The sequence below is a fragment of the Corynebacterium ulceribovis DSM 45146 genome, assembly GCF_000372445.1.
Taxonomy (GTDB): Bacteria; Actinomycetota; Actinomycetes; order Mycobacteriales; family Mycobacteriaceae; genus Corynebacterium; species Corynebacterium ulceribovis.
On record NZ_AQUY01000003.1, the window covers coordinates 1 to 56,845 of the forward strand.

At 58.8% G+C, this 56,845-nt stretch carries 51 protein-coding genes and 5 tRNA genes (1 of these 56 cut by a window edge); 23 read left to right on the forward strand and 33 right to left on the reverse strand.

Features of this window, described 5'->3' with window-relative positions; translation table 11 throughout:
* The first annotated feature begins 490 nt into the window (after positions 1-490).
* A complete protein-coding gene (locus A3EC_RS0108535; protein ID WP_018024769.1) occupies positions 491-1,465 on the forward strand; it encodes a DUF368 domain-containing protein in 975 nt (324 codons plus the stop codon).
* Positions 1,466-1,583: 118 nt separating this feature from the next.
* Here A3EC_RS0108535 and murA read toward each other — a convergent pair whose 3' ends face one another.
* On the reverse strand, positions 1,584-2,852 hold the full coding sequence (gene murA, locus A3EC_RS0108540; protein WP_018024770.1) for a UDP-N-acetylglucosamine 1-carboxyvinyltransferase: 1,269 nt from the start codon (positions 2,850-2,852) through the stop codon (positions 1,584-1,586).
* A gap of 27 nt (positions 2,853-2,879) precedes the next feature.
* The gene (ramA, locus tag A3EC_RS0108545) at positions 2,880-3,725 is read right to left on the reverse strand and encodes an acetate metabolism transcriptional regulator RamA (RefSeq protein ID WP_018024771.1); all 846 of its coding nucleotides are present in this window, start codon (positions 3,723-3,725) and stop codon (positions 2,880-2,882) included.
* 449 nt (positions 3,726-4,174) lie between these two features.
* Between ramA and cysK the strand changes: the two genes are divergently transcribed.
* Together cysK and epsC are read left to right on the forward strand one after the other, a co-directional pair.
* Positions 4,175-5,110, forward strand: a complete 936-nt coding sequence (gene cysK, locus A3EC_RS0108550; RefSeq protein WP_026162349.1) for a cysteine synthase A — start codon at positions 4,175-4,177, stop codon at positions 5,108-5,110.
* A 27-nt stretch (positions 5,111-5,137) separates the two neighbouring features.
* Entirely contained in the window at positions 5,138-5,797 is a 660-nt protein-coding gene (epsC, locus tag A3EC_RS0108555) for a serine O-acetyltransferase EpsC (protein WP_018024773.1), read from the forward strand.
* Positions 5,798-5,861: 64 nt separating this feature from the next.
* On the opposite strand, the gene A3EC_RS0108560 is transcribed toward epsC, so the two are convergent.
* The 5 genes from A3EC_RS0108560 to A3EC_RS0108580 all read right to left on the reverse strand — a co-directional run bounded on the left by A3EC_RS0108560 (position 5,862) and on the right by A3EC_RS0108580 (position 6,922).
* Positions 5,862-6,179 (reverse strand): GNAT family N-acetyltransferase, encoded by a 318-nt coding sequence (locus A3EC_RS0108560; protein WP_018024774.1) that lies wholly within the window; start codon positions 6,177-6,179, stop codon positions 5,862-5,864.
* A 179-nt stretch (positions 6,180-6,358) separates the two neighbouring features.
* Positions 6,359-6,431: transfer RNA gene (locus tag A3EC_RS0108565), tRNA-Phe, on the reverse strand.
* Between the two features lie 21 nt (positions 6,432-6,452).
* Positions 6,453-6,526 (reverse strand) — tRNA-Asp (locus A3EC_RS0108570).
* 248 nt (positions 6,527-6,774) lie between these two features.
* Positions 6,775-6,848 (reverse strand) — tRNA-Asp (locus A3EC_RS0108575).
* A gap of 1 nt (position 6,849) precedes the next feature.
* Positions 6,850-6,922, reverse strand: a tRNA-Glu gene (locus A3EC_RS0108580).
* A gap of 324 nt (positions 6,923-7,246) precedes the next feature.
* Here A3EC_RS0108580 and A3EC_RS0108585 point away from each other — a divergent pair.
* The 4 genes from A3EC_RS0108585 to cydC are packed head-to-tail and all read left to right on the forward strand — an operon-like array spanning position 7,247 to position 13,104.
* The gene (locus tag A3EC_RS0108585) at positions 7,247-8,809 is read left to right on the forward strand and encodes a cytochrome ubiquinol oxidase subunit I (protein ID WP_018024775.1); all 1,563 of its coding nucleotides are present in this window, start codon (positions 7,247-7,249) and stop codon (positions 8,807-8,809) included.
* A gap of 13 nt (positions 8,810-8,822) precedes the next feature.
* Complete coding sequence (gene cydB, locus A3EC_RS0108590; RefSeq protein WP_018024776.1) at positions 8,823-9,899, forward strand: cytochrome d ubiquinol oxidase subunit II; 1,077 nt, start codon at positions 8,823-8,825, stop codon at positions 9,897-9,899.
* Between the two features lie 11 nt (positions 9,900-9,910).
* Positions 9,911-11,476, forward strand: a complete 1,566-nt coding sequence (locus A3EC_RS0108595; RefSeq protein ID WP_026162350.1) for an AAA family ATPase — start codon at positions 9,911-9,913, stop codon at positions 11,474-11,476.
* Entirely contained in the window at positions 11,473-13,104 is a 1,632-nt protein-coding gene (cydC, locus tag A3EC_RS0108600) for a thiol reductant ABC exporter subunit CydC (RefSeq protein WP_018024778.1), read from the forward strand. Before A3EC_RS0108595 ends, cydC begins: the two co-directional genes overlap by 4 nt.
* A 52-nt stretch (positions 13,105-13,156) precedes the next feature.
* On the opposite strand, the gene A3EC_RS0108605 is transcribed toward cydC, so the two are convergent.
* Both A3EC_RS0108605 and A3EC_RS0108610 read right to left on the reverse strand, forming a co-directional pair.
* Positions 13,157-13,229: transfer RNA gene (locus A3EC_RS0108605), tRNA-Lys, on the reverse strand.
* A 53-nt stretch (positions 13,230-13,282) separates the two neighbouring features.
* Positions 13,283-14,524: an MFS transporter gene (locus tag A3EC_RS0108610; RefSeq protein ID WP_018024779.1), complete on the reverse strand. Its 1,242-nt coding sequence runs from the start codon at positions 14,522-14,524 to the stop codon at positions 13,283-13,285.
* Between the two features lie 110 nt (positions 14,525-14,634).
* Between A3EC_RS0108610 and dusB the strand changes: the two genes are divergently transcribed.
* Both dusB and phoU read left to right on the forward strand, forming a co-directional pair.
* Entirely contained in the window at positions 14,635-15,795 is a 1,161-nt protein-coding gene (gene dusB, locus A3EC_RS0108615) for a tRNA dihydrouridine synthase DusB (protein WP_018024780.1), read from the forward strand.
* Between the two features lie 104 nt (positions 15,796-15,899).
* Entirely contained in the window at positions 15,900-16,646 is a 747-nt protein-coding gene (gene phoU / locus A3EC_RS11895; protein ID WP_018024781.1) for a phosphate signaling complex protein PhoU, read from the forward strand.
* A gap of 106 nt (positions 16,647-16,752) precedes the next feature.
* Here the strand turns inward: phoU and pstB are convergent, their stop codons facing one another.
* From pstB to mshD, 5 genes are all read right to left on the reverse strand, one after another.
* Complete coding sequence (pstB, locus tag A3EC_RS0108625) at positions 16,753-17,529, reverse strand: phosphate ABC transporter ATP-binding protein PstB (protein WP_018024782.1); 777 nt, start codon at positions 17,527-17,529, stop codon at positions 16,753-16,755.
* 30 nt (positions 17,530-17,559) lie between these two features.
* Positions 17,560-18,486 (reverse strand): phosphate ABC transporter permease PstA, encoded by a 927-nt coding sequence (pstA, locus tag A3EC_RS0108630; protein ID WP_425386774.1) that lies wholly within the window; start codon positions 18,484-18,486, stop codon positions 17,560-17,562.
* An 8-nt stretch (positions 18,487-18,494) separates the two neighbouring features.
* Positions 18,495-19,538 carry a phosphate ABC transporter permease subunit PstC gene (gene pstC / locus A3EC_RS0108635; RefSeq protein ID WP_018024784.1) on the reverse strand — a complete coding sequence of 348 codons (1,044 nt, stop codon included), beginning with the start codon at positions 19,536-19,538 and terminating at the stop codon, positions 18,495-18,497.
* Positions 19,539-19,650: 112 nt separating this feature from the next.
* The gene (gene pstS, locus A3EC_RS0108640) at positions 19,651-20,763 is read right to left on the reverse strand and encodes a phosphate ABC transporter substrate-binding protein PstS (protein WP_018024785.1); all 1,113 of its coding nucleotides are present in this window, start codon (positions 20,761-20,763) and stop codon (positions 19,651-19,653) included.
* Between the two features lie 224 nt (positions 20,764-20,987).
* Positions 20,988-21,920, reverse strand: a complete 933-nt coding sequence (gene mshD / locus A3EC_RS0108645) for a mycothiol synthase (RefSeq protein ID WP_018024786.1) — start codon at positions 21,918-21,920, stop codon at positions 20,988-20,990.
* Positions 21,921-21,983: 63 nt separating this feature from the next.
* On the opposite strand from mshD, the gene A3EC_RS0108650 reads away from it, so the two are divergent.
* The gene (locus A3EC_RS0108650; RefSeq protein ID WP_018024787.1) at positions 21,984-22,805 is read left to right on the forward strand and encodes an LmeA family phospholipid-binding protein; all 822 of its coding nucleotides are present in this window, start codon (positions 21,984-21,986) and stop codon (positions 22,803-22,805) included.
* 26 nt (positions 22,806-22,831) lie between these two features.
* The gene (locus A3EC_RS0108655) at positions 22,832-23,497 is read left to right on the forward strand and encodes a heme-binding beta-barrel domain-containing protein (protein WP_018024788.1); all 666 of its coding nucleotides are present in this window, start codon (positions 22,832-22,834) and stop codon (positions 23,495-23,497) included.
* A gap of 3 nt (positions 23,498-23,500) precedes the next feature.
* Here the strand turns inward: A3EC_RS0108655 and A3EC_RS0108660 are convergent, their stop codons facing one another.
* Complete coding sequence (locus A3EC_RS0108660) at positions 23,501-24,361, reverse strand: aminodeoxychorismate lyase (RefSeq protein ID WP_018024789.1); 861 nt, start codon at positions 24,359-24,361, stop codon at positions 23,501-23,503.
* 54 nt (positions 24,362-24,415) lie between these two features.
* Here A3EC_RS0108660 and ygfZ point away from each other — a divergent pair, with 54 nt between their 5' ends.
* Positions 24,416-25,576: a CAF17-like 4Fe-4S cluster assembly/insertion protein YgfZ gene (ygfZ, locus tag A3EC_RS0108665; RefSeq protein WP_018024790.1), complete on the forward strand. Its 1,161-nt coding sequence runs from the start codon at positions 24,416-24,418 to the stop codon at positions 25,574-25,576.
* Between the two features lie 248 nt (positions 25,577-25,824).
* The gene (locus tag A3EC_RS0108670; RefSeq protein WP_018024791.1) at positions 25,825-26,016 is read left to right on the forward strand and encodes a DUF3073 domain-containing protein; all 192 of its coding nucleotides are present in this window, start codon (positions 25,825-25,827) and stop codon (positions 26,014-26,016) included.
* 140 nt (positions 26,017-26,156) lie between these two features.
* Here the strand turns inward: A3EC_RS0108670 and purM are convergent, their stop codons facing one another.
* The 4 genes from purM to A3EC_RS0108690 all read right to left on the reverse strand — a co-directional run bounded on the left by purM (position 26,157) and on the right by A3EC_RS0108690 (position 30,007).
* On the reverse strand, positions 26,157-27,239 hold the full coding sequence (gene purM / locus A3EC_RS0108675; RefSeq protein ID WP_018024792.1) for a phosphoribosylformylglycinamidine cyclo-ligase: 1,083 nt from the start codon (positions 27,237-27,239) through the stop codon (positions 26,157-26,159).
* 32 nt (positions 27,240-27,271) lie between these two features.
* Entirely contained in the window at positions 27,272-28,777 is a 1,506-nt protein-coding gene (gene purF, locus A3EC_RS0108680; protein WP_018024793.1) for an amidophosphoribosyltransferase, read from the reverse strand.
* 82 nt (positions 28,778-28,859) lie between these two features.
* The gene (locus A3EC_RS0108685) at positions 28,860-29,624 is read right to left on the reverse strand and encodes a VIT1/CCC1 transporter family protein (RefSeq protein ID WP_018024794.1); all 765 of its coding nucleotides are present in this window, start codon (positions 29,622-29,624) and stop codon (positions 28,860-28,862) included.
* Positions 29,625-29,632: 8 nt separating this feature from the next.
* Complete coding sequence (locus tag A3EC_RS0108690) at positions 29,633-30,007, reverse strand: sterol carrier family protein (RefSeq protein ID WP_018024795.1); 375 nt, start codon at positions 30,005-30,007, stop codon at positions 29,633-29,635.
* A gap of 158 nt (positions 30,008-30,165) precedes the next feature.
* On the opposite strand from A3EC_RS0108690, the gene A3EC_RS11900 reads away from it, so the two are divergent.
* The gene (locus A3EC_RS11900) at positions 30,166-31,128 is read left to right on the forward strand and encodes an acyl-CoA thioesterase (protein WP_018024796.1); all 963 of its coding nucleotides are present in this window, start codon (positions 30,166-30,168) and stop codon (positions 31,126-31,128) included.
* A 49-nt stretch (positions 31,129-31,177) separates the two neighbouring features.
* Here the strand turns inward: A3EC_RS11900 and A3EC_RS0108700 are convergent, their stop codons facing one another.
* Positions 31,178-31,654 carry a DUF3817 domain-containing protein gene (locus A3EC_RS0108700; protein ID WP_018024797.1) on the reverse strand — a complete coding sequence of 159 codons (477 nt, stop codon included), beginning with the start codon at positions 31,652-31,654 and terminating at the stop codon, positions 31,178-31,180.
* Between the two features lie 171 nt (positions 31,655-31,825).
* On the opposite strand from A3EC_RS0108700, the gene A3EC_RS0108705 reads away from it, so the two are divergent.
* The 3 genes from A3EC_RS0108705 (at position 31,826) to A3EC_RS0108715 (ending at position 34,874) form a co-directional block, all read left to right on the forward strand.
* A complete protein-coding gene (locus tag A3EC_RS0108705; protein ID WP_018024798.1) occupies positions 31,826-32,713 on the forward strand; it encodes a potassium channel family protein in 888 nt (295 codons plus the stop codon).
* Between the two features lie 398 nt (positions 32,714-33,111).
* Positions 33,112-34,203 (forward strand): sensor histidine kinase, encoded by a 1,092-nt coding sequence (locus A3EC_RS0108710; RefSeq protein ID WP_018024799.1) that lies wholly within the window; start codon positions 33,112-33,114, stop codon positions 34,201-34,203.
* On the forward strand, positions 34,200-34,874 hold the full coding sequence (locus A3EC_RS0108715; RefSeq protein WP_018024800.1) for a response regulator transcription factor: 675 nt from the start codon (positions 34,200-34,202) through the stop codon (positions 34,872-34,874). Before A3EC_RS0108710 ends, A3EC_RS0108715 begins: the two co-directional genes overlap by 4 nt.
* A gap of 73 nt (positions 34,875-34,947) precedes the next feature.
* Here the strand turns inward: A3EC_RS0108715 and purL are convergent, their stop codons facing one another.
* The 6 genes from purL to A3EC_RS0108745 form a co-directional block, all read right to left on the reverse strand.
* On the reverse strand, positions 34,948-37,305 hold the full coding sequence (purL, locus tag A3EC_RS0108720; protein WP_018024801.1) for a phosphoribosylformylglycinamidine synthase subunit PurL: 2,358 nt from the start codon (positions 37,303-37,305) through the stop codon (positions 34,948-34,950).
* A gap of 31 nt (positions 37,306-37,336) precedes the next feature.
* Entirely contained in the window at positions 37,337-38,008 is a 672-nt protein-coding gene (purQ, locus tag A3EC_RS0108725; RefSeq protein ID WP_018024802.1) for a phosphoribosylformylglycinamidine synthase subunit PurQ, read from the reverse strand.
* Positions 38,005-38,250, reverse strand: coding sequence for a phosphoribosylformylglycinamidine synthase subunit PurS (gene purS, locus A3EC_RS0108730; RefSeq protein ID WP_018024803.1), 246 nt, complete (start codon positions 38,248-38,250; stop codon positions 38,005-38,007). Before purS ends, purQ begins: the two co-directional genes overlap by 4 nt.
* A gap of 127 nt (positions 38,251-38,377) precedes the next feature.
* Complete coding sequence (locus A3EC_RS0108735) at positions 38,378-39,058, reverse strand: DUF2334 domain-containing protein (RefSeq protein WP_026162353.1); 681 nt, start codon at positions 39,056-39,058, stop codon at positions 38,378-38,380.
* A 40-nt stretch (positions 39,059-39,098) separates the two neighbouring features.
* Positions 39,099-41,237: a S9 family peptidase gene (locus tag A3EC_RS0108740; RefSeq protein WP_018024805.1), complete on the reverse strand. Its 2,139-nt coding sequence runs from the start codon at positions 41,235-41,237 to the stop codon at positions 39,099-39,101.
* The gene (locus A3EC_RS0108745) at positions 41,234-42,121 is read right to left on the reverse strand and encodes a phosphoribosylaminoimidazolesuccinocarboxamide synthase (RefSeq protein WP_018024806.1); all 888 of its coding nucleotides are present in this window, start codon (positions 42,119-42,121) and stop codon (positions 41,234-41,236) included. The genes A3EC_RS0108740 and A3EC_RS0108745 overlap by 4 nt, the downstream gene beginning before the upstream one ends.
* 200 nt (positions 42,122-42,321) lie before the next feature.
* Here A3EC_RS0108745 and A3EC_RS0108750 point away from each other — a divergent pair, with 200 nt between their 5' ends.
* The 3 genes from A3EC_RS0108750 to A3EC_RS0108760 are packed head-to-tail and all read left to right on the forward strand — an operon-like array spanning position 42,322 to position 45,975.
* Positions 42,322-43,635 (forward strand): acetyl-CoA C-acetyltransferase, encoded by a 1,314-nt coding sequence (locus A3EC_RS0108750; protein WP_018024807.1) that lies wholly within the window; start codon positions 42,322-42,324, stop codon positions 43,633-43,635.
* 47 nt (positions 43,636-43,682) lie between these two features.
* On the forward strand, positions 43,683-45,029 hold the full coding sequence (locus tag A3EC_RS0108755; RefSeq protein ID WP_018024808.1) for a 3-oxoacyl-ACP reductase: 1,347 nt from the start codon (positions 43,683-43,685) through the stop codon (positions 45,027-45,029).
* Between the two features lie 7 nt (positions 45,030-45,036).
* Positions 45,037-45,975 carry a MaoC/PaaZ C-terminal domain-containing protein gene (locus A3EC_RS0108760; RefSeq protein WP_018024809.1) on the forward strand — a complete coding sequence of 313 codons (939 nt, stop codon included), beginning with the start codon at positions 45,037-45,039 and terminating at the stop codon, positions 45,973-45,975.
* A 46-nt stretch (positions 45,976-46,021) separates the two neighbouring features.
* Here A3EC_RS0108760 and A3EC_RS0108765 read toward each other — a convergent pair whose 3' ends face one another.
* Entirely contained in the window at positions 46,022-46,894 is an 873-nt protein-coding gene (locus tag A3EC_RS0108765) for a MerR family transcriptional regulator (RefSeq protein ID WP_018024810.1), read from the reverse strand.
* Positions 46,895-46,988: 94 nt separating this feature from the next.
* Here A3EC_RS0108765 and A3EC_RS0108770 point away from each other — a divergent pair, with 94 nt between their 5' ends.
* Both A3EC_RS0108770 and A3EC_RS0108775 read left to right on the forward strand, forming a co-directional pair.
* On the forward strand, positions 46,989-47,396 hold the full coding sequence (locus A3EC_RS0108770; RefSeq protein WP_018024811.1) for an arsenate reductase ArsC: 408 nt from the start codon (positions 46,989-46,991) through the stop codon (positions 47,394-47,396).
* 240 nt (positions 47,397-47,636) lie between these two features.
* Positions 47,637-49,403, forward strand: a complete 1,767-nt coding sequence (locus tag A3EC_RS0108775) for an HNH endonuclease signature motif containing protein (RefSeq protein ID WP_018024812.1) — start codon at positions 47,637-47,639, stop codon at positions 49,401-49,403.
* A gap of 139 nt (positions 49,404-49,542) precedes the next feature.
* On the opposite strand, the gene purB is transcribed toward A3EC_RS0108775, so the two are convergent.
* The 6 genes from purB to A3EC_RS0108805 all read right to left on the reverse strand — a co-directional run bounded on the left by purB (position 49,543) and on the right by A3EC_RS0108805 (position 56,181).
* Complete coding sequence (gene purB / locus A3EC_RS0108780; RefSeq protein WP_018024813.1) at positions 49,543-50,973, reverse strand: adenylosuccinate lyase; 1,431 nt, start codon at positions 50,971-50,973, stop codon at positions 49,543-49,545.
* A 13-nt stretch (positions 50,974-50,986) separates the two neighbouring features.
* Entirely contained in the window at positions 50,987-52,102 is a 1,116-nt protein-coding gene (locus tag A3EC_RS11905) for a DUF418 domain-containing protein (protein WP_018024814.1), read from the reverse strand.
* Positions 52,103-52,213: 111 nt separating this feature from the next.
* Positions 52,214-54,178: an ABC1 kinase family protein gene (locus tag A3EC_RS11910; protein ID WP_018024815.1), complete on the reverse strand. Its 1,965-nt coding sequence runs from the start codon at positions 54,176-54,178 to the stop codon at positions 52,214-52,216.
* Positions 54,179-54,247: 69 nt separating this feature from the next.
* Positions 54,248-54,802: an ABC transporter ATP-binding protein gene (locus A3EC_RS11915; protein WP_018024816.1), complete on the reverse strand. Its 555-nt coding sequence runs from the start codon at positions 54,800-54,802 to the stop codon at positions 54,248-54,250.
* A gap of 9 nt (positions 54,803-54,811) precedes the next feature.
* Complete coding sequence (locus tag A3EC_RS0108800; RefSeq protein WP_018024817.1) at positions 54,812-55,492, reverse strand: FtsX-like permease family protein; 681 nt, start codon at positions 55,490-55,492, stop codon at positions 54,812-54,814.
* A 119-nt stretch (positions 55,493-55,611) separates the two neighbouring features.
* Positions 55,612-56,181: an ATP-binding cassette domain-containing protein gene (locus A3EC_RS0108805; protein ID WP_169331406.1), complete on the reverse strand. Its 570-nt coding sequence runs from the start codon at positions 56,179-56,181 to the stop codon at positions 55,612-55,614.
* A 131-nt stretch (positions 56,182-56,312) separates the two neighbouring features.
* Between A3EC_RS0108805 and A3EC_RS12540 the strand changes: the two genes are divergently transcribed.
* Positions 56,313-56,845, forward strand: partial view of a hypothetical protein gene (locus tag A3EC_RS12540; protein WP_026162355.1) — the 5' portion only. Its footprint extends 37 nt past the window's final position; only the first 533 of its 570 coding nucleotides appear in the window; its start codon is at positions 56,313-56,315; its stop codon lies beyond the right edge, outside the window.

Here is a 56,845-nt window from a genome sequence, read left to right on the forward strand (position 1 = left end):
ACAAAAACACACCACACGATTTTGCACCACCACACCACACACAACCTATGCGCGCAGCAGGCAGCTCAAGTAAAAACCGAAAAACTCCCGGTAATCACACAAAACCGCTCAAACAAACAAAAATAATTTGTACATCGGCACACTATTGAGTTCTCAAAAAACACACGCACACTGTCACACCCACCCACCGGCAAGCGCTTTCAGCAGCGAAGAACCACACTAACAAACAAGCGAACCAGAAGCAAACAGCCTCTGAACAACCTGTAAACCAGTGCAGCCTCAACCCGACCGGACCCCGGCCGCGCTGACTCGATAAACACTACACAGCACCCAAACCGTTCACAAACCCGCAGGTAGAACGCGGATTCGCCCATTTTCTATGTTGATTTAGCCGATTCAACGGTATTGTTTAACCGTTCCGTGTAAGTGATTCCGCAAGTTCACTGACGGCAAAGCAATACTGTCTAGGTCTCGTAAGGAGATCCCTTTAATGAGTGCTTCATTGGCTGGCCACTCCCCAGCTCCCTCTGCACCCACTGCAAGTAAGTGGGCCGAGGTCCCACTGAACCTGATTCGCGGCTGCCTCATTGCTCTGGCTGAGCTCATCCCAGGTGTATCCGGCGGCACCGTCGCTTTGGTTACCGGTATCTATGAACGAGCACTGCTCGCCGGTAACCAACTCATTGGTTTGGTGAAGGCACTTTTTGTCGACCGTGGCTCACTGAAGTCCCGCGCCGCGAAAATTGACTGGATGCTCCTTATCGCTGTTGGTGTGGCCATGGTGGGAACCATCTTCGCCCTCGCCGGCATGATGGAAAACTTCGTCACCAACCACACCAGCGTCGCCCGGGCTCTCTTCATGGGCATGGTTTTGGTGTCCATCTGGGTGCCACTGCGCATGGTGGACCGCACTGACCTGCAGAAAAAGTCGGTGCTGGCGTGGAGCCTTTTCGTCCTAGCGGCTGTCATCACCTTCTTCGCGACCGGCTTTAGCTCTACCCCGAAGGACAATCCATCCTTGATTGTCGTCTTCCTTGCCGCGGCCGTAGCAGTCTGCGCCCTCGTACTGCCAGGTGTGTCCGGCTCCTTCTTCCTGTTGGCCGTTGGTCTCTATGCCCCAGTGATGGGCGCCATTTCTGACCGCGACATGTCCGTCATCTTGGTGTTCTTGGCTGGTGCCGCAACCGGCATCATCCTGTTCATCCGACTCCTCGGATACATGATGGATAAGCACCGCACCCTCACCCTGTTCTTCATGGCAGGTCTGCTACTTGGTTCGCTCCGCGCACTATGGCCATGGCAGGGCGATAACGCTGAGCTCCTTGCCCCAGGCGACGACTTCCTCAAGCTCTTCGGTTTCTTTGTGCTCGGCGCAGTCATCGTCGCCATCACCATCGGATTCGAAAAGTTCGTGAAGGTCGGCCGCCAGTCCGAAACCATCCTGCGTTCCGGACAGCCAGAGTAAAACCAGGCTAACGGCCTGAACTAAACAGCCAGAAAAAGCTGTGCTGTAACCGTCAAAAAGCACCAAACAAAAAGGCTAGTACCGCAACCACTGCAGCACTAGCCTTTTCGTTATCTTGCTAATCGTCGGCTTTAACACGCTCGACGGTCGCACCCAACTGGTTCAACGTCTCCACGAACCCTGGGTAACCGCGGTCAATGTGGTAAACCTTGTGCACCTCGGTGACATCGCCCGGCTCCGCGCACAACGCAGCCAAAACTAGGCCGGCACCAGCGCGAATGTCGGAACTCCACACTGGGGCGGAACTCAGCTTCTCCTTGCCGCGGATGTACACGTGGTGGCCATCAATACTGGCGTCGGCACCAAGACGAACCATCTCGTCGACAAATCGGAAGCGTGCTTCGAAGACATTCTCCGTCAGCACCGACAAGCCGTCCGACACCGCCGACAAGCCGATAGCCAGCGGCTGCAGGTCGGTCGGGAAACCCGGGAACGGCAACGTTTGGTAATCCACGGCCTGCGGACGGCCTTCCATCCGAACCCGGAAACCATTGTCGTAGGTCTCCACCTCTGCCCCAGCGGCACGCAACTTCTGCAGCGCAAGGTGCAAAAACTTCGGCCGAATCCCAGCAACAGTAATATCGCCGCCGGTCATCGCGGCAGCAAATGCCCAAGTACCAGCAACAATGCGGTCACCGACCACCTCGTGGGTCGTCGGGTTGAGCTTGCTGACGCCAGTCACCCGAATCACCGAGGTACCTGCGCCTTCAATCTTTGCGCCCATCTCATTAAGCATGTTGCACAGGTCAACAATCTCCGGCTCACGGGCAGCATTATCCAAGGTGGTAACGCCTTCGGCCAGCACCGCCGCGGTAATGATGTTCTCCGTCGCACCAACCGACGGGAAGTCAAGTCGGATGTCCGCGCCATGCAGCTGTTCGGCCTCGGCAACCACGCAACCGTGTTCAATCCGGGTCGTCGCGCCCATGCTTTCCAACCCAGCCTGGTGCATATCCAGTGGTCGGGAACCAATTGCGTCGCCGCCAGGCAAAGCAACGACTGCATGGTGGCACCGGGCAGTCAGCGGACCGAGGACACAGACAGAGGCGCGGAACTGGCGCACCGCATCAAAATCGGCGTGGCTCGACAGCTCTGCCGGGGTGGTAATGCGCACAATGTCGCCATTGTTTTCCACCTGGCAACCCAGGCCCACCAGTACATCCACCATCAACGGAACGTCGTCAATGAGCGGGCAGTTGGTCAGCGTGGTGGTACCTTCGGCCAGCAACGCCGCGGCCATCAGCTTCAACACGCTATTCTTTGCGCCGCTGACGCGCACTGCGCCTTCCAGTCGGGCGCCGCCGGTGACTAAAAATCGATCTCCCACGGCATCTAAGCTAGTCGTCTCCATGCGTTATGGCAGGGCTCCGATGCGGCGGGCGGCGTTGACAGCCTCATAACGCGTGTGCGCGCCCAACTTTCGCATCACCGAACGCAGGTAACTCTTCACAGTTTCCGCGCCGATACCCATTTCTTCCGCCGCTTCGACGTTCGTGTGCCCCAGCGCGACGCAGGCCAAAACATCCAGCTCACGGGCGGAAAGCTTGGTGGTCTGCTTTACCCGCACCGGCGTAACCATCTGGTCGCAGAGCTCTTCGACTTCCTTGCGGAGCTTTTCGTCTTCGACACGATTAGCCAGCATCCGCAGCTTGGAGTGGGTGGCACGCACCTGTTCCCATTCGGCGCTGTTCATCATGCGACCGCTTTTCGCGGCGCCACTGCGTTGTGGTGCGTCTTCGCGGCGGAAGGCGTCCGCAATGGCAAGGTTTTGTTCCAATTCTCGGGCAGTCATAGTGACTTCTTCCAAGATTTTGTCGCCAAGACGGACCGGCGAATGCACTCCGGCATAGAGCACACCACGGACGGTACGACCCTGGAACAGGGGCACTGCGACCACGGAATGCAGGCCTTCGCCGACAATCCGCTGGTCAAATTCGTGGCTGATGACCTTCGCCTTGGTGTAGTCCGACACACCTACTGGTCGACGGGTGGCAAGTACGCGACCGCCGACACCGGCACCAGTTTCGATGACAAGGTTATGCAGCTCTGGCGTCCGCAGTCCCATCCATGTGGTGATCTGCATACGCCCTTCAGCGATAACGGCAGCGTACATGGCTACCGGAATGCCAGTGGCATTCTTCAAAGCCTCTAGGGCAGCTTTCACTGCTTCCTCATCTTCTTTGATGCGCTGGGCATCCACTGCAAACCTCCTGCGAGTGCAAAGTCGAATGATGAGCGCTCGGCTTGGCGCGCAAATCACAGCTCGATAGCAATCAGTATAACCACCGTAATGGGGGGACCAAACTAGCCGCCTAGTGTACCTGTCAACTTACAGCAGGGGCTGAAGTGTAGCTTGAACAAAAATTACTGGTTAAAGCCAGTTTCTGTGCCACGCCGCCCCTTTTTTGAAACTGGTTATATATTCGAATTTGGTTGCGGTTGGCAGTTACTACTTCCGCTATACAGAACGCTTTTCGACGTAACCAGCCGGCTACTCAGGCCAATTGATCACGCCGCAACGGCATAAATTTTACACGTTTCGCCCTTAAATCTGCAGACAGATTAGTCTGTACTTTTGCCGTAATTCGAATACACTCGCGTATGCAAAATCAATTCACCTCACTCGACAAAATGACGAAAGGCCACATCATGGCAAAAATCCACGACTCCATTCTCGATCTCATCGGCAACACCCCACTGGTACGCCTCAATCATCTCGACAAGGACCTTCCAGGCAACGTGGCAGTCAAGGTCGAATTCTTTAATGCAGCCAGCTCCGTGAAAGACCGCATCGGCAAGGCAATTATTGATGCCGCTGAAAAAGACGGTTCCCTCAAGCCAGGCGGCACCATTGTGGAAGGCACCTCCGGCAATACCGGCATCGCGCTGGCCTTGGTCGGTGCAGCTCGCGGCTACAAAGTCATTTTGACCATGCCAGAGACCATGTCCATGGAACGGCGCGTGATGCTGCGGGCATACGGCGCAGAGCTCGTCCTGACGCCAGGTGCTGACGGTATGCGCGGCGCAGTGGAAAAAGCTAAGGAAATCGTCGCAAGCACCGACAACTCCATCCTGGCATCGCAGTTCGCAAACCCGGCCAACGCCCAGATCCACCGCGAAACCACCGCCGAAGAAATCTGGCATGACACCGACGGCACCATCGACATCTTCGTCGCCGGTATTGGCACCGGCGGCACCATCACTGGTGTTGGCGAAGTCTTGAAGGAACGCAAGCCTGAGGTCAAGATTATCGCTGTTGAACCGGCCGCTTCCCCACTGCTGACCGAAGGCACCGCTGGCCCTCACAAGATCCAGGGGCTGGGCGCCAACTTCATCCCAGAGGTCCTCAACCGAGACATCCTGGATGAAGTCATTGACATTTCCAATGAGGACGCCATTGCCACTGCCCGCGCGCTCGGAGCAAAGGAAGCAATCTTGGGCGGCATCTCCGCCGGCGCAAATGTCCACGCTGCGCTGCAGGTTGCGGCTCGCCCAGAGAACAAGGACAAGCTGATTGTTACGGTCATCCCTGACTTCGGTGAGCGCTACGTCTCTTCGGTGCTTTTTGACGACGTCCGCAACTAGCTTCACCTTGTTAGTATCGGCAGCATCATGTTTAAAGCCATTGCCACTATTCGCGAGGACTTAGTCAACGCTCGCGCGCACGATCCCGCAGCACGCGGTGACGCTGAAAATGCCATCGTTTACTCCGGCCTGCATGCGATTTGGATGCATCGCATCGCGCATCGTCTCTGGCGCAAAGACACGAACCTCTCAAAAGGTGCTGCCCGCGTTCTTGCGCAAGTCAGCCGTTTTCTCACTGGTATTGAGATTCACCCTGGCGCCACCATTGGCCGTCGATTCTTTATCGACCACGGCATGGGCATCGTCATTGGTGAAACCGCTGAAATCGGCGACGGCGTGATGCTGTACCACGGCGTGACTTTGGGCGGTCGAAGCCTCGATAAGGGCAAGCGACACCCGACGCTCGGGGACAATGTCACCGTTGGCGCTGGCGCTAAGGTGCTTGGTCCAATTGAGATTGGTTCCGGCAGCGCCATCGGCGCTAACGCGGTGGTGACGCATGGCTGCCCACCAGATTCCATTTTGACGGGCATCCCAGCAACTATCCGCCCTCGTAAACCGGAGCAGTATGTGCCGCTGACCGATGCGGAAGCCTACTTCTCCACCAAGTACATCAATGAGGCGGGCGAAGAAACAGATATCCCGCCCATCTTAGAGATGGACGGGGCAGATTACTGGGTGATCTAACCTCAGCAATCGAGCTAACAGCCGGGCTTTGACTCCATGGAGTTCAAGGCCCGGCTTTCGCCGTTTACTGCTCGTCTAGCAGGTCTTTGTACTGCGGGTTGGAGGCAATAAATCCATCGACTGCCGAGCAAGAAGCGATAACCCGGCCACCGATGCGGCGGGTATCGTCCAAAGCAAACTTCACCAGTTCCTTCGACAGCCCCTGCCCCTGGAACTTCGGGTAGACCACGGTGTGGTTGAAATCGCGGACTGGAGGCATCTCCAGCGCAATGGTTTCCCTGGAGTCGTAGTCGGCGTAGCCTGCCTCTTCATCCGCTACATAAATGACGTAGCGAGACTTGGCTTCATCGTGGATAACCTTGTGCGTCGGATCGGAACTCATGGCGCCTCCTCGGGTTCAGACTGCTTTCCTCAACATAACTATTCCGGTGTCTTCAACATTACGCGCAGACCCACTAATTGTGCTGGGAGTAGCTAACTTTTAGCCCCCGCCGCCGATTAGCAATGTTGCTAAACAAAAACAAGCCCCCAGCCGAAAGACTGGGGGCTTGTTGCAAGTTGTGGCCAGAGCCGGGATCGAACCGGCGACCCCACACTTTTCAGGCGTGTGCTCTACCGACTGAGCTATCTGGCCAGAAGGAACTTCTTCCCTCTGCGACCCTGACGGGACTTGAACCCGCGACCTCCGCCGTGACAGGGCGGCGCGCTAACCAACTGCGCCACAGGGCCAAACTTGCGTCATGCAACTCACTTGTGTTCATCGCACGAATGGAAAGCTTACACATAGGAAGGATCGAGGCACAAATCCGCTGTACAAGATGACTTTTGGCTTTCGAACGCCCACCAGAGGCGCACTAGAGCTGGCACCGAATCTACTCCGCAACTTGGATGCCCCACGTACCGCCATCACCGATAGATCGAAAAAACGGCACCGCGTAAATGCGATGCCGTTTCCAACTGTGTGCGAGTTGTTAGCGCGACCCTGACGGGACTTGAACCCGCGACCTCCGCCGTGACAGGGCGGCGCGCTAACCAACTGCGCCACAGGGCCGTACTCCCAACGGGATTCGAACCCGTGTCGCCGCCGTGAAAGGGCGGAATCCTAGGCCACTAGACGATGGGAGCCTGCCGCTTAGCAGCTGTTGCCGTGCGACTCATGTAAGATTAGACCATACTTGCGCACACAACAAAACGCCTGGTCAATCCGCTTTTATTTGTGCTTATTGACGTTTATGTATCGCTTCTAACAAACCTGGCTCGGGAACTTTTCACCCGTGAAATCCGACTGACTATATAGGCGACAAAGCCCTGAGCCGGTGGCCAGCAGCAGACAATGTTGGCGCCGCACCACCTACCCTGCCAGCGTGAGCCAACATCCCACCGCTGTGGCCAACACCGACTCGACTGGATTATTAGTTCTCTCTTCCGTTGAAAGCAGGCACCCTTCTTATGGACGTTGTTGATATTTCACGTTGGCAGTTTGGTATCACAACCGTGTACCACTTCATTTTCGTTCCGCTGACCATCGGGTTAGCACCCCTCGTGGCACTCCTCCAGACGTTGTGGGTAGCTACGAAAAAGGAGCATTGGTATCGAGCCACTCGGTTTTTCGGAACCATCTTCATCATTAACTTCGCGATGGGCGTAGCTACCGGCATCGTCCAAGAATTCCAGTTCGGTATGAACTGGTCGGAGTATTCCCGCATGATTGGCGACGTTTTCGGCGGGCCGCTGGCTTTGGAAGGCTTGATCGCATTTTTCTTGGAATCCACCTTCCTTGGGCTGTGGATTTTCGGCTGGGGCCGGATCCCGACCTGGATTCATACCGCCGCCATCTGGATTGTGGCGGTGGCGGTCAACCTGTCGGCCTACTTCATCATCGTTGCTAACTCCTTCATGCAGCACCCCGTCGGCGCGGTCTACAACCCAGAAACTGGTCGCGCGGAATTGGTCGACTTTGTTGCCTTGTTGACGAACCCAACTGCTCTCGCTGCCGTTCCGCATACTGTCGCCGGTTCTTTCTTGACCGCCGGCACGTTTATGCTCGGCGTTTGCGGGTGGTGGCTAGTCCGCGACCGCGCTCGGAGCGCGAAAACCGGTGCCGCCATGCAACCGGTGTACCGCGGCAGTTTGTGGGTTGGTTGGTGGACCACTTTGGTCAGCGCGGCGGCTTTGTTCGTCACTGGTGATATTCAAGCCAAGCTGATGTTTGAGCAGCAGCCAATGAAGATGGCCTCCGCAGAATCGCTGTGCCACACCGAAACTGACCCGCTGTTTTCGATCTTGACCGTCGGCACGCACAACAACTGTGATTCGGTGATCCACCTCATTGATGTCCCTTGGGTTCTACCGTTCCTAGCGGAAGGTCGCTTTACCGGCGTGACCTTGGAAGGTGTGCTTGACCTGCAAGCGAAATATGAAGCGCTGTATGGTCCAGGCAACTACGCTCCAAACCTCTTCGTCACTTATTGGTCTTTCCGCGCCATGATCGGCCTGATCCTTGGGTCGCTTGCCATCGCATTTTTCGCATGGCTCTTCCTGCGCGGTGGCCGCACCCCACAGGGCATCTGGGCACGCATCTTTGGTTGGGGAAGTCTGCTGGCCATTCCGTTCCCATTCCTGGCGAACTCCGCGGGGTGGATTTTCACCGAAATGGGGCGCCAGCCATGGATTGTGCACCCAAACCCAGACTCCATCGGTGACCCACGCACCAATCTCATCCGCATGACAGTCGATATGGGTGTTTCCAACCACTCGGTGTGGACGGTGTGGACCACGCTGATCGGTTTCACACTGCTGTATCTGGTGCTGGCAGTGGTCTGGTTCTGGCTGATTCGCCGCGCTGTCCTTATCGGTCCGCCGACGGAACCATCTCCGCAGATAGCAGCGCCGGACACAGATGACGCTGGCCCTGCCACCCCAATTGGTACGGCCCTGGGCGCCCGAGTAACCGAACCGGTGCGTTTCGCCCAGTCCGACTCAGCCGGTGGCGCTGCCACTTCCGAAAAGTAGTTAGAGGTACCTCATGTTTGGTTTAGAACTGCAAGTTCTTTGGTTCATCATCATCGCGGTGCTCTTCGCTGGCTATTTCCTGCTGGAGGGCTTCGATTTCGGTGTCGGTATGCTGCTGCCCTTCTTGGGGCGCCGTGAACCCGAACGCAAAGCCATGCTCAAAACCATTGGCCCCGTGTGGGATGCCAACGAAGTGTGGCTAATTACCGCCGGCGGCGCGCTATTCGCCGCTTTCCCAGAGTGGTACGCCACCATGTTTTCTGGCTTTTACCTGCCCCTGTTCCTGATTCTTGTGGCGCTCATCGTCCGCATCGTCGGCCTGGAATGGCGGTCGAAGGTTCATTCGGACACGTGGCGGGCGTGGTGCGACCGCGCCATCATTGTGGGCTCTTGGCTGCCTGCAGTGCTGTGGGGTGTGGCAGTCGCAAACCTCGTCCGCGGCGTCCCCATCGACGCCAACGCACAAATCGACTCCAGCCTGACGGGGCTCCTGGCCATGATGAACCCATATGCGCTCCTTGGTGGCGCTACCTTCGCAGCGCTCTTTGCGCTCCACGGGCTGACATTCCTGCGCCTGAAAACTGCTGGCACCCTCCATGCGGAACTTGCCGCAGGTATTCGCCCCCTCGCTGTGGCCACAGTGCTCGCGGCGGCCAGCTTCGTGGTGTGGACCCAGCTGAGTTTCGGAAAGCCTGTCACCATCGCCGTTGCCAGTATCGCGCTGGTTGCGGTCATCGTGGGGATTGTTGCCCTGTTCCAGGGTCGGGACGGTATCGCATTCTTCGCAACGTCAATAAGCATCTTGGCGGCGACGGCACTGATTTTTGGGGCAATGTACCCATTCTTGATGCCATCAACTGTGCCCGGCGGGATCAGTTTGGACATCTGGAATTCGGCTTCCAGCGCCTACACCCTGCGGATTATGACCTGGGCGGCGTTGCTGATTGCGCCGCTGGTGATGGCGTATCAGGCGTGGACTTACTGGGTGTTCCGCAAACGCATCACCGCCGAGCCCACCACCATGACCACCATGTCCACCACGGAAACCGCCTCACAGTCTGCGGCAGGTGAAGTGCCATCCGCCCAGTAGATCCTCGATTGTTGCAACGCTCCCGCCCGGCGCGCCGGTGGATTGTGCTGGCGGGGGCGCTGACTGCGACTGCCACTGCCGCGACGGTCACGATGGGGCTGCTCATCGCTGGTATCACTGTCGGCCGGATTGGCCCGCTGGGTCAGACTCATGCCCTGCCCCACGCGGAATTATGGGCTACCTTCGGCCCGACGATCGCTGCGCTGGCGGCATTGGCGGCGGTACGGATTGTGGTGTCGTGGGCGCTGGCACGTTTCGGTACGCAGGCCGCGGCGGCAGTCACTGCTGATTTGCGCCGGGATGGGCTGCGACACCTCGCCGTGTCCGACCAGCGCACTGTCGACCGGGCGTATTGGCAGGCACTGTTGACCACGGGCATTGATGGCCTTAAGCCCTACATTTCGGGTTTCTTGCCCTCGCTGGTGGCGCTGGTGCTGGCGACCCCCATTGCGCTTGCGGCGGTGGCGTGGCTCGATTTCAGCTCTTTCCTTATCGCCATGGTCACGTTGCCGCTGATTCCACTGTTCATGTGGCTCATTGGTGTGTTGACCCAGGGCAAAACGCAGCGCCGCTTAGCCGATATCGGCATTCTGCGCGAACAAATTCTCGACTTGGCACGCGGATTGCCGACGCTGCGGGCACATCATGCCGCTACTGCCCCGACCAGCGAAATTCGGCGGCTGTCCAATACCCACCGTGACTCCAGCATGTCGGTGTTGCGGATTGCATTCCTGTCGGGCACGGTGCTGGAATTCTTCGCCACAATTTCCATTGCGCTGGTCGCGGTGAGCATTGGTTTTCGGCTGCTCGACGGTTCGATGGATTTCGCGGCGGGGCTCGGTGTCCTCATCATCATTCCGGAGGTCTATGGCCCGGTCCGCGACGTCGGCAAACGCTTCCACGATGCGCAGGACGGCACCATTGCGGCCACCGCGGTTTTAGATGTGCTTGTTGACGAACAGGCCGTGGCACCGGCCGATCCCACAGTCGCTGCGCCGCTCGACGTGGCAGCTGCAACAACACCTGGGTGGTACGCGTCTTTTGCGGACTTTTCGGTGCTTGGCCGCGATGGCATTCGCCCGCACCACCTCACGGTTGTGGCCCGGCCTGGCGAGCTGACTGTCTTAGCCGGGCCCAATGGTTCCGGAAAAAGCACCGCGCTGTTGGGGCTTCTTGGGCTGATCTCCGAAGGACTTTCCGGTGTTGCCGGTGTCTGGGAAGTGTCGGATCAGCAGCCACCGCGGCGGTTCACCGCCGAGGATCTGTGGCGGCGCACTGCCTACTTGCCGCAGCGTCCGGTGCTTGACCCCGACATGGTTGGTGACACCACGGGGTTGTCGCTGGGTCAGCGGCAACGTGCGGCATTGGCAGCGGAGTTGGCGGGAAGTCCAAAGCAACTAGTGGTGCTGGATGAGCCGACTGCGCATCTGGATAGCGACAACGCGGCGGCCATGCTCGCTGCGCTGCGTGCGGAAGCGGACCGGGGTGCGACGGTGGTTATCGCCAGCCACGACCCGTTGGTGCTTGCCGCTGCCGACCAGGTGGTCGACGTCAGTTTCGAGGTGAACGCGCGATGACAGCACGCTCTTCGACGCTGGGGACATTGTGGCGGCTAACTGGTCTGCACTGGGCCGCGCTGATTATCCCCACTCTTGCTGGTTCGCTCACTTTAGTTTCAGCGCTGGCACTGACGATTGTTTCGGGCTGGCTGATTACGCGCGCGTGGCAGATGCCACCGGTGATGACTCTGACTGTTGCCGTCACTGCCGTTCGCGCGCTGGGCATTTCCCGGTCCGTGTTCCGATATATCGACCGGCTGTTGTCCCACCAGTTGGCCCTGACTGCCGCGGCGAATGCCCGGACGAACCTGTGGCAACGCATCGCCTCGGCTGATTCCGCTGCCGTGTCAGGAATGACCCGTGGCAGTATGCTCACTCGACTCGGTGACGATGTCGACAACCTCGCTGATGTCATTGTCCGCAGTCTGCTGCCGATGTGCATCGCCGCATTTACCTCTGCCTGTGCGGTAGCGTTCACAGCACTGCTCAGCCCGGTGGCAGCGGCTATTGTTGCCGCTGGTCTGCTGGTTTCTGGGGTGGTGGCACCATGGCTGATTTACCGTGGGGTGCAGCGTGCGGAAGCAGCCCGCGGTCGAGTTAACCGCAGCCACGCCGATGCCATCAGCCGCGTGCTTTATGATGCCGCTGCCCTGCGAGTTCGCGGCACCCTCGATTCCGCCCTAGCTGATACGCACGCCACCACCCTCGCCCTGTCGCAGGCTGATCGCCGCGCCGCACCGTTTCAGGCGGCAGGTCAAGCGGTGTCAATGCTCGGCTACTTAGCTTCGGCGATCGCTACGGTCGTGGCAGTAGTGTGGCTGTTCACCGATGCTTCCGGCAACGTGCTGCATTCCCCAGAATGGCTCACGGTGCTGGTGCTCATCCCGCTCGCGGCCTTCGAATCGACGATGGCGCTGCCCGCTGCTGCCTCTGCCCTATCGAAAGCCGATGACGCCGCCAGCCGACTTGGCCACACCAGCGCATTGCCAAGCAGAGCCCCAGGGCCGGGCACCACGCTGGAACGCCCGCATCTAGTCGTACGCGACCTCGTCACCGGATATGACGTTGACCTGCAGCGTTGGCACTTCGAGTTGCCCTTCGGCGACCGCAAAGAAATCATCGCTCCGTCCGGAAGCGGAAAAACCACTTTGCTGAAAACCTTGGCCGGCCTGACTCCCGCACGCAGCGGAAACATTGTGCTTTTTGACGGAAACAGCCCCGTCGCAGATTCGAAAGAAATCGGGAATAGCCCAGCTACGGAACTGCGGTTTATCGCCGAAGATGAGCACATTTTTGCCACCTCAGTGCGCGATAATTTGGCAGTCGGGAACCCATCCGCAACCGATGGGCAAATGCTGGAAGTGCTGGCGGAGCTGGGGCTGGACGAGTGGGTGGCGCAGCTGCCCGATGGGCTGAGCACAATGCTGTCTGCCGGCGATGAAAGCTTGTCCGGTGGGCAGCGCCGCAGGCTGATAGTGGCACGCGCGCTGCTGAGCACCGCGCCGATTGTGCTGTTTGATGAGCCGACGGAGCACGTCGATAAGCAGGCAGAACACCTCACTGAGCTGCTGCTTCACCGCGACACACTGCCCGGTGTCCGACCGAAGCGGACTGTGATTGTGGTGCGGCATCCGCGGCACACATAATCGTCAAAAAGCTCAAAAACCCCGCCTACCTGGGAAGATAGACGGGGTGGCGTGGGCCCTGCGGGGCTCGAACCCGCGACCTACGGATTAAAAGTCCGCAGCTCTACCAACTGAGCTAAAGGCCCGCACGTCGGTACAGTTTAACGCCCACCGAGGGAATTGTGAAAATCGCCCCCATTTAAGCGGCTTTCCGGGACCGTAAATACATCCAACCAGCCAAAAAGAAGCCAATCACGTAAAGCGTGCCAGTCCAAGCCACTACTCCGCCCCAGCCGGCGGCGGCGTAACCAAAACCAACGAGGTAACCCAAAATCGAACTACCACCGTAGTAGGCCATCAGGTAGGAGGAGCTGGCTTCGGCACGGTGACGCTGCGCCAAAATGCCGACCCAACCGGAGGCCACGGAATGGGCGATGAAGAAACCGGCGGTGAAGATAATCATGCCGATGAGCATCGGGGCCAAGTGGTTAAACAAGGTCAGCAGCAAACCACAAAACGCGGAGCCGATGCCAATGAGCACCGCGGGGCCACGACCGACGGCCTGGACGATGCGCCCGGCGCGGGTCGAGGAATATGTGCCCGAAAGGTAAATCAGGAACACGATGCCAACCAGGGACGGCGACAGGCCAAACGGTGGGGTACTCAGGCGGAAGCCGACGTAGTTGTACAGGGAGACGAAACCACCCATCAGCAGGAAGGCTTCGGCGAAAAGGACAACCATGCGTGGCTGGCGCCAGTGGCTGAGTACTGCCAGGGCTTCGCCGCGGAAACTGAGCTGCTTCGGCGAGAATCTGCGAGCCGGCGGCATCAGTGAAGCCATGATGAATGCGCAGGCCAAGGACACTAACCCGACTGCCACCATGGACCATCGCCAGTTAACGAATTCCAGCATCACCGCCGGGATAATGCGGCCGGTCAGACCGCCGACGGTGGTCGCGGCGACGTAGAGTCCCATGGTTTTGGCCAGGGAGTCGGGGTGCAGTTCCTCAGACAGGTAGGCCATGGCCACAGCTGGGACGGCCGCTAGGGCGAGGCCTTGGATTGCGCGGCCTAGGATGAGCAGTTCAAGGTTCGGCGCAAAGGATGCCACGATGCCGATGATGGCGGCGGCCATTGCGCCACCGACCATGACGCGGCCACGGCCGAAACGTTCCGACAGGATGGATAGCGGCATAGTGGCAAGAGCGACCATGCCGGTGGTGGCGGACACGGTCAAGGCGACGGAAGCGGCGTCAGCGCCGAAGCCGGTGTGCGCGTCGGAGAGGGTGGGCAGCAACGCTTGGGTGGCATACATCGACATGAAGGCTGCGAGCCCGGCGAGAAATGATGTGATGGTTACGCGGCGGTGGCCGCTGGTTCCTGCCTGGTGGCCTTCCCAGGCGCTGCCTGGTTGAGTCGCTGCTTGGTTGCCTTGGCCCATTGCGGCGTTGCACCTCGCCTTCCTGCGTTCCTAGTCGCTGAGTTCTCCGTTATCACTGTAGTCGCCGTCACGATGTGATCTTTTGGCACGTCAGGGTGTTGAATAGGGACGTGCTTCGTATTGGTCCATTTGATTTGCCGTCACCTGTCGTTCTTGCCCCGATGGCTGGGGTGACGAACGTCGCGTTTCGCGTGCTGTGCCGTGAGCAGGAACTCGCCCGCACCGGGACGGTCTCTGGCCTGTACGTCTGCGAAATGATCACCGCCCGCGCACTTGTGGAGCGCAACGAGAAGACGCTGCATATGACGACGTTTGATCCGCAGGAGAATCCGCGGTCTATGCAGCTGTACACGGTGGACCCGGATTACACCTACCGCGCCGCGAAAATGATTGTCGACGAAGACATGGCGGATCATATTGATATGAACTTTGGTTGCCCGGTGCCGAAGGTGACGCGTCGTGGTGGCGGCTCTGCCCTGCCGTATAAGCGTCGGCTATTCCGCAATATTGTTGCTGCCGCGGTGCGTGCGACGGAAGGCACGAATATTCCGGTGACGGTAAAATTCCGCGTAGGCATCGATGATGAGCACCATACGCACTTGGATGCTGGGCGGATTGCTGCGGAGGAAGGTGCTGCTGCGGTGGCGCTCCATGGTCGCACTGCTGCACAGCGTTATTCCGGTCAGGCTGATTGGTCGCAGATTGCGCGGCTGAAGGAGCATATGGGGGCGCATGGTTTCGATGACGTGCCGGTGCTGGGCAATGGCGATATTTTCGCGGCGTCCGATGCGCGTCGGATGATGGATCAGACCGGTTGCGACGGTGTGGTGGTCGGCCGTGGCTGCCTGGGTCGGCCGTGGCTGTTTGCGGAGTTGTCCGCGGAGCTGCAGGGCAAGGAGGTGCCGGCGCCGCCGACGTTTGCGGAGGTATGCGACATTATGTACCGCCATGCCGAGCTGATGTGCGCTCATGATGGTGAATACATTGGCACTCGTGAGCTGCGCAAACACATCAGTTGGTATTTGCGTGGTTACCCGGCTGGTTCGGGTCTGCGCCGTTCGCTGGCGACGGTTGAGTCGTTGGCGCAGTTGCAATCTTTGCTTGATGACGTTCGCGACTCTGAGGTGGCCACTGCGTTGCCGAATGATGCTGATGGCCCGCGCGGCCGTCAAGGTTCGGCTGGGAAGGTGACGTTGCCGGAGGGATGGCTGGATGATCCTGAGGATGAAACGGTGCCGCATGCGGCGGACATTATGAGTTCTGGCGGATAAATCAACGCCACGCAGCACGGACTGCACCATGGGCACTGCCGTCATTTTCGTTGTGCCCTGCGGTTATTGAGCGAAACACTACTTCTGTCACTAGACTTAGGCGCATGCGTACGGTCTACCGTGAAAAGATGGCTAACTTCTCGCATGACCTTGTGGTCATGTGCGATTTGATCCACGAACAATTGTCCAAGGCCACTTTCGCGCTGCTCGAATCAGATTTGCAAGCTGCTGAGGACGTGATTTCCTCCCGCGAACAACTCGAAGCACTACAAGACCAAGCCGATTCCCGCGCCTACAATATGTTGCTGCTGGAGGGCCCTGTCGCCCGTGACCTTCGTCAGCTTGTCTCTGGTCTCTATATTGTCCAGGACTTGGCGCGGATGGGTCAATTGTCGATGCATATTGCTGAAGTGGCACGCCGTCGGCACCCGAAGCCAGCGTTGCCAGATTTCATGCATGCTGACTTCGCACGGATGGCTGCTGTTTGCGACGATATGGCAAACCGGATGCGGCAGGTTCTTCTGGAATTTGACCCAGCGTCGGCGCTCCAGTTGGCGGTTGATGATGATGAAGTCGACGCGCTGCATCAGGAAGTTTTCGGGAAGACTACCCGTCAGGAATGGCTGGGCACCACTGTTCAGGCCGTTGACGTGACCTTGTTGTCTCGCTATTTCGAGCGGTTTGCGGATCATGCTGTTGAGGTCGGTGCCCGCGTGGTGTACCTGGCGACTGGTTACCGCCCTGCTGATTACATCCCGCAGGTCAAGGACCCGGAGCAGGCCCGCTTGATCAACATGCACTTCGAGACGCTGGAGCGGCAGTTCGGTCCGCTTACTGACGACGACGCGTAGGTCCGCGCGAAGTTTTCCTAGGAACGCGTAGAGCCTTGCCGCCGGGATTAACCCCGAGCAGCAAGGCTCCTTGTCTTACGCGGAACGCGGTGGAAAACCGGCTGGTTTAGCCGAACTCACCGGAGATGTAGCGGCGAGTGGTTTCGTTATCTGGGTTCGAGAAAATCTTCTCGGTTGGGCCAACTTCAATCAGCTGACCTGGCTTGCCAGTTGCTTCCAGGGAGTAGAAAGCGGTCTGGTCAGCAACACGCTGCGCCTGCTGCATGTTGTGGGTCACGATGACGATGGTGAACTCTTCCTTGAGTTCGTGAATCAAGTCTTCGATAGCCAGGGTGGAGATTGGGTCCAGAGCGGAGCATGGCTCGTCCATCAGCAGAACTTCTGGCTCGACCGCGATGGCGCGGGCGATGCACAGGCGCTGCTGCTGACCACCGGACAGGCCGCCACCTGGCTTGTCCAGGCGGTCCTTAACTTCTTCCCACAGGTTTGCGCCACGCAGGGAACGCTCGCAGATTTCCTTCAGCTTCTTCGAGTTCTTTTCACCCGACAGCTTCAGACCAGCGACGACGTTTTCTTCGATGGACATGGTTGGGAATGGGTTTGGCTTCTGGAAGACCATGCCGATGGTGTTACGCACGGACACTGGGTCGACCTTAGGGCCGTAGATGTTCTCGCCGTCCAGCAGAATCTCGCCGGTTGCGTATGCGCCTGGGGTGACCTCGTGCATGCGGTTCAGGCAGCGCAGCACCGTGGACTTACCGCAGCCGGATGGGCCGATGAAGGCGGTCACGGACTTTGGCGGGATGGTGAGGTTGACGTCTTTAACAGCGTGGAAGTCGCCGTAGAAAATGTCGACGTCTTTGAGTTCAAGGCTCTTAGCCATTGTTCAATGTCTCCTGATGTGGTGGGACGGTTAGTGGGTCTTAACCGAGAACTTCGCCGAGATAACCCGGGCGGCAACGTTAATGAGGGCGATGAGGAGCACCAAGGTCAGAGCTGCACCCCACATCTTGTCAGCAGCTGGGCCGGTGGTACCGGACTTGTACAAGTCCAGCATCATCAGCGGCAGCGAGGACTGCGACGCACCAAATGGGTTCCATTCGATGCGGTTGACGGTAGAAACCAGAATCAGCATTGGTGCGGATTCGCCCATCACACGTGCGATAGCCAGCATGATGCCGGTCACGATGCCGGACAGGGCGGTTGGCAGCACAATCTTCGCAATGGTCTTCCACTTCGGCACACCCAAAGCGTAGGAAGCTTCACGCAGGTCCTGCGGCACAACACGCAGCATTTCTTCGGTGTTACGCACCACGATTGGCACCATCAGCAGCACCAGTGCCAGCGCCACAGCGAAACCGGAACGCGACTGGCCAAGCAGCACAATCCACAGCGAGTAGATGAACAGCGCAGCAACGATGGAAGGCACACCGGACAGAATGTCCACCATGAAGGTGGTGATTTTGCCCAAGCGGGAGTTACCGGCGTATTCAACGAGGTAAATCGCCACGAAGATACCGATTGGAATGGAGAACACCGATGCGGCAACAGCCTGCACCAGGGTACCGATGATGCCGTGCAGCGCACCGCCACCTTCGTCACCGTAAAGAATGCGGAACTGAGACTTGGTCCACCAGTCAGCGGTGAACACGACACCGGAACCACGGATGAGCAGTTCCACGAGCACCCACACCAGAGGAATGAAGGCCAACGCCATAGCGGCGTACACGATGACCGTCATGAAGGTGTTCATGGACTTGCGGCGACCGGAAATGTCGGTGAACGCCGACTTAGTAGCCGCTGGCTTCTGAGTAGTTGGAGTTGCAGTAGTCATTGTCACTTCCTCCCTTATGCCGATGCCTTGCCGACCACGGCACGAGCTGCGGCGTTAACAATGAAGGTCAGGAAGAACAGGACCAGACCGGCGGACATGTAGGCACCAGCCATGAGGTCATTGTTGAATTCCTGTGCGTGCAATGCAATGTGAGTTGCGAAGGTGTTACCACCGTCGAAAAGCGAACCGGTGAAGGCCGCGGACGATGCAATCACCATGTAGAGCGCCATCGTTTCACCCAGCGCACGACCCAGGCCCAGCATGGAGCCAGAGATGTAACCGGACAGGCCGAATGGCAGCACGGTCATGCGGACAACTTCCCAGCGGGTAGCGCCCAGTGCCAGTGCAGATTCGATGTGGCCCTTCGGGGTCTGAACGAAAACTTCACGCGCGGTGGACGCGATAATTGGCAGAATCATAATTGCCAAGACGATGCCACCGGTAAAGAGGTTACGAGAGGTCGAGAAGCTTGGGGAGTTTTCGTGCAGTGCGAACAGCACGAAGCCACCAGCCCAGCTGTTAATCCAATCGTAGAATGGGCCCAGGAATGGACCCAAGACCATGAAGCCCCAGATACCGTAAACAATCGACGGGACTGCAGCTAGCAGGTCAACGAGGAACCCGAGTGGGCGGACCCAGCTCTTCGGGCAGTAGTTCGACAAGAAGATAGCAATACCAAGGGCAATTGGCATTGCGATGATCAGTGCGACCAACGACACGGTCACCGTGGTGAAGAACAGGTTCGGAATACCGAACTGCATTGCCGTGGTATCGGCGAGGTTCCATTCGCCACCATAGGTGAAGAAGTTGGCGTCATTGTTCATCAAAGATGGCACCGCACGCATCAGCAGGAAGACGCCGACTGCAGCGATGATGATGGTGACAAGCCAAGAAGAACCAACGGACAGAATCTGGAAGACCCGGTCACCTGGGCGAATCACGCCAGCGCCAGTGGTGGTGGCAGTGGTTTGCGTTTCCTTCGTCGGAGACGGGGTGCCGGTGGCCATCAGCATCGGTTCTTTTTCCGCTACTGCTTCACCGGGTTGTGGGCTAGTCATAGCTCCGTATCCTTTGTTGATATTGGTGAAAAGTGATTGCACACTAAAGACCCCCGAGCGCCGTTTGAGTCACTTCGGGGGTCCTAATTAGGCCGAAGCCCAAGTGCAGGAGTTACTTAATGGCGTCGACAGCCGCAACCAGCTTGTCCTTGTAAGCGCCCTTAACTGGGATGAAGCCCAGCTCGGACAGCTTGTCGGTCTGACCCTTTTCCAGAGCGATGGTCAGGAAGTCCTTGACCATGTCGCGGGTGGTCTCGTCGTAGCCAGCGGAGCAGACGATTTCGTAGGTGGTCAGAACCAGTGGGTATGCACCCTCGGTGTCCATGGCGAACAGAGCCTTGGAGTCGATGACCATGTTGTGGGAGTCTTCTGGAGTCTTGTACTTCAGGTTTTCCAGAGCAACACCGACGGAGTCAGCGTTCAGAGCAACTGGGCCGTTACCGAAGTCGATCTCAGCAACGCCGAGGTCCTTTTCGGTTGCGAAGCCGGACTCAACGTAGGTGATGGAGTTCTTGGTTGCTGCAACCTGGTCAGCAACACCGGAGGAACCGGAAGCACCGGAGCCAGCGCCTGGGAAGACCTTGGATGGCTCGTGTGGCCATGCGTCACCGGCAGAAGCCTTCAGGAACTTCTGGAAGTTGTCGGTGGTGCCGGACTCGTCGGAGCGGTGAACAACGGTGATGTTCTCGGAAGGCAGTTCAACGCCCTCGTTGAGCTTCTTGATTGCTTCGTCGTCCCACTTCTTGATCTTGCCGTCGAAGATTTCAGCGATGACTTCTGGGGTCAGAGCCAGCTTGTCGACGCCTTCCAGGTTGTAGGCAATCGCAACTGGGCCGATGACCATTGGCAGGTGCCATGCTTCGTTGCCACCGCAACGCTTTGCAGCTGGTTCGACTTCTTCGTCCTTCAGTGGGGAGTCGGAGCCACCGAAAGCGACAGTGCCGGCGGTGAACTGCTTGACACCAGCACCGGAGCCGGAAGCGTTGTAGGACAGTGCAGCGCCGTCAACGTTCTCGGAGTAGAGCTGGTTGAAAAGGTCCATAGCCTTCTGCTGGGAGGAAGCGCCCTCGCCAGTCAGCTGGCCGGAAGTACCGGACAGGTTCAGGTCGGAAGCGGACTTATCGTCGCCGCCGTTGCTGGTGTCCTCAGAGCAAGCAGAAAGGACGAGGGAGCCTGCTGCGACAAGGCCAATCAGGCCTGCAGTGCGCTTGAAGTTCGGGTTCACGTTTTCCTCCGTGTAAGACAAGTTGAGTATGAACATTCGTTCACGCGTCAGCTAAGAAACTTAACGAACCCGGGTGTCTACTAAGCACAATCAAGGTTAATTTAAAGTGAATTAGTAGGTCGATTAGGTCACTTCCACTTTAAATAGGGCTAATTGACCACAGACCAATCTGAGAATTAGCTTTAATTTCTTATGTTCTTCACTTTCAGTTTGCCCGCGAACAGCTACTGGACGTAGGTACAGTCGCGGCGACTGATGATAAATCCATTATTTTCGTAGCTTCGCACCGCCGCTGCATTGTCGCCTTCGACATACAACACGATCCGGTCCAGCCCGCCCTGCTGCAGCCGAGCCATCCCCACTCGTGTCAGCCACGAACCAATTCCCCGACCCCGCGCAGCATCGGCAAGCCCAATGACATACACCTCGCCAAACGGCTTTCCATCCGACCCAGCATCCGCCGCATGCCGCTTCAACCAGTGAAATCCCAGCAACTCCTGAGTACCTTCCTGCCACACCAGCAACACATCGGAGGCGTCAAACCACGCGGTGTCCCGCCCCTGGTTCAAATCCGCCAGCGACCATCCACCCTGCTCTGGATGCCAATGGAAGGCCTCGTTATTGACCTTGAGCCATTGCTTATCGACGAAATCAGCGCCCCAACGCTCGGCAGCCGCCGGCCAGCTCAGTAGCTCCACTCCCGCTGGGGTCTCCCCCACCTCGACGGGTACGCTCAGGTCCCGCGACATCTGCAGCAATTCGCGTTGCTTGCGCATGCCACGAGTTGCCGCCAAGCTTTGCGCGGCAGCGATATCCCCATGCGCCCAGACTTGAGCGCCATCAGAGCTGGCCACCACATCTAACAAAATAGAGCCCAGCCCACGACGTCGAAAAGCGGGGTCGACCACCAACTCAGCCGACACGGGGGTGCCCGGCGCGATCGCAAGGATCGCTGCCACCGGCGCTGTGCTCTCCGGGTTGATGACCGCGCCATCGGACGCCAACAAAATATGGCGGTGCCGCAGCGCAGGCTCCGTGAGGCCACGCAGAAATGCCTCCGACAGCGGCTCCACTCCGTCCTGCTCAGCGGCGCGGGCACACAGCTGCGCAATCTCCTCGGCCCGGGCCGGCGCAACAGATTTCCAATTCACAGTCATATGGAGACTCCCTTTTCGAAGCAGCAATTAACCCATGTCTGGTCTATAGGTAACAATAGAGCTGTGACTGAATCCTTTATCGACCGCCACCGCACCGTCGTCCGCAGCATCGTGGCATTGTGTTGCGTTGTTGGACTGGCAGTGCTCGCAGATTTCGGCGCCTGCATGGTCGCGGAATATCGGATTGCGCGGCAGCTACGCACCGAAGCGAACCTCCCCACCGACCCTAAAGTGCAGGTACATGGGTTTTTCGTGTCGCAGTACTTCACTGGCAATATCCGTGCCATCACTGTCCGCACAACCGACCTGAACGCCGAAGGATTCGGGCTGGTTTCGGTGACTTCATCCGCAGAACACCTCAAAATCACCCCAAAACAGCTGCTGAGCGGCAAGTATGACCACGCGCCGACGAAAAGCTACCACTCCACGCTGCGGCTGGACGGTGTCGCGCTCGGCAAACGGCTCGGCATGACCGACCTGATTATTGCCAACCATAAAGACATGTCCCCGCTCGGACAATGGGAAACCGAAGCGGACCTGACCGGCACAGTGGACGGCTTCGAGGCACCCGCAACGGTCCATGTGCGACTGCGGATTGACAATGGCGATGTCTGGCTGCTGCCCGAATCAGTTATTTCTGGCCCGGTAGACCACAAATCTGACGTGGAAGCACCAGCCACGGAGATTCCAGCGGACGTACAAAAGGAACTGATGGAGGGCTTCAAGCTCACCCTCATCCCGGGGCTGCTGCCGCTGCGCACGCCGCCGACCCGCATCTATGTCACTGGCGGCATGGTCAATATTCAGACGGAAGAGCTGTGGACCAAAACCAGCGTGTCTGATTTGGCGCCCCAGTCCAACGACGACGAGACCAAAGACCAATAGCGCCCGTGCATCGGTAAGATCGGGGTATGACTGAGCCAGACTCCAACACCACCCCGGAATCACAACCCCTGTCTGAGCTACGCCTTGATGGCTCGGAAGCAGTGAATGTTGCAGCGGAAACCGCTAAGCACACTGCTTCTCGGAATATCGAGGAGCTCGAAGGGCTACCGATTCCCGCCGATACCGCCAACCTTCGGCAGGGCCCAAATATTTCGGATGCGCTGCTGGCGCTACTGCCCCTCGTCGGTGTCTGGCGCGGCAAAGGCCAAGCCTCCACCCACGTGGACGGCGAATACAACTTCGGCCAGCAGATTATCTTCAGCCACGACGGCGAGGACTACCTGAAGTACGACGCCCGCTTCTGGAAACTCGACGAAGACGGCAAACCAACCGGCCCAGACCTGCGCGAAACTGGCTTCTGGCGCATCAATGACAAAGACGAAATCGAGTTCACCTGCTGCCACTCCACTGGTGTGGTGGAGATTTACTACGGCGAACCAGTCACTGAACGCGCCTGGGAACTGGAGGCCGGCTCCACCTTGGTCACCGCCACTGGCCCAGCAAGCATTGGTCCAGGCAAACGTCTCTACGGTCTGATGCCGAATAATGACCTTGGCTGGGTGGATGAGCGCCGCCACGGCGACGAGTATGTGCCGCGGATGTCGGCGCAGCTGCAGCGCTGGGCTGGTTAACCCCTATTCGGTCGCCAGGGCCGCGGCGACCAGCTGCTCAATAGCTGAGTCATCGGTGCGTTGCGGCAATGCGGCACCGTCAATTTCCACGACCCGTGCCGCCAGCCGCACCGAGCTGACCAGCCACACGCCGTCCGCAGCGAGCAAGTCTGCCACCGTGAGCGACGTTTCCACGCATTCCCAGCCTTGGTTGCGGGCTTCCGCGAACAGTGCCGCTTGGGTGGTTCCGGACAAAATACCTTCGCCGGGGGTTGGGGTGAGCAGGGTTCGACCGCGCACCGCGATAACGGTGGAGGTCGGCCCTTCCAACACGTTTCCTTCCGCGGAAATAAAAATCAGGTCGTCGAGGCCATGTTCTTTCGCGTAGCGCAGCGCCGCCATATTTGCCGCGTAGGACAAGGTTTTCGCGCCAATAAGCGCCCACGGCGAGGTATTGCCGTAATCGATGGAAAAACCTTTCTGTGCGGTCATCACCCGGAGCCCCGCCCGCTCCTGCTGGGTTGCTGACAGCGGGTTGAGCATAATGAACCCGGTTTGTTGCCCCGTCGATTCCCGACCACGGCTGTACACCCACCGCATGGATCCGTCGTGGCTGCTACCCCACTGCGCGAGCGCTAGTTCGGTGGCTTTGTCCCACCGTTCCAGGTCTGGGGCCGGAAGGTTGAGCATCTGGGCGGAGCGTTGGAATCGGGTGCGGTGCCGTTCGAGGTTACAGACATGCCCGTCGCGCACCAGCATGGTTTCAAATACCCCGTCGCCACGGACTGCGGCGAGGTCATCGGCGTAAAGCAGAGGCTGGTCTTCGGGGTGCAGAGTCGGTTCTGGGGTGTAGACGTTGACCAGAACTTGCGGTGGAGTGTTCATGTCTTAAATCTTACGACGCTTCACTGTGACAGAAATTGTGACTAGAGTCGTGGTGTGACCAATTCTGATGTCAGCCCGATTTTGTCCTCGGTCGCCGGTGCGATGTCCCGCACCCCTGAGCCACAGAGTGAAGCTGAAACTGCTTCTGGCACTCCTAGTTTCGCCGATTCCGTCGCGTGGCATTATGGCAATCCCCTCACGGAGCAACGCATTGTAGAAACCGGCGTGGGCGTGGTCGATTTATCTTTCCGCCGCATCATCGCGGTGACGGGCCCCGAACGCCTGACCTGGTTGAACACACTGTTGTCCCAGGAACTGGAGACGCTGCCCGATGGGCACTCCACTCGCGCGTTAAACCTGGATGCGCAGGGCCATGTCCTCGACGAAATCCGCGTGACCGAGCTCGATGGTACGGCGTACCTTGAGGTGGATCGCGGCGTCGATAAGCTCCTTACTTTTCTCACTCGGATGATCTTCTGGTCGGATGTCCAGGTGGAGCTGACCGACCTCACGGTGCTGGCGCTGCTTGGGTCCGGGGTTGGGCCGAATGTTTCGGAGTTCGGGGGTTTGGCATTGCCGTCTGCCGTCGATTCCGCTGTTCGAGTGCCGACGTGGCCAGAGGGTTTCATCCGCCGCGTCGCGGGCCCGTCAGCGGGTGCGGTGGAGCTCATTGTGCCGCGCGGTCAGTTGGTGGCGGCGTTCAATGGGCTTATTGACGCAGGGGCGCAGCCGCTCGGTTTGCTGGGATATGAGGCAGAGCGCGTTAATTGGCTCAAACCAATTGTTGGTGTGGATACGGATGAGCGCACCATCCCGCATGAAGCGCCATCGTGGATTGGCACAACCGCCGAGCGTGGGGCTGTTCACCTGGATAAAGGCTGCTACCGCGGACAGGAGACCGTGTCGCGAGTGCACAACTTGGGCCGGTCCCCGCGCGTGCTGGTTTTGCTGCATTTGGATGGTTCCGCGCCGGAGCTACCAATTGTTGGGGCTGCGGTTACTGCCGGCGGCCGGACCGTCGGGCGTTTGGGGTCGGTGGTGCAGCATATGGATTATGGGCCGATTGCGTTGGCTCTGATTAAGCGGGCTGCGGTGGTTGCGGCGGAGCTGACTGTCGGTGATGTGTCCGTGCAGATTGACCCAGCAACAATGCCTGGCGAAGAGGCGGAGCGGCCTGGTCGGGTGGCTATCAATAAGCTCCGGGGCCGTGGTTAAACCCGGTTAGTGAACTTTGTGACGAAACGCGGGTGCGGATCCGCAATTTTTTGCAGCCCCCGCGTCGGTTTTATTCCTGCTGGTTAAGCTAATTTCGCCGAACTTTTTAGCCCTAATTCACTGCGCAACCTGCTCGTTGCGGAATTTTTCGTGGCAATTGGCTATTGTGTGTGACAGGAACAAACTAATCATGAAAACGAGGGGCAGCCGAATTCCCGAGCTCCCCGATACACCAAGGGGGTCAGGCCATGGGTCGCGGCCGTGCTAAAGCAAAACAGGCTAAGATTGCTCGTCAGCTGAAGTACCAGTCTCCAGAAATGGACCTCGAACGTCTGCAGCGCGAACTTCGCGGTGAAAACGTCGAGGACGACAACAACGACGAATACTCGGAGTGGGATGAATACGGCTATGCAGCCGACGACCACAACGACTGGCGTTGACTCTGTTCAACTACCGTTTGAGTACACCAGCGCGTAGGCGCTGAATGTTCTGACACGAAAAGCTGTGCCGAAGGTTTCTTGAAACCACTCGGCACAGCTTTTGGTGTTGTCGGGGCAGCCCAGTGGCGGGCCAGTCGTGCTTAGTAGCGCGGGTGGCTACCGTCGAGGATGACGCGGTCTTCCTCACCGGCTTCCGCACGGCGCACGGTGCCCAGCTCCCACGCATCGATGTGGCGGGCAGTCAGCAGTGCCAGCGCACGGTCGCGATCCTGTGGCGCCACAATCGCAATCATGCCAACGCCCATGTTGAAGGTCTTCTCCATCTCAGCCTGCGACACCTGGCCGAGGTCCTGGATGGTGCGGAAAATCTGGCCTGGGGTCCATGTGCCGCGGGAGAGCTCAGCGACGAGGCCTTCTGGCATCACGCGGGCGAGGTTTCCAGCCAATCCGCCGCCGGTGACGTGGCAGAATGTCCGCACGTCCGTCTCGGCAACCAGTTCCAGGCAGTCCTTGGCGTAAATGCGGGTTGGTTCCAGCAGCTCTTCGCCGAGAGTGCGGCCAAAGTCTTCGACCTGTTCGTCTAGGCGCAGACCAGCCTTCTCCAGCAGCACGTAGCGTGCCAGGGAGTAGCCGTTGGAGTGCAGACCGGAAGAAGCCATCGCAAGGACAACGTCACCGGCGCGGACGCGGTCTGGGCCCAATAGGTCTTCGGCTTCCACGACGCCGACTGCGGTAGCGGACACGTCATATTCACCTGGTTCCATCAGGCCAGGATGCTCTGCGGTTTCGCCGCCGAGCAGCGCGCAACCGGCCTTCTTGCAGCCTTCTGCAATGCCGGAGACGATCGATGCGACGTGTTCTGGCACAACTTTGCCAATGGCAATGTAGTCCTGCAGGAACAATGGTTCCGCGCCGCACACGACGAGGTCGTCGACAACCATGGCGACGAGGTCTTCACCGATGGTGTCATGCTTGTCCATTGCCTGCGCAACAGCAAGCTTCGTACCAACACCGTCGGAACCAGCAGCCAACAGTGGTTCCTTGTACTGGCCCAATGCGAACAGACCGGCAAACCCGCCGATACCGCCACGAACCTCAGGTCGAGTCGCGGCTTTCGCAAGTGGCGCAATCAGTTCTACGGCACGGTCACCGGCTTCAATGTCGACACCTGCGGCGGCGTAAGACGCGCCCTCTGGCTGAGCAGCGTCATTGTGTTCGGTCATTAGGTTTCATTCTCCTGTGTGTTGGTTGGTAACTAGTTCTTGCCCTGCATGCGGAGTACCGCAGCCGCATTGGCATTAGCTTGCGGCAGTCCGAGTGGGTAATCGCCGTCGAAACATGCACAGCACAGTTCCGAGCGCTTCTGCTGCGAGGCCTCCACCATGCCGTCGATGGATACAAAGCCCAAGCTATCAGCACCAAGTACTCCAGCGAGGACCTGTGCAACGTCCTGTACCTTGCCTGGTACACCGTTGGCGATGAGTTCACCTGGGGAGGCAAAGTCAATGCCGTAGAAGCACGGCCACTTCACCGGCGGCGACGCAATGCGCACGTGCACCTCTGCGGCGCCAGCTTCCCGCAACATGCGGATGAGGGCACGCTGGGTGTTGCCACGCACAATCGAGTCGTCCACAACGACAAGGCGTTTACCGGCGATGACTTCCTTCAAAGGATTCAGCTTCAGGCGGATACCCAACTGGCGAATAGTCTGCGACGGCTGAATGAAGGTTCGGCCCACATAGCCATTTTTGGTGAGGCCTTGGCCGAATGGGATTCCCGATTCTTGGGCGTAACCAACTGCTGCTGGTGTACCGGATTCTGGCACTGGAATGACCAAATCGCCCTCGGCCGGAAATTCGCGAGCCAGTTGACGGCCAATGTTCACGCGCACCGCGTTGACGCTGCGGCCGCGGATGACGGAGTCAGGGCGAGCCAAGTAGACGTACTCGAAAATGCAGCCCTTGTGCTTAGTCTCCGCAAAACGTTCCGACCGCACACCGGTGTTATCGATGGCGACCAATTCGCCTGGTTCAATCTCACGGACAAAAGATGCACCGACGATGTCAAGTGCACAGGTTTCCGAGGCAACAACCCAGCCTCGCTCCAATCGGCCCAAGGCTAGTGGGCGGACACCATGCGGGTCGCGGGCTGCGAAGAGGGTTTCACCATCGGTAAAGGTCAGGCAGAAGGCGCCTTCAATGGTTGGCAGCAGTCGCATAGCTGCGGCTTCAATGTCACCGTCAGCGGCTTCGTGCGCCAGCAGCGCGGTGATGACATCAGAGTCTGATGGGTCAAAGTCACGGTTGACCAGACCCAAGTCGTGGGCGCGGTCAGTTAGATCAACGTGGTTAATCAGGTTGCCGTTGTGTCCCAAGGCTAGGTCTTTGCCGCATTCGGTGGTGCGGAACATTGGCTGGGCGTTCTCCCAGCTGGCGCCACCTGCGGTTGAGTAGCGGGTATGCCCGATGGCCACATGGCCTTTCAGGGCGTCTAGTGTTTGTTCGTCGAAAACTTGGCTGACTAGACCCAGGTCGCGGTAAACCAAGATTTGGTCACCGTCACCGACACCAATACCGGCGGCCTCTTGGCCACGGTGTTGGAGCGCAAATAGGCCGTAATAAGTTAGCTTTGCGACGTCTTCGCCGGGTGCCCAGACCCCGAATACACCACATTCTTCACGTGGTTGGGTTTCCCCTAAGTCATCCAGTGGGCCTGCGGCGCTGGATTTGCGGTTGGTCGGGCAAGTGAAATCGTTAGCCACGCCATAAAGGATAGTCGGCAACTACCGCATTACCCAACCTACCGACAGCATTGGGGCTATAAATTCGCCTGCGCCCGGTCGATTAGCCGGCTACCGAGGTGCCAAATAGCCAACCAATTCCGAAGGTCACGGCCATAGCGAGGGCACCGCCGACCATCAGGCGGAGCATGGCACGGCCTTGACCAGAGTCACCAATGGTGGCAGAAACACCGCCAGTCAGAGCCAGCGCCACAAATAGACCAATCAGGATGGCCGGAGTGGCAAAAGACAACGGGGCCACAATCACCGCAAGAAGTGGAATTGCCGCACCAACAATGAAGCTGACTGCCGAAGAAAACGCTGCTGCCCACGGGCTAACAATGTCCTCGCCGTCAAGCCCCAGCTCCAGCCGCAAGTGAGTACGCAGCAAGTCACTACTTTCCATTTCCTGCGCAGCAGTGTTAGCTGTGGCTTCACTCATGCCGTGGTCTTTCAGAATCTCCACCAATTCTTGGTGTTCTTCTTCTGGGTAGTTCTCCAGCTCCCACTTCTCTTTGGCAATCAGTTCGGTTTCGGAGTCTCGCTGCGCGGAGACGGACACATACTCGCCTAGCGCCATCGACACCGCGCCCGCAGTGACCGCTGCTACGCCAGCAGTAATGATTTCTTGATGGTCAGCACCGGCCGCAGCCACGCCCATCACCATGCCGGCGGTCGACACAACACCATCGTTGGCGCCAAGCACACCGGCGCGCAACCAATTCATCTTTTGCTGTACTGCCCCGCCATGCTGCTCTTTGTGCGAAGCACCATCAGAGGCACGCCGCTCACTCGACTCCGCAGGTTTCTTCGGTTCTGGGGTGGCCATGTCGTCTCCTAGATACTCACCAGCGGCAAATACTCCGCAACCTCCGCGGCTTGGGTGCCGGAACATTCCAGGTCAGCGTCTTGCCACGACTGCCGACCAACAACGAGTAACAACCAGTTACGCGCATCCATTTCCACCACATTGGGTGGCGTGCCTCTAGTATGCGTTGTCCCGGCGATACATTGCACGGCAGCGTATGGCGGAATCCGCACTTCCACAGCATGACCCGGCGCGATCTGCGCCAGCGTTTGTGCGCTCGCCCGTACTGCTGCAGCTAGAGCTGACCGAGACGGTTTTTCGGCCACCGATTCGTCAACAAGCAACCAATCGGACACCGCAACAATTGCCGACCGCAACTGGTCGGCGCTGACCTTTTTCGCCATGCATCAAGGGTGCCATAATCGCGGGGTGCAGTATGTGGGCGATCACATCGAGCAGGGTGGTGTCTGAGAATTATCAGCAAAGTAGCGGCCGCGGCGTGACGAAGGCTACTAAGGTCGAAAGAGTGTCACAGCCTAATTCTTCAATAACTCTGCGTTTCATGGCCGCCCCAACCGACGTGCTCTTCAACGACCGCCAAGGAGTCCACGGCGGGCGCGTACTGCAATGGATTGACAAGGCAGCCTACGCCTGCGCAACCGCGTGGTCCGGCCGTTACTGCGTCACCGCCTACTTCGGGCACATCCACTTCAACCGGCCAATCCCATCCGGTCACATTGTGGAAGTGCGCTCGCGGATTGCGCATACGGGCCGCTCCTCCATGCACATTATTAACGAAGTTTTTGCTGCTGACCCACGCGACGGCGTGTTCAAACGCACCTGCGACTGCATCGTCATTTTCGTGGCAATGGGCGACGATAAACGGCCAACTGCTGTGCCGAAGTACGTCCCAAAGACTGCCGAGGAAAAGCAGCTCGAAGCCGCCGCCTTGTCCCGTATTGACCTGCGCAAAGACATCGAAGCGGAGATGAGCAAGCAGATCTACACCGACGCCGGTACTGCGCCGAAAATTATTAACCGTTTCCTGGCCAAGCCAACTGACGCGAACTGGGGCGGCAATGTTCACGGCGGCAACGTCATGGAATGGGTCGATGAGGCCGCTACCGCAGTGACCATGGGCTGGACTGGACGGCACACCGTGGCCGTCTACGCCGGCGGTTTTCGGTTCTACAAGCCGATCCACATCGGCGACCTGATTGAAGTCGAGGCACGACTGCTGTACACCGGCGAACACGCCATGCAACTCGGGGTGCTGGTGCGTTCCGGCGACCCACTGAAGGGCACCGATAACCTGCAGAAGGCCCTGCATTCCTGGATTACGTATGTTGCGCTTGATGACGATGGCAAGCCTCGTCCCGCGCGGCAGTTCTTCCCGCAAAACGACGAAGACCAGGCGCTCTGGAACCACGTGCTACACCTGCGTGAGCTGCGTAAACAGCACAACCCGATTCCGCTGATCGAACAGCCGGCGGACTGGAATAGCTTCGGATATACGCCGATGTAGTTGCTGGCTCAGAGTTGACCCCGGTCTAACTCAGGGCTGCCCTAGGGCTTTACTCGAAGAAGCGACCCCAGGTGTTTGGTGGGCCCATAGTGACTAGGATGCCGAACACGACGGCGATACCGACCAGCGCGATGACGACGGCGAGGATTGGGTTGCGCAGCACCCAGGCCATTGCCTTTTCGACGAAGGTCTCTGGGGTGTCGCCACCTTCACGGAATCGCCACTCGCCTTCGAGGATGCCTTTCTTCTCCACAGAGCGCTCGAATGGCACGGTGCAGTAAGGGATGATGGTGGAGAACAGGCCGAGCAGACCGGTCTTCAGTGGCCAGCGCTGGTTAATCCACACGAAAATGGTGGTGACGCCGTAGGACAGGAAGACGAAGCCGTGGATGGAGCCACCGACGGTGGTTGCCCACTCGAGGCCGGCGGCGTACTTCAGGATCATGCCAAGAATCAGCAGGGTCCACGTGACCATTTCTGCTTTGGCCAGGGTTGAGTAGAGCTTCTTTGGGCTGACCGAATTCATTGGCCCGGAGTCTCCTTAAAGAGGTGGTGGATATCGACCACACAAATGTACACCACCTTAGTGACAAACTGTCACTTCGTGATTCGTGGGCTACTGGGAGGCTATTAGCGGCATGTGAGTGCTCTTCCCCATATGCGGACAGGCGAGCCCTGCTTTGTAATAACTGCCCGCATGAGCAATTCCGCTACCGAGACAGACCACAGCTCCCCGGCCTCGCCACTCGAGGTCGATGCGCTGCCGTTTCCTCAAAAAGCACTGGTGGTGACACGGGAGCTCTTCTTCCCGCATGTTGCGGCCGACGCACCAGCGCGAGAAAAGTGGGAACGCCGCGTCGAAGGCCCGATGTTCCTGATGTCCCTGCTCTTCCTCGTCTTCTTCGCGTGGACCGTACTGGAGACCGGCGACACCGTCGGGTCGTCCATCGCAAGCGTCGGCATGTGGACCATGTGGGGCGCATTCCTGGTGGACTATCTAGTCCGGCTTTTCCTCGCCGAGAACCGATGGGAATGGTTCTGGCGACGCTGGTGGGAATTCGCCCTGCTGGCGCTACCAATTTTCCGGCCACTACGTGTGCTACGCATCGTGCCGACCTTGGTGCTGCTACAGCGCTATTCCGCCGCTAATAGGCGCGTCAGCGTCGCCATGTACACGATTGTGGCCACCATCCTGATGATTCTGGTTGCGGCGATCACCATTTTCGACGCCGAAGCGCCACTGGCGGAAACACATGTTGACGATTTTGGAGACGCACTCTGGTGGGCGCTGACCACCGTGACCACCGTCGGTTACGGCGACATTGCACCAATCAGCCCGCAGGGCCGGATTGTGGGCAGCGTGCTCATGCTCTGCGGCATTGCGATTGCCGGTGTGGTCACTGCAATGGTGTCGGCCTGGCTGGTCGAACAGGTGCAAAATGACGCCACCGACGCCGAAACCAAGCTGGATGACGGCAGGCATCACGAAATGATGGCCGTGATGTCCGAAATGCGGGCGGAATTGGCAGATCTGCGCGCGGAGGTTAAGGAGCTTCGGGCGGAGCAAGCCGCGGACCACGGTTAGTCGTGGCGATCCAATTGACCCATGTCCCGACTATCAGTCCACACGCAATAGCCAGTACCAATTCGACCATCGGGCGCCCACTGCTACCGAACCCTGCAACGTAGGCGCCGAGCGCACCTCCGACGGATACCAAGTAGATCGCAGGCCGCGCCCATCTCCCTATGGTTTGCTTCTTGTCGTCCATTTCTCCTCCATAAAGCCATATCGTGGTATCACTTACGCTACGCATAGGTCTCCACCCCGGGCCATCGCTCGACTGCACTTCTACTTTTGACTACCCCGGATTCCTCACTGACAAGGTCCGACCAAACCTCCGTGAGGTAACCAAAGGTAGAAGGCTTGGTGAAAACAGAGCTCACATGGTGAATTAGAGGAAACAAGGAGATAGCAGACTTAATATGAGCTCGTTGGGCATGACTTTAAAGAGAATCGCCAGCAGTTTTCGCGGACAAATTGAACTGTGGTTTGGAGCTGGCTTCCTTTGTCTAGCCATTGCTGGCGGCTTGAGCATAGACAATCTCGAATGGACCACCGTTGCTGCCGGGGTGCTACTACTCGCTGCAACCCATTGGGCGTTATCCAGTGGAATCAGATCCGCCGGAATGACCGCGTGCATCATCTCTGGTCTTTTCATCACCGACACTGAAACCGCCGCCTTCGTTGCACTGCTCAGCTTTCTGGTATTAGAAGTGCAGATACTCCATGCCCATTGGCGGGCAGCGGAGATAACCTCATTGGCCATTGGCCTATGGTTTATTTTTGGTTCCCCGCTCGCTCCATGGCAGTTCTCTGATTTTGGGCAAGCACTCGTCGGGGCTCTCGGAATTTCACTCGCTGTAAGTGTCGGGCTTGGCCGACGACTATCGCGCATTCAGAAGCGACAAGCGGCACTTGACCACCGGCTGTTGCAAAAGAATCTACAGATCGATCTTGCGCGCCGTCTCCATGACAGCGTTGCCGATTCCCTGACCCGAATCGTACTTCTTTCGCCTGAACAGCCCGATATCCAGCGGGAGGCCAGGCAAGGAATTAGGTCTTTGCGAGAAGTCATCGCGCAGTTACGTATTGCCGCCCCCGAGAACGCCGACGAACACGGTTTGAAGGATTGCCTTGATGTCGCTTTGGGCGAATTGAAGAAGCTTGGACTCGAGCCGGAGTTGGAGATTGAGGGGAATCTGGACGTCATCATCTCCAGCGAATCAGAGCGTGCACTGAGGGAAGCGTTCACCAATGTGCTCAAGCACGGGGCCAAACCAGTGCGAGTGTTCATTGAAACCGATGCGTCAAAAGTCAATGCGTTCATTGTGAACGGTATCCGCAGCGAATCTAGACTCCCGATGGACACCACTGGAATGGGTTTGGCTTCAATCGAAAGGCTTGCTCAAGAAGCTGGCGGGTCAGCTCAATTCACGCACAAGAATCAAACTGCGCGTGTTGCGTTGGAGCTTCCGATTGTCACGAAGACTGTGACAGGGCGTGTTGCCGAATGAGCAAGACTTCACTGCTTATCGTCGATGACGATCCCGTCGTTCGCCAGATGCTGCCCGCATATTTCAATCGCGAAGAGTTCGATATCATCGGCGTTGTGTCCTCCGCGGCGGAGGCTCTGAACATTCTAGCTACAAGACATGTGGACGTAGTTCTTACTGATATTCGAATGCCACGAATGAGCGGTGTGGATTTGGCCCGCGAAATCCGCCAGCGGATGCCTCGAGTCAGAGTTGTCGCAATCACTTCCTTTGATGAAGACGAATATGTAGTCGAAGCACTACGCGCAGGCACAAACGGAATTGTTTTAAAATCTGCGCCGCCCGATGTCATTACGGAGGCAGTTCTAGCCACAGCTAAGAACCAGGCGTATATCGAACCAGTCATGGCACAACGCTTAGGTCAATACCTAGCTCCGGCCACCAAAGAAAGTGCACTGGTCAGTTCCTATGCGGACCAGGCCATTCAACCACCCGAACTCACTGCGCGCGAAAGCGAAGTCCTTAATTTGCTCCTTGACGGGCTCAGTAACCAGGAAATTGCTCTTGAATTGCGGGTTTCGATTGCCGCCGTCAAAAAGCATATTGCTGCGCTGTTCGTTAAATACGGTGTCCAGTCAAGGTTGAAATTGGTCATCGCTGCGTTGCGTACCGAAAACACAGAAAAGCCCTAGTCAGAGAAGGAAATCCTGCCTGACTAGGGCTTTAGCTATGCGCAGTCAATAGCGGCTAGCCACTACTCCGTTGCTACTCCACAACGGAGTTGGCGCCTGCTGCGTTGCCGAAGAGTTCCGGCAGGGTCGAGGTCCAGGCCTCGGCAGCTTCGGTCACTGGGATGCTGAAGTCAATAACATCACCAGCAGCGGTTGCGCCGGAGACGTCAATGGTGGCAGTACCGTCATCGACGCTGGTAACCCGACCAATGCGAGCAGCCTGGATACCCAAGTCTGCAGCCAGAGCCGTCACAGCTTCCATGTTTTCCGATGGCACTGCGACCAATGCTCGAGAAGCAGATTCAGAGAACAGTGCGACGAATGCGTCGGCATGCACCTGGGTCAGCTCCACCTGCAGGCCGACACCGGACTGCACGGCAGCTTCCACCAGTGCCTGCGCCAGGCCACCTTCGGACAGGTCGCGGGCTGCGGAAATCAGACGAGCGGAATCGGAAGCACCGGCTTCGACCTGGGAGGTGAAGAACTTCGACAGTTTCTCTTCGTTTTCCAGCTCAACCTGCGGCGGCAGACCGGCTAGCGCACCGTGAGCAACCTGCTGCCAGATAGAGCCGCCGAGTTCATCTTCGGTTGCGCCGAGCAGCACCAGCTCTTCGCCTTCAACAGTGCCGAGTCGGTTGGAGAACGCGCGGTTCACATCGTCAACAATGCCCAACACGGCAATGACTGGGGTTGGCAGGATTGGTTCTTCACCGGTCTGGTTGTAGAAGGACACATTGCCGCCAGTCACTGGGATCGACAATTCCTTCGCGCCATCAGCCAAGCCGCGAACCGCTTCGCGGAACTGCCACATGACATCTGGGTTCTCCGGGGAACCGAAGTTCAGGCAGTTCGATACCGCGAATGGTTTCGCACCGGTTACCGACACGTTGCGGTAGGCCTCGGCCAGCGCCAGCTGGGCACCCATCCGTGGGTCCAGCTTGGTGTAGCGGCCGGAAGCGTCGGTGGACACGGCAATGCCGCGGCCGGTTTCTTCGTTCACGCGCAGCACACCAGCGTCGGAGTGCTTAGCGGCAACGGTGTTACCGCGGACGTAGCGGTCGTACTGTTCGGTGATGAACTGGCGGGAGCACAGCGCTGGCGATGCCGCCATCTTTAGCACGGTCTCGCGCAGCTCTTCCGCAGATTCTGGGCGGTCCAGCTCCGGCGCAATCTGCAGCGCGTCCTGCCACTCTGGGCGTGCCCAAGGACGTTCGTACACTGGGCCTTCATCAGCGATGGTCTTCGGTGGGGCGTCAACGACAGTCTTACCGAAGTGCTTGATGACGAGGTGGTCGCCATCGGTGACTTCACCAATGTCGGAGGCAATGACATCCCACTTGGCACAGATAGCCATGAATTCATCCATGTCTTCTGGCTTCACCACCGCGCACATGCGCTCCTGCGATTCAGAGGACAGGATTTCGGCGGCGGACATATTTTCCGCGCGCAGGTGAACGTTATCCAGGTTCACTTCCATGCCACCGTCACCGGCTGCAGCAAGCTCGGAGACCGCGCAGGACAGGCCCGCGCCGCCGAGGTCCTGAATACCAACGACCACACCGGCCTTGTACAGGTCCAGGCAGCATTCGATGAGGACCTTCTCAGCGAACGGGTCGCCCACCTGCACGGCAGGCAGTTTGCGCTCGGCGCCTTCTTCGAAGGTGTCGGAGGCAAGGACGGAGACACCGCCGATGCCGTCGAGGCCGGTGCGAGAGCCGAAAAGCACCACACGGTTACCGGTACCGGAAGCAAACGCTAGGTGCAGATCTTCCTTCGGCAGCACGCCCACACACAGCGCGTTGACCAGCGGGTTGCCTGCGTAGGACTCGTCAAAGACGGTTTCGCCGCCAATGTTTGGCAGGCCGAGGCAGTTGCCGTATCCGCCAACACCGGAGATGACACCCGGCAGCACGCGCTGAGTATCCGGTGCGTCCGCTGGGCCGAAGCGCAGCTGGTCCATGACGGCAACTGGGCGGGCACCCATGGCCATGATGTCGCGGACAATGCCGCCAACGCCGGTTGCGGCGCCTTGGTATGGCTCGACGTAGGAAGGGTGGTTGTGGGATTCGACCTTGAAGGTCACTGCCCAGCCGTCTCCGATGTCGACCACACCGGCGTTTTCGCCGATGCCGGCCAGCATCTTCGACTTCATTTCGTCGGTGGTGGTTTCACCGAAGTAGCGCAGGTGCACCTTGGAGGATTTGTAGGAGCAGTGCTCCGACCACATGACGGAGTAGACGGCCAGTTCTGCGTCGGTTGGGCGGCGGCCCAGGATGTCGCGGATGCGCTGGTATTCGTCTTCCTTCAGGCCCAGTTCCGCCCACGGCTGTTCCAGGTCCGGGGTGTTTTTGGCATTGTCGACGGTGTCGTCGTGTACCTTGTATTCGCTCATTGAGTGAACCTATTTTCCTTCCGGCTGGCGGCTACGCGCCAATGGTCGAAACGGCAGAAATGAACATGGTCAGGCCGTCCACAGATGGGCCCGTCAGTGCTTCGACAGCATGCTCTGGGTGTGGCATCAAGCCAACGATGCGGCCGTCGGCGCTGGCAACACCAGCGATGTCATGCAGGGAGCCATTCGGGTTAACGGTGTAGCGGAAGACCACGCGGCCTTCGCCTTCCAGTTCCGCGATGGTTTCTGCCGATGCCTGGTAGCGGCCTTCAGCGTGCTTGTGCGGAATGAGGATGTGTTCCTTTTCCGTGTAGCCGGAGGTCCAAGCGGTGGTGTTGTTTTCGACAACCAAGTGGGTGTCGTCGCAGTTGAAGTGCAGGCCTTCGTTGCGGGTCAGCGCGCCTGGCAGCAGTCCGGCTTCGGTCAGAATCTGGAAGCCGTTGCAGATACCGAGCACTGGCATGCCGCCCTTGGCGGATTCAATGACGGACTGCATGACTGGGGCGAGTGCGGAAATGGCACCGCAGCGCAGGTAGTCGCCGTAGGAGAAGCCGCCGGGGACGACCACAGCGTCGACGTTCTTCAGGTCAGCGTCGTTGTGCCAGAGGTCGACAACTTCGGCGCCGGCTAGGCGGACGGCACGGGCTGCGTCAACATCGTCCAGGGTTCCGGGAAATGTAATGACACCGATGCGTGCGCTCACTGAGCCACCTCAACACCAACGACGTCGTAGTTTTCGATGACGGTGTTTGCCAGCAGGTTCGCGGCAATTTTTTCCAAGTCCTCGGTGGTGACGCTGTCATCCACTTCGAGTTCGAATCGCTTGCCCTGACGCACATCGGATACGCCGCTGACGCCGATTCGGCCTAGCGCACGCTGAACAGCCTGGCCCTGTGGGTCCAGAATCTCTTCCTTGGGCATCACGTTGACAACTACTCGGGCCATTCTTGAAGCTCCTGGTTAGCTGGGGGTTCTGGCGGCAAAAGTGGTCCTGCCACCAATGACGTTACCGAGCTTACCTTCTCCAGCTTCAGTTACAGATTTCCAGGTCCAGACAGCCCGGATGCCGCGACTAGTCGAGCAGATCCCGGTACGTTGCCGGTGTGCTGCCAAGCTCAAGCGTGGCATCGATGGCACCGACGAAGTCCCGGAGGGTTTTCGCTCGCGCCAACTGGCCGCCGGAGACAGACAGGCGTACCAGCTTCCCTGCTGCGGCGTTTCGGGCCGCTGCCTTGATGACGTTGCGGCGCCACCATCCGGCGGCGCCAAAGCCCTCACCCATGGCGAGCACCCGCGAACGGTGAAAGTAACCGTCGGTAAACGTATGGATGCCCTGCAAATCGCCGACCAAGCGGTAGCCCATGGCGGGCAGCATCTCGAGGGTGCCGGGCGACAGTTGCCACCGCGGTGGGGAAAACAGGTCGGTGGCTAGGCCAAGCTTGTCCATTTGCCGGTTCGCAGCGGTGAGGCGCAGTTTCGCTTCGTGGCCGCCGAGGGCGGCGAATTCGGCGCGGCGGCCGGAGACAGTCTGGTCGAATCCGTTCAAAATAATCGGAGTCCCAGCGTCGACCTGCTTCTGTACCCACTTCAGGGTCTTCTTGTCCTTCGCCAAGTGCCAGCTTTCGCCGATGTGGGGTGCCACGAGCAACGACACTGGTACGTCGATGGAGTCAAGGTGCGATACCAGGGATTTCACAGATCCGAGGGTGTTGTCTCGGATCCCTGATATCGACACAAGAAGGGAGCCTGTCATAGGCAACGATGGTGCCACAGTTGGCACCGGATTTCAGCGCCTAAGCCGCCCCAGTCACGCGCAGAATCCACGCATACTCGTAGGCGGTTTCTTTCCACTTGGCGTAGCGTCCCGAGACACCACCATGGCCTGCGGACATTTCAGTCTTCAACAAGAATGGGCCGCCTTTGCCGATTTCTTGCAACTTGGCAATCCACTTTGCTGGCTCCACATAGAGCACCCGAGTATCATTCAGGCTGGTCAAAGCCAGAATTTCTGGGTATTCCACGTCGTCACGAACATTCTCATACGCCGAGTAGCTAGCCATGAGGTCGTAGATTTCTGGGTCCGCCAGCGGGTTACCCCACTCTTCCCACTCCACCACCGTCAGCGGCAGCTCCGGCATGAGCATCGAGGTCAGCGAGTCCACAAACGGCACCACTGCCTGGATACCGCAGAACTTCTCCGGCGCCATATTGGCCACCGCGCCCATGAGCATGCCGCCAGCACTTCCGCCTTCGGCAGCCATCATCTGGTGCGTCGTAATTCCCTGGGCAACCAATTCATCGGCGCAGGCAATGAAGTCAGTGAACGTATTTGGTTTCGACTTTTCGCGGCCATTCAGCCACCAGCTGCGGCCCATTTCGCCGCCGCCGCGCACATGCGCCACTGCCCACACCATTCCGCGGTCCAGCAGGCTCAACCGGCTCACCGAGAAACCAGGATCCACCGGCATCTCATAGGAGCCGTAGGCGTAGAGCAGAGTCGGTTTCGGCGAACTCATATCCAGGTCCACGCGGCGCACCACCGAGATAGGCACTTCGGTGCCGTCTGCAGCGGTCGCCCACATGCGGGTGGCCTGGTACTGCGTCTTGTCGTAGCCGCCTGGAATTTCCTGCTCTTTCAGCAGCGTGCGCTCACCAGTGGCAATATCCATTTCCCAGGTCTGACTTGGGGTGGTGAACGAGCCGTAACCGAACCGCAGCACTGGGGTATCCCACTCTGGGTTCGCGCTTGCTCCGACGCTGTACAGCTCTTCAGCGAACTCCAACTCGCGGAAATTCAACGCCTGGTCGCCGTCAACAAGCGAAGTGCACAGGGCCAACCGGCCAATGCCGCCACGTCGGTAGGCCAACAGGATGTGGCCGGCGAAGGCGCTGACACCTTCGATGCGGACGCCGTCGCGTGGGGCGATGACCTCGGTGATGTCGGTGAGGGCTGGTAGCGGGCCAACGTCGGCGATACCGACGGAATAGTCGACGCTCAGGGCGTTGTGAGTGATAAGGAAACGGTCGCGGCCTGCAATAACGGCGTGTTCAACGTCGTATTCGATGCCGGTGTCACGCTCACGGATGCACCACGGGTCGGATTCAATGTTGGCGGTGTCGATGGCCCACACTTCCGACGTGGTCTTCGAACCAACCTCAATGAGCAGGTACTTTTCGCTGCGGGTGGTGCCAACACCAACCCAGTATGCTTCATCCGGCTCGTGGAAAATGCGGACGTCATCGGCGACATCGGTGCCGACTTTGTGTCGCCACACTGAATCTGGGCGCCAGGCTTCGTCGACGCGCTGGTAGAAAATCCAGTCGCTGCCGACCCAAGTCGCACCGGCAGAAATATCTTCGATGGTGTCTGGCAGGTCTTCGCCGGTCGTAAGGTCGCGGATCCGCAGGGTGTAGCGCTCGTCGCCCACAACGTCGGTGGAATAGGCCAGGTAGCGACCATCCAAGCTGACGGCTCCGGCACCCATGCTGAAGAACTCGTGGCCTTCGGCGGCAAGGTTGGCGTCGAAGATAATCTGCTCGCCCTCAGGTGCGCCTTCTTCCGGCAGCACCGGCGGGACCCACGCGTCCGCCGCAGTTTTCGGGACGGCTGGGATACGGCAGGACACACCGTAGTTTTTGCCTTCGACGCTGCGGCCGTAGTACCAAAAATCGCCGTTGCGCACTGGCACCGACATGTCGGTTTCTTTCACCCGCGACTTAATCTCGCCGTAGACCGTGTCGGTGAGGTCCGTCAGGTCGGCGGTGTGCGCCTTGGTGTATTCGTTTTCGGCTTCGAGGTAGGCGCGGACTTCTGGGTTGTCTTTGTCGCGCAGCCATTCGTAGTTATCAACGAATTCGCGGCCGTGATGGGTACGAGTAAGTGGCCGCTGAGCTGCAATGGGCTGCTTAGCGGTGACGTTACGGGCGGTCATGCAGGGTCGCCGATCCAATCTGCAAACTTCTTGCCGGAGATGCGTTCGTAGGCTTCAACGTAGCGGTCGCGGGTTGCTTCGACGACGGAGCCTGGTAGCTCTGGTGGCTCGGACTGGCCATCCCAGCCAGACTTTGAGCTGGTCAGCCAGTTGCGGACGTACTGCTTGTCGAAGGAAGGCTGGACTTCACCTTCGGTGTAGCCGTCAGCTGGCCAGTAGCGGGAGGAGTCTGGGGTGAGCACTTCGTCGGCGATGACGAGGTTGCCGTCGCTGTCCAGGCCGAATTCAAACTTGGTGTCGGCGAGGATGACACCCTTGTCGAGGGCCATGGCTGCGGCTTCGGAGTAAATCTTCAGGGTTGCGGCGCGCAGTTCTTCCGCGCGGGCCACGCCAAGGGCGTCGACGACGGCGCTAAATGGCACGTTCTCGTCGTGGTCGCCAAGCTCAGCCTTGGTGGCTGGGGTGAAGATTGGCTCTGGCAGCTTCGACGCTTCTTCCAGGCCTGCTGGCAGTTCGATGCCGCAGACAGTGCCGTTGGCCTGGTATTCCTTCATGCCGGAGCCGGTGAGGTAACCGCGCGCCACGCATTCGAAAGGCAGCATATTGAGCTTTTTGACGATCAGGGCGCGGCCGAGAACTTCCTCCGGAATGCGCGGGTCGTCGGCTGGGCCGGCGAGGTGGTTTGGGAAGTCGATGGCGTCGAAGAAGTAGACGCTCATGGCGGTGAGGACTCGCCCCTTGTCAGGGATTGGGGTGTCCAGGATGTGGTCGTACGCGGAAATACGGTCGGAGACAACCAGAAGGAGTGTGTTTTCGTCTACTTCATAGATCTCGCGGACCTTGCCAGCAGAGACGTGCTCATAATCGGACAGTTCAGGACGCATGCCGCGTAGTGTAGTCCCGCTGAGCGCTGACTGTGAATTGAAATGCAAGAAGGTAATAATTTCTGAACTTTCCCCGCAGGTCAGAATCTCCCGCTAGGCTGGAAACATAACTATGTGACGGGGAACACGTCACAAGATCTGTTTCTGCCAAATCACTCAACACTGTGTACGCAACAGTGCACAAGGAGAAGGACTGCACCATGACTTCCACCCCTGAACCACGCCGCGCAGTCATCGTCGGCGGCAACCGAATTCCATTCGTCCGTTCCAACGGCGCTTACTTCGGTGCCTCAAATATTGACATGCTGACCTCGGCAATTGACGGCTTGGTGGCACGATTCGGCCTGTCCGGCGAAAAGCTGGGCATGGTGACCGGTGGCGCCGTGCTGAAGCACTCCCGCGACTTCAACATGGTCCGCGAAGTGGTGCTCGGCTCCGCATTGGACCCACACACCCCAGCATTTGATGTGCAGATGGCTTGCGCCACGGGAATGCAGGCGATGAATGATGTGGCGGCGAAGATCAAACTCGGCCAGATCGACGTGGGTATCGCATCGGGTGTAGACACCACCTCCGACGCGCCGATTGCGGTGTCCGACGGCATGCGCACTGCCCTGCTGGATGCGTCCCGCCAGAAGAAACCGCTGAACCAGATCAAGGCACTGTCGGCGATTCGCCCAGCAGACTTCAAGCCATTGGCGCCAGGCACCGGCGAACCACGCACCGGCCTGTCCATGGGTGAACACCAGGCGATCACCACCGCGAAGTGGGGTGTGACCCGCGAAGAGCAGGATGAACTGGCGGCGGCGTCGCACCAGAACTTGGCCCGCGCCTACGACGAGGGTTTCTTTGACGACCTGATTACGCCGTTCCGCGGTGTGAATAAGGACAACAACCTGCGTCCAGACTCCACCGTGGAGAAGCTCGCCAAGCTGAAGCCAGTGTTCGGTAAGTCGCTGGATGCAGAGGCAACGATGACTGCCGGAAACTCCACCACGTTGACCGACGGCGCGTCCGCAGTGTTGATTTCCTCCGTCGAATGGGCTGAGCAGCGCAACCTGCCAGTGCTCGCGGACCTAGTGGACTTTGAGTCCGCTGCCGTTGACTTCGTCCACGGCGATGAAGGGCTCCTGATGGCTCCTGCCTACGCAGTGCCACGCATGCTGGAGCGCAATGGCCTGAAGCTGCAGGACTTCGACTTCTACGAACTGCATGAAGCCTTCGCTTCGACGGTGCTGGCCACGTTGAAGGCGTGGGAAGACGCAGAATTCTGCTCCGACCGCCTGGGCCTAGACAAGCCACTTGGCAGCATTGACCGCACCAAGCTGAACGTCAACGGCTCCTCCCTGGCAACTGGTCACCCATTTGCTGCGACCGGCGGCCGCATCGCTGCATCGCTCGCGAAAATGCTGCGCGCCAAGGCCGACGAGACCGGCGAAACCGCCCGCGGCCTGATTTCGGTGTGCGCTGCCGGTGGCCAAGGTGTCGTCGCCATCCTCGACGCCCGTCCGTAACCCCGCAACCATAAACGTCAACAAGCCCTTTGACGCAAGGAGAACTCATGTCGGATAAGTACATTGACCTGGTAAACGGTGGCCCACTGACTGGTGTGGCAAAGCAACTGGGGCTGCCACAGCCGCCAGTGCTGCGACGATATGAAGCGGGCCAGCCGCTGCTGGAAAACAATATTGTGCTGCTGGTCGGTGACGGCCCGGACCTGCCGAAAGTTACTGACATTCTGACCGGTTGGGGTCTGGATGTGCGCACGGGCGTGGCTCCGGACCAGAAGGTCGGCGCGATTGTGGCAGTATTTACTGACATCACCCGGCCACAGCAGTTCCAGGAACCAGTGCTGGAGATGAATAAATCGTTTAAGCGGCTGGCGAAAAACGGTCGGTTTGTCACCCTGTCGCGGCCGTTTGGTGAGCACATTGACGACCCAGCGACGAACTCCGCACGCGCAGGTGTGGAGGGACTTGTGCGGTCGCTTGGTCAGGAAGTGCGCGGCGGTGCGACAGCCAACGGCATCCTGATTAACGACGATGTAGCTGCCGATGCGGTTGGTGTGCAGGCAGCATTGCGTTTCTTCCTGTCGTCGCGTTCGGCGTTTGTTGACGGCCAGTTCCTCGTGGTTGATTCCGAACGTGGTGAGCTGCCGGAGAACTGGGAGAAGCCGCTGGCTGGGCAGGTGGCAGCGGTGACTGGCGCCGCCCGGGGTATTGGTAAGGCGATTGCCGAGACCCTGCATAACGACGGCGCCGAAGTGATTGTCATTGACGTGCCGGCCGCGGGTGAGAACCTGGCGAAGGTGGCGAATGCGCTGGGCGGTTTGGCGCTGCAGCAGGACATCACTGCCGAGGATGCTGGCGCGAAGATTGCTGAGGCGGCGCAGCGCAAGTACGGCCGCTTGGACATTGTGGTGCACAACGCTGGCATTACCCGCGACAAGCTGTTCGCGAATATGGATGACGCGAAGTGGGGTTCGGTCATTGCGGTGAATATTGAGTCGCAGCTGAAGATGAATGAGCAGTTGCTGGCAAACCCAGTGTTCCAGGACCACCCGCGCATTATTTCGATGTCGTCGACGTCCGGTATTGCGGGTAACCGCGGGCAGACGAACTACGCGGTGACGAAGGCCGGTGTCATTGGCATGGTGCAGGCCACGACGAAGCAGGCGGCGGAGTTTGGTGGCACGGCAAATGCGATTGCGCCGGGGTTCATTGAAACTGAAATGACGGCGGCGATTCCGTTTGCTACCCGCAATGTGGCACGCCGGTTGAACTCGCTGCTACAGGGCGGTCTGCCGGAGGATGTCGCGCAGGGCGTGGCCTTCTTTGCATCCCCTGCCGCCGAGGGCCTGTCCGGTCAGGTGCTGCGCGTGTGTGGCCAGAACAAGGTCGGTAAGTAGGTTCACCATGACTGTGCGAACGTTGAAGGAAGTGCCGGGCCTCGGTGGGCTCTATGCGAAAGCTGTGCTGCCGTCGGGTGGCAAGAAGGGCCGGGCGAAGGCCCCCGAGGAGCTGGAGTTTTCCACGCTAGAGGTGCCGGATGTGCCGGTGCCGTGCGACCGAGACGATGCCATGCGCATTTTCGTCGGTGGCCGCCCTGCGGAGGAAGCATTCTTCGGGCATCTGCATTCCCTGCTGATGCCGTTGCAGATGGAATTGATGACGCAGCCGAAGTTCCCGCTGCCGATGATGGGTCTGATTCACACCACCAACACGTGGCGTCAGCTGCGTCCAGTACCACTGGATTCCGAGGTTGACCTGCAGGTTACCGTGGCGGAGTTTCGACCGCACCGAGTTGGCACGGAGGTACTGCTTGTATCGCAGGTGCTTATTGACGGACAGGTCGCTGCCGAGGAGGAGACGACCTATCTAGCCAAGGGCGTCAAGCTCGACGGGCTCGGCGAGGCACTGGAAGCTGTTCGGCCGGAATTTGAAACGCCGATGCCAACTGCGCTGTGGAAGCTGGACTCGGACACTGGCCGCGAGTGGGCCAAGCTGTCGGGCGATATCAACCCGATTCACATTAATCCGCTGCTGGCGAAGGGCCTGGGGATGCCGGGGATGATTGCCCATGGCATGTACACAGCCTCGCGGGCACTGTCGGAATGTGATGTGCAGCCTGGCACCAGCTGGAGCTTCGACATTGAGTTCGCGGCGCCAGTGGTGCTGCCAACAAAGGTGCCAGTGGCGATTACGCGTGCTGGGGTTGGTGCTGGTGGTGTTGGGGGCGGTGCGGCGGGCGCTGGCGCCCGAACCGGCGACATTGGCGACTACGACGTTGTGGCGTGGCACGGCAAGAAGAAGCGGCCGCATTTCACAGGCCGCGTCCGCAAGCTCATTGGTTAGTTGCTCCCAGGTTAGTTGCTCCCACGTGTGAAACCCACGCGGGCGGCTAGCCCCAATTCGCGGCGTCGGGGTCCACCCCGTTCGCCCGCGCATCCGCTTCGATAGCGGCAAGCAACCAGTCGGTGGCTCCTGGAGTGAAAGCTCCGGAGTCGCCAGCGTTGTCATAGAACGCCCGGAAACGATCATCCTGCGTATACATACGCGCCAAAATGACCTGCCGATTGTGGTCACAGTCGAAGTGCTTCGCAATGCCTCGGCGGTGCAATGCCGAAATCTCCCGCCCCTCTTCGGAATTAGGGTCGGAGTCCGCCCGCACCGCAGCATGTAGCTTTTCGACGAGTTCGTGCTGCGCATCAACCGTTTCCTGCCAGTCCGATTCGGAAAACTGGGATTGGCGCTGTTGTGCCTGTGCCCAAGCATCGGTACCGGCCCAGCGCTCTTCGGCTTCGTCTTGCCAATCCTGGCGCCATTCGAATCCGAATTTTGCAGCTGCTTCTCGTGGGGAAAGTGGTGAGTTCATGGTGATTGCCTTAATGAGTTCGTCGATAGTGGTGAGCATGCTGTGCAAATGCGCAGCCCGCTCCTTTAAGATTTCGCGCTGTTTAATGAGCGCGAGTTTTTCGGATTCCCCTCCGTCAATAAGCTCTTTTACCTGCCGCAATGGCATTCCGGCCTCGCGGTAGACGAGGACGCGGTGTGCTCGGTGGAGGTCGGCGTCGAGGTAAAGGCGGTGGCCGCCCCACGTGCGCCATTGCGGGGTGAGCAGGCCGATTTCGTCCCAATGGCGGAGGGTGCGGACGGTGACGCCGAGGATTTCGGCGGCGGTGCCGATAGTGTAGGTGGGAGGGTCTGTTTGGTCTGTTGGGTGGGGGGCTGTTTGGTCTGTTGGGTCTCTTGGTTGCGGTTCGATTTCGTTCATGGGATTGATAGTGACACCTGACGCTGCGGCCGGTTCAAGTTTTGGGGCGCAAAAGGGCTAGACGAAACCGGAATACATATTTACACTCATCTATATGACCAGCTCTGAGGGTAAAAAAGTCATCGCATTTGTGTGCGTACACAACTCCTGCCGCAGCCAAATGGCAGAGACGCTTGGCAATCATTTCGCCGGAGACACATTCGACTTCTATTCGGCAGGCACTGAACAAGTGCCGCAAATCAATCAGGATGCCGTGCGAATTATCAAGGAACGCTACGGAATTGACATGTCGACACAGGAGTCAAAACTGACAGACACACTGCCGCCCGTGGACATACTGATCACAATGGGCTGCAACGTGGAATGCCCCTACCTGCCGTGCGAACACCGCGAAGACTGGGGCCTAGATGACCCATCTGGCAAGTCGGATGCGGAGTTTCACAAGGTCATCGACATTATTGAAGCGAAGATGCAAGAGCTGGAGAAGCGGTTTCAGAACTGACCTCAGGGCGCGGTGAAGGCAACCGATAGGCACACAGCTACTGACCCCGTGCCGGCCCCATCCACTTATCCACTAGCCCCAGTCGCCTACTCAAAAGCGTTGCGCGACTGGGGATTAACTTTGTGTACACTTTGCCGCCACCTAAGATTAGGGAACACGTGTTCGGTTTTTAACCCGCCCCATCTGACGCGAGGCTATACTCGAACATGTAAGCGAAACCAGAAAGGAAAGGAGGGGGAAATGTCCGCGCCACAGCCAAACCGAAACCTAAACAACAAGGTCGATGCCGACTTGCGACTAGCTGACAGCCAGGCGGATTCCGCCACAACCCCCTCCTCTAAACCAGCAGCTGAGGCGCACCTACACGCAGTCAACAGCGTGGAAGAACACCCAGCTTTCGAGTATCTTAACGAACTAAAGAGTAGCCTAAGCGAGTTCATTGACATCGCAACCAACGGCAAGAATCCGAATGGGCTGTCCTTTTGGACGCTGGTATCGCTGGCGCAAGAATTCGAGACTGCTCTGAGCGCGCGAGACCTATTTGACCTGCACCTTGCGCGGACACTGCTCACTCCGGAAGGAATTGAAGAAGCGGGAACCGCCAATGCAGTTGCATTCCTCATGGACCGACTGGGAATCAGCCGCCGCGAAGCCAATGAACGAGTAAAGGCAGCGCAGCTTGACGACGACGTGGAACCAGACGATTCCGCGGGTTCACTGACCCCGGATACCGCGGGCGATGCCGCTGCAGAATCTGCTGCGCAGGCAGAAAAGCCGACTGCAGAAGAACTCGCTGAGCAGGAAAGACAACGACGCCTGCGGGAAGAAAACAAACGTGCCGCCGAAGAAGCAACCGGCAAAGGCCAGTTGAATGCCCAAGACCGCGCCGCCATCTACAACGAGCTGAGCCGACTGCTACCCGGCGGGAGCATGACCGCCGAAGAAATTAAGCGGAAGGTATACCAGCAGGTAGGTAGCCTAAACTCCGCAGAAATCCGTCGACTCACCCGCCAGCTCGTGGACCAATCGAACCGGACGGTCAGCAAAGCCAAAGACAGGAATGCCGATTACCGTCGCCGCAACCTATTCGTTGGCAAGCAAGATGCGGACGGTTGCATCACCATTAGCGGCACCCTCGACGCGGCAGCCGCTACCCTGGCCACCAAACTCTTCAACGACTACGCCATCCGCGGGCAAGGCATCGAACTGCCCGAAGGCGTGGAAGATAAGCGCACGCTCGGCCAAAAGTATGCCGACGCTCTCACCAAAATTCTGCAAAACGCAATGGCGCATGCGAATAACGGCCGGCCCGGTAACAAAGGCCTGGCCAGCATCGTGGCCACCGCCGATGCGAAAGACTTCTGCCTCGACCCAAACGGCGAAGAAGACCCATCCGCTATTTGGTGGCGCCGTCGCTTCCACACCAACGTCGGCACCAGCCTGAATGCGGTCCAGATGCTGCGACTCGGAGTGACCGACAACATGCTGCTGGCACTTTTCGACACCAGCAACGGTCTAGCGCCAATCGACCTAGACCTATACAAAGGACGACGCCTCGCCAGCTTTGAACAGCGGATTGCTGCTCAGATTATTGACGGCTGCTGCCAGCACCCAGGATGCGACCGAGCAATCGACCTATGCGACCTCCACCACATCCTGCCATTCATTGACGGCGGCGAAACAACCCTGGAAAACCTGGTACCAATGTGCCGAGCACACCACCGCCAGAATGACGACACCTGGCAGGCCGACTACCGAGGCCACATGTGTGAACGAACCGCGGAAACGAACTTCCGCTCTGGGCACGTCAGAACCGACGGCAATGGGCGGCAATCCGAACCAAGATTCAACACAGGCCCTGCAGCCCAGCAAGCGCCAGGATACGTGCCACCGCCAGGAGGGACGGCCGAAGAGCCGCCAGAAGAGACATCGACAAGGGCGCCAGAAGAGCCCCCACCAGGAACGCCACTAGGAGACCCACCACCGGATACAGATCCACTTTTCTAATTCCGGGGGAAGGCAACGTCCTAGCAACGTCCTCGCCAACCGCAAACAAAAAGCAGGCATCCCGCCATGGGACGCCTGCTAGTCGTGTCTGTCAATCTAGGCCCAGCCAATCCCCCATCAACCAGACCGCCACACCAAACTACAAAATCTCACCCGGCTTGTAATCCGCCGCGTTCGGGAACTGCGTCGCCAGGTCAGAAACTCGCTTCGCCACCCGTTCAGTCTGCCCTTCAGCCGCACCGATGAAGGCGTGGCGGTCAGTCAGCACGTCTTCCAGCTGTGCCTTATCTAGTGGAATCCGCGCATCCTCAGCTAGGCGGTCCACCAGGTTTTGTTCCGCGCCCTTTTCACGCATATCCAACGCCATGCCCACCGCGTTTTCCTTAATCGCTTCGTGCGCTTCTTCACGGCCAACCCCCGCGCGAACACACGCCATGAGCACCTTGGTGGTAGCCAGGAACGGCAGGTAGCGTTCCAATTCACGTTCAATCATCGCAGGGAAAGCACCGAACTCGTCCATAACGGTAAGGAACGTTTCGAACATGCCGTCCAAGGCGAAGAACGCATCCGGCAGTGCCACGCGCCGCACAACGGAGCAGGACACGTCGCCTTCGTTCCACTGGTGGCCCGACAGTTCGCCAAGCATGCCGGCGTAGCCACGGAGAATAATTTGGAAACCGTTCACACGCTCACACGACCGCGCGTTCATCTTGTGCGGCATTGCCGAAGAACCGACTTGGCCTTCCTTGAAGCCTTCGGTGACGGTTTCATTGCCAGCCATCAGACGGATAGTGGTGGCCATCGACGATGGGCCAGCGCCGAGCTGCACAAGGGCGGTGAGGGCATCGTAGTCGAGGCTGCGAGGGTAAACCTGGCCGACTGAATCGAGGACATTGCGGAAGCCGAGGTGTTCCGCGATGCGGTTTTCTAGAGCGGTCAACTGCTTTTCGTCGCCGCCGAGCAGGTCCAGCATGTCCTGCGCGGTGCCCATTGGCCCCTTGATGCCGCGCAGCGGGTAGCGGCTGATGAGGTCGTTGACTCGCTCAATGGCGATGAGCATTTCGTCGGCAGCGGACGCAAAGCGCTTGCCCAAGGTCGTAGCCTGCGCTGCGACGTTGTGGGAACGGCCGGCCATAATCAGGGATTCGTATTGCACGGCTTTGGCGCTCAGGCGGGCTACGACTGCGACGGCTTTGTCACGCAGCAGCACCAGGCTGTCGCGGATCTGCAGCTGTTCGACGTTTTCGGTCAGGTCGCGGGAAGTCATTCCCTTGTGGACCTGCTCGTGCCCAGCCAAGGCATTGAATTCTTCGATGCGAGCCTTAACGTCATGGCGGGTGATCTTTTCCCGCGCAGCAATCGACGCGAGGTCGACCTGGTCGATAACCGCACGGTAGGCGTCAATTGCACTTTCCGGAACGTCGATACCGAGGTCTTTCTGCGCGGCGAGCACTGCGAGCCACAGCTCGCGCTCTTGGATAATTTTGCTTTCCGGCGACCACATCGCGGTCATCGCCGGGGAGGCGTACCGCGACGCGAGGACATTGCTAATCTGCTTCTTCTCAACCACGCCTTCTAGTATGTCATGCCGCAGTAACCGGCTGCGCTGCGATACTGCGGGAGGTGGCACCCCATTTCAACCAAGTGATGTAGCGCCAGATTTGTTCGAGCGGACCTTGGGCGCGGTAGCGCAGCCAGATGGTGGACCAGACCCACTGGATGACCAGGATGATAATCGCCATCAGTGGTACCCAGGTCAGGCCGCCGGTCGTTGGAATACTGAGCGGTTCTTTCAGCTGTTCGATGACCAGCATGAACAGGGTTGCGGTGAGGTAATTGGTCAGCGCCATCCGCCCTAGCGGGGAAAAGATTCTGGTGAGCGCTTTTCGTGCTGGAGTTTGCATGAGCACAGCGGTCAGGAAAATGTAGGTTGCGGCGAGCAGCAGGCCGGTGATTCCGCCGACTGGTCCGTAGGCGCCGGTGGCGGTGTCTTGCAGCTGCAGCCAGACACCGGTGGCGGAGAGCACCGTGAGGATTGGCAGGAAGAACCAATAGCTGCGGGCGAGGCTGTCAATCTTCCAAATGTGGCCGCCGCGACCAATGGCAAAACCAAGCATCAGTAGCCCGGGGATGACGAAGATGCTGCTTGGTGCGGCCGCGGCAATGGTGCAAATGATTCCGAGGGTCCAGGCAAGCCAGTTGGGTGCGAAAGTCAGTGGCAGCAGGAAAATCAGTCCGCCGAGACCATAAAGGAACAGCGCTTCGCCTGGGTGGAGGAATTGGTGTCCGAGTCCAAGCACGATGAGGAATGCGACCCGGCGGAACATGACTAGACGTGGGTGTTTGCTGCGGGCCTGGGAAATATTCCACATCATGCCGAAGCCGATGCCGAAGAGCAGCGTGAAGATTGGGAAGAACCGCTGCTGGAAGAAGGTGTCGAAGATGACATGTACGTTCCAGCTCGTGCTGTGCGGTGTTGCCCACAGGTCCGCGACGGGGCCGATGTTGACGAAGAGGATGCCTGCTAGCGCGATACCTCGGATGACATCGAGAGTATCGAGGCGTTTCTTTGGTCGGCCTAGCGCTGGTTCAGGTGTGGCCGCGGGAGTTAACGTCGCGGTGTCATTCATAGCGGCCGCTGCATACGGCGCTATCTGTGGCTGAGCCACCCCAGTGGATTCATCTTTCATGGGCACCATAGTGGCAGATCCTTTGCTCACCGGGATCCGCCGAACTACCGATATTTCTTGGTGCGCCCGTAGTTTTCTCTCATACTTCGGTATGGGGTGCCCACCGTTTGCTGCCCGCTGCTACCCTTTCACCATTTTGACGGGCTGGATTTCTCGGTAGGACTCTGGTGTGTCCTGCCGGAAAATGTTCACAAGGATGCGGGTGCCCAGCACGAAGGACACCAGCAGGATGGTCAGTCCCAAAAATTCCCATAGCGTTAGTTTCGGTAGGAAGTCAGGGCCGCCGCCGGAGGCTAGGAGATACACTCCGCCCAATCCGGCCGATGCGGCAAGTACCGCCAGGATGATTTGTTGTACTAGGCCGGTGAGCCAGCGTTGGTCGGCGAAGCCTTCAACACCGGGGACAACCATTCGCATGCGGCCTTCTTCAAGTTGCCGGGTGATTTGGTCGATGCGTCGTGGCATCCGTGCGGCAATTTCGGCATTGTTGAGGGTTTCGCGTTCTAGGTGCGCTTTCAGTTCGCGCGGCTCAAGGCGGTCACGCATGATTGCCGCGCCTTGTTCAGTGGCGATGTCAATCATGTCGAGGTCCGGCACTAGTTTTGTCAGCGATCCTTCCAGTCCGCCGATTGCTCGAAACGCGGTGGCCAGCGCGACGGGTACTTGGAATTTGTAGCTGACGACGAGGGCGAGCATGTCGCCGAATAGTCGGGCGCCTTGGACTTCACCACCGACGGCGTAGCGCATGATCAGTTGTCCGACATCTTGTTGCAGGGCGCGCACGTCGAGGTTCTCCGGCCGGCCTAGCAGTTCGATGAGGCAGTCGGTGGCGCCGACTGGGTCCTGTTGGCCGACGGCGACGAAAAGTCGCGCCATGGCGTCGCGGGTGGGGCGGTCGAGCCGTCCGACGGAGCCGAAGTCCAGCAGGCCGAGGCAGTCCTTTTCTACAACAATGTTGCCGGGGTGCAGGTCTGCATGGAATACGCCGCTGAGTAGTACTTGGCGCAGTACGCCGCGAACGAGGTCTTTGGCCATTTCCTGGCGACGTTCATCGGGCATTTGGGCGATGAGGGCATCCGCTTTGGCCAGTGGAATACCGCCGAGGCGTTCCATGACGAGCACTTTGTCGTCGGAAAGCTGTTCATAGGGGTGGGGTACGCCGAGTTTTTGGTCGGCCTTGGCAATCGCGCGCATATTGGCGACTTCGAAGCGGTAGTCGAGTTCTTCGTCGAGGGATTCAGCGAAGCCTTCGGCAAGAGAAAGCGCGCCGATGCTGGAGCCCCAATCAGTGCGTTTTTCCAAGCGATCAGCGATGCGCAGGATGATTTCGAGGTCGGATTTGGCTTGGGCTCTAGCACCTGGGCGCAGAGCTTTGACGACGACGCGGTCGCCGTTTGGCAGTGTGGCGGCGTAGACCTGCGCGAGGGATGCTGCTGCCATTGGTGTGGTGTCGAACTCGGCGAATACTTCGTCGACAGGTCCGCCGATAGCTGCAACGATGCTCGGTTCCATGTTTTTCCATGGCGTAGAGGGCACTTGCATTTGCAAGGTGGACAGTTCGTCGATGAAGGCTTTGGGTAACAGGTCGGAGCGCGTGGACAGCATTTGTCCGAGTTTGATGAAGGTTACGCCGGATTCGACTAGGGACGCCTTCAGGGAGCGAGCTAGCGATTTGTCGTAACCGCCAGCTTTAGAGGTAAATCCGATCAGCCCGTGTTTGATGAGGATCCACCAGACCTGCAGGTAACGGCGGGTGCGGCGGATCATGCCAGGTAGCCCCATCACTACTGCGCGCATGGGTGGCACAGACACGGTTGGCACGAGGGCTTCCAAGACGGTGAGGATGATCAGTTGGAAGGTCAGTGCCCATCCGGCGAGCAGCAGGCTAAATAGCACCAGTGGCGTGGTGTAGGTGACGTTTTCTACGCCGACGGACCGGAAGATAGCTTCCAAGGAGGGGAAGGTCACCGCGTTGATGATGACGCTGATTACCAGAGTCCGGCCCCACCCGACTGGGACCGCGAGCAGCTGCCGGGAGAGGAACGCCAGCAGCAGGACATTGACTACGGTGCCAAGGAAGATCATGCCCCTAGTATGCCTGCTGCGGCTAGCGCTGGGCTCTGTTCTAGCTCGGGGTTGCGGTGAGTTCTCCTTCTACTTTCCCGTCGACGACGCGGATAGTCCGGTCGGTTCGTCAGCGAACATCAAAATCGGGTTGTTCACCATGGCTCGGGCAATGCCGGCGCGTTGGCGTTGGCCACCGGAGACAGTGGCGGCATCGTTGTCGGCGACGTGGTCGATGGACAGCCGTGCCATCCGCTCTTCACTTTCGGCGACCGCAGCATCGCGGCGCTTCTTACCTTTCCACGACACCGGCAGCAGGACATTGTCGCGGATGGTGGCACCGTCCAGCAGGTGCGGTTGTTGGAATACGAAGCCGATGCGGTCTAGGCGCAGCGCTTCAAGCTGGCGCTGACTCATCGTTGTTAATTCGTTTCCGTCGACGTTGACGGTGCCTGCGGTCGGCAGGTCAATGCCGCTCAATGCGTACAGCAGGGTGGATTTTCCGCTGCCGGACGCCCCCATGATGGCGACGAATTCACCGCGTTGGATGTCAACGTCGATGCCACGGAGGACTTCCACTTTGCCGCCGCCAGGTAGGTCAAAGTGCTTTTCGACGCCACGGGCGCTGATCAATGGAGTGTTCATTTCAGGGTCCTAATCTTCTTGTCCCGCGACGTCGCGGGCGACTTGGGATGCAGGGAGTCGGTGCACTGCCAACGCGGTGACAGCGGCAATAACAGCGAGGATTTCGAGCGGGATTTCCGCTCCAGCGAACATGGACATTGGGTCAATTTGGAATCCGGAGGAGCCGAAGACACTTCCGGCTGTGCTCATCAGCAGGTTGACCAGTGGGTAGGACAGTGCGGTGGCGAGGATGGCACCGATGGTGGACGGCAACAGCATTTGGGTGAGCACGGCAGCGCGGTAGCTATTTGGCGGCCCGCCCAGCGCCTGCATGATAGAGCGGCGTCGCTGAGCTCGGACCATGAAGAGCCGGACGAAGAGCAAGGTGATCAGACCGACAATCAGCAAGGAGCCAACTTGAGTGGCGTAGTTGACGATGGTCAGGCCGTCGACAATGCCACCGAGCATTTCTTGGCGAATTCGCTCGGCGTCAGTGATGCGACCCGGTTCTACGTCATCCTTGTATCGGTCGACGATGGTTTGCGGTTCAACTCCGTCCGCGACGTCGATGAAGAAGACGGTAAATAGCCGTGGCCCGGAGTGCGCAGGAAGTTGGCCTAGCGCAGTTTTACCGCCTTGGCCCACGCTGGAGTACACCCCAACGATGGTGAAATCGCGGTTCTTGCCGTGCAAGGTCCGGCCGACTTCCATGCCGAGGTCCTTGGCATTTAGTTCGCTCAGCGCCAGTTCATTCGGTGCGGTCGGCGCGCGCCCTTCCTTGAAGTTTTGCGGATAGATACTGTGGTCGCCACTATCGACAACCAGGCTGACTAGGTCCCCTTCCGGGTCTCGCGTCGATGTGCACTATCTTGCAGCAGCCCCATCACCATCCGCGCGTTGGTCTCGTCCAGCGCAGAGGTTGGTTCATCAGCGAAGATATACGGCACGTCGGCACCGAGAACGCGGGCAATAGCGGCGCGTTGTTGCTGTCCACCGGATAGTTCGTGCGGCATGCGCGATGCGAGCCCTGCCAAACCCAACTCTGCCAACAGCTCGCGGGTGTGCGAGGCGGTCACCTTCTTCCCAATGAGTCCGGCAGCAACACGGATATTGTCCGCAATGGTCAGGGTTTCCAGCAGGTTGAAATCTTGAAATATGAAGCCACGCGCCGCCCGTCCCGGCGCAGTGACCTGCCCGGACGTAGGTTTTTCTAGTCCCGCCAGCACGGACATCAGCGTGGTATTGCCAGCGCCAGATGGCCCAGTCAGCACGAGTAGTTCCCCGGGCCGCACCTCTAGGTTTACGTTGGCTAACACAACGTTCTTGCCGAACTTTTTGCTCATTCCCCGGCAAAAGATAGGGGCTTGTTGACGTCGCGGGTCGGTGAGTAGCTGTTTCATGCTCTTCAGTTTTGCGAACATTTCTGCTGGTCAACATGGTCCCTATTGCCGCTTTTGTCGCACCCTGCTCTACTCAAAGACGGGAGCTAGCTCTACTGCTTTCGCCAGAGGCGTTCCGTAGTCTGAAAGCTATGACCTCTAGCACTGCGCCTTCACCTGAATCCCTGCGGTGGCCACCGGGGTTCCGTGGCAATCCACTCCGGTTTGTGCTGTCTTCGGCGGCGGGGCGTGCGGTGTTGTATGTGGTGTGTTTGGGGCTTGTCGCGATTCCGATTGCGCTGTTCACGGTGCTTAATTTTGTGTTTTTGCCATTCACTGCCGATTGGTCAGCTCGGGCATTTCGCCGTGGTGCTCAGGCGTTGGGTGTACCGGTTCCGGATCGTGCCACTGGGGTGCTCGACTTCCGCCGGATTGTGCTAATGCTAGTTCAAATTCTGTTAGCGCTGGTGGCGCTGATAGACGCCGCACTGTTCCTCACCATGGCGGCGGTGTCGGTGGCTTTGCCGTTCATTGAGCCAAACCCGCAAGATGTTCGCATTATTGGTGTGCCCACTAATTCTTTAGGTGAGCTGATTGTCGGTTGTGCTGTTCTCTTTGTCATTGCGGTGGTTTGCTTGGTGTACACCAGTTGGGTCATTGCCGGAGTGTCAGTGTCGTTGACCGC

What these genes read in the sequence shown, in the direction of transcription:
- A3EC_RS0108800 (WP_018024817.1), bottom strand. Translation starts at nt 55,492, where the DNA reads ATGGAAGTCGGCCGGACCTTGCACGGCAAGAACCGCGATTTCACCATC.
- purS (WP_018024803.1), bottom strand. Translation starts at nt 38,250, where the DNA reads ATGGCCCGAGTAGTTGTCAACGTGATGCCCAAGGAAGAGATTCTGGAC.
- A3EC_RS0108705 (WP_018024798.1), top strand. Translation starts at nt 31,826, where the DNA reads ATGAGCAATTCCGCTACCGAGACAGACCACAGCTCCCCGGCCTCGCCA.
- A3EC_RS0108715 (WP_018024800.1), top strand. Translation starts at nt 34,200, where the DNA reads ATGAGCAAGACTTCACTGCTTATCGTCGATGACGATCCCGTCGTTCGC.
- pstC (WP_018024784.1), bottom strand. Translation starts at nt 19,538, where the DNA reads ATGACTAGCCCACAACCCGGTGAAGCAGTAGCGGAAAAAGAACCGATG.
- A3EC_RS0108585 (WP_018024775.1), top strand. Translation starts at nt 7,247, where the DNA reads ATGGACGTTGTTGATATTTCACGTTGGCAGTTTGGTATCACAACCGTG.
- A3EC_RS0108805 (WP_169331406.1), bottom strand. Translation starts at nt 56,181, where the DNA reads ATGAAACAGCTACTCACCGACCCGCGACGTCAACAAGCCCCTATCTTT.
- A3EC_RS11910 (WP_018024815.1), bottom strand. Translation starts at nt 54,178, where the DNA reads ATGATCTTCCTTGGCACCGTAGTCAATGTCCTGCTGCTGGCGTTCCTC.
- A3EC_RS0108660 (WP_018024789.1), bottom strand. Translation starts at nt 24,361, where the DNA reads ATGAACACTCCACCGCAAGTTCTGGTCAACGTCTACACCCCAGAACCG.
- A3EC_RS0108560 (WP_018024774.1), bottom strand. Translation starts at nt 6,179, where the DNA reads ATGAGTTCCGATCCGACGCACAAGGTTATCCACGATGAAGCCAAGTCT.
- A3EC_RS0108710 (WP_018024799.1), top strand. Translation starts at nt 33,112, where the DNA reads ATGAGCTCGTTGGGCATGACTTTAAAGAGAATCGCCAGCAGTTTTCGC.
- A3EC_RS0108610 (WP_018024779.1), bottom strand. Translation starts at nt 14,524, where the DNA reads ATGGGCCAAGGCAACCAAGCAGCGACTCAACCAGGCAGCGCCTGGGAA.
- mshD (WP_018024786.1), bottom strand. Translation starts at nt 21,920, where the DNA reads ATGACTGTGAATTGGAAATCTGTTGCGCCGGCCCGGGCCGAGGAGATT.
- A3EC_RS0108690 (WP_018024795.1), bottom strand. Translation starts at nt 30,007, where the DNA reads ATGGCGAAAAAGGTCAGCGCCGACCAGTTGCGGTCGGCAATTGTTGCG.
- A3EC_RS0108745 (WP_018024806.1), bottom strand. Translation starts at nt 42,121, where the DNA reads ATGCGTCCTGAACTGTCCGATTATGAGCACGTCTCTGCTGGCAAGGTC.
- A3EC_RS0108740 (WP_018024805.1), bottom strand. Translation starts at nt 41,237, where the DNA reads ATGACCGCCCGTAACGTCACCGCTAAGCAGCCCATTGCAGCTCAGCGG.
- A3EC_RS11900 (WP_018024796.1), top strand. Translation starts at nt 30,166, where the DNA reads ATGGCCGCCCCAACCGACGTGCTCTTCAACGACCGCCAAGGAGTCCAC.
- purM (WP_018024792.1), bottom strand. Translation starts at nt 27,239, where the DNA reads ATGACCGAACACAATGACGCTGCTCAGCCAGAGGGCGCGTCTTACGCC.
- purL (WP_018024801.1), bottom strand. Translation starts at nt 37,305, where the DNA reads ATGAGCGAATACAAGGTACACGACGACACCGTCGACAATGCCAAAAAC.
- cydB (WP_018024776.1), top strand. Translation starts at nt 8,823, where the DNA reads ATGTTTGGTTTAGAACTGCAAGTTCTTTGGTTCATCATCATCGCGGTG.
- phoU (WP_018024781.1), top strand. Translation starts at nt 15,900, where the DNA reads ATGCGTACGGTCTACCGTGAAAAGATGGCTAACTTCTCGCATGACCTT.
- A3EC_RS0108685 (WP_018024794.1), bottom strand. Translation starts at nt 29,624, where the DNA reads ATGGCCACCCCAGAACCGAAGAAACCTGCGGAGTCGAGTGAGCGGCGT.
- A3EC_RS11915 (WP_018024816.1), bottom strand. Translation starts at nt 54,802, where the DNA reads ATGAACACTCCATTGATCAGCGCCCGTGGCGTCGAAAAGCACTTTGAC.
- A3EC_RS0108750 (WP_018024807.1), top strand. Translation starts at nt 42,322, where the DNA reads ATGACTTCCACCCCTGAACCACGCCGCGCAGTCATCGTCGGCGGCAAC.
- A3EC_RS0108535 (WP_018024769.1), top strand. Translation starts at nt 491, where the DNA reads ATGAGTGCTTCATTGGCTGGCCACTCCCCAGCTCCCTCTGCACCCACT.
- A3EC_RS0108700 (WP_018024797.1), bottom strand. Translation starts at nt 31,654, where the DNA reads ATGAATTCGGTCAGCCCAAAGAAGCTCTACTCAACCCTGGCCAAAGCA.
- A3EC_RS0108755 (WP_018024808.1), top strand. Translation starts at nt 43,683, where the DNA reads ATGTCGGATAAGTACATTGACCTGGTAAACGGTGGCCCACTGACTGGT.
- A3EC_RS0108735 (WP_026162353.1), bottom strand. Translation starts at nt 39,058, where the DNA reads ATGACAGGCTCCCTTCTTGTGTCGATATCAGGGATCCGAGACAACACC.
- A3EC_RS0108760 (WP_018024809.1), top strand. Translation starts at nt 45,037, where the DNA reads ATGACTGTGCGAACGTTGAAGGAAGTGCCGGGCCTCGGTGGGCTCTAT.
- A3EC_RS0108655 (WP_018024788.1), top strand. Translation starts at nt 22,832, where the DNA reads ATGACTGAGCCAGACTCCAACACCACCCCGGAATCACAACCCCTGTCT.
- epsC (WP_018024773.1), top strand. Translation starts at nt 5,138, where the DNA reads ATGTTTAAAGCCATTGCCACTATTCGCGAGGACTTAGTCAACGCTCGC.
- A3EC_RS0108770 (WP_018024811.1), top strand. Translation starts at nt 46,989, where the DNA reads ATGACCAGCTCTGAGGGTAAAAAAGTCATCGCATTTGTGTGCGTACAC.
- A3EC_RS0108775 (WP_018024812.1), top strand. Translation starts at nt 47,637, where the DNA reads ATGTCCGCGCCACAGCCAAACCGAAACCTAAACAACAAGGTCGATGCC.
- cydC (WP_018024778.1), top strand. Translation starts at nt 11,473, where the DNA reads ATGACAGCACGCTCTTCGACGCTGGGGACATTGTGGCGGCTAACTGGT.
- A3EC_RS11905 (WP_018024814.1), bottom strand. Translation starts at nt 52,102, where the DNA reads ATGGTGCCCATGAAAGATGAATCCACTGGGGTGGCTCAGCCACAGATA.
- pstB (WP_018024782.1), bottom strand. Translation starts at nt 17,529, where the DNA reads ATGGCTAAGAGCCTTGAACTCAAAGACGTCGACATTTTCTACGGCGAC.
- A3EC_RS0108670 (WP_018024791.1), top strand. Translation starts at nt 25,825, where the DNA reads ATGGGTCGCGGCCGTGCTAAAGCAAAACAGGCTAAGATTGCTCGTCAG.
- A3EC_RS0108765 (WP_018024810.1), bottom strand. Translation starts at nt 46,894, where the DNA reads ATGAACGAAATCGAACCGCAACCAAGAGACCCAACAGACCAAACAGCC.
- cysK (WP_026162349.1), top strand. Translation starts at nt 4,175, where the DNA reads ATGGCAAAAATCCACGACTCCATTCTCGATCTCATCGGCAACACCCCA.